This is a genomic window from Pseudoclavibacter sp. CFCC 14310 (assembly GCF_008831165.1).
Lineage (GTDB): Bacteria > Actinomycetota > Actinomycetes > Actinomycetales > Microbacteriaceae > Pseudoclavibacter_A.
In genome coordinates, this window is sequence record NZ_WBKC01000002.1 from 399330 (window position 1) to 455932 (window position 56603).

Here is a 56603-nt window from a genome sequence, read left to right on the forward strand (position 1 = left end):
GCCGATCCGCAGCACGACACAGACTCGGGCACCGATGACATGTCGTCTGCCATCGATGGAGGAACCCATCAGGCCCAACTCGAGACCACGCTCGGTGGGTCTGCGCAGACGACTGCGTCTCACGGGGCATGGCACTCGTTCCGAGTCGTGGCGCTTCTCGTGGCCGCTGCGGGGCTGGTCGTCGTGATCGGCCTGTCGATGCATGCACTGCTGACCCAGCCCGACGCACCAGGCCCGGCCGTTCCGTCCTCGTCCGACATCGTGCCGTCGCCTTCCGCCTCGGCCGACGGCGAGGCGCAGCCCGAGCAGAATCCGGCGCGTTCAGCCAGTCCTGCTCCGACGGCCGAGACTCACACCGGCACGCAGCCGCCGGAAGATTCGATCCCGTCAGACCCCGGCAGCGGCAGCGCCGAACCTACCCCGTCAAGCACGGGCGACGGCCCGCTGCAGACCTGCTCCTGGTCGTCTGAGACAATGTGCTTCGAGACGCGCTAGACGGCCCTCACCCGAACGGTTCGTCCGAATGCCCTGGTCGCGGTCGCTGGACTCGCGCATGTCTGTGCCCGATTGACGTCATACGCTCGCTTCAGTCCGGTCGAGCCACGTCTCCACGACCACCCTCGCGGCCGCAGCCAATGCAGGCCCGACTGCCACGGCATCCGCTCGAATCGACCGCGGATCGAGCCCCTCGGCAACGAGCTCATGCGCATGCCCGATCAGCCAGCGCTCTATCTGCGCGGCATCGGCTTCGAGATGAAACTGCAGAGCGAGTACGTTTCGGCCGACGCTGAAAGCCTGATTCGAGCACGCCTCCGAGACAGCCAGATGCTCGGCCCCTGCCGGAATGGCGAACTCGTCGCCGTGCCAGTGCAGCACGGGGATGCCGTCCAGCGGCCGCAGCGCAGAGTCGCGACCCAGCGCTGTGAGTTCGATCGGCGCGTATCCGATCTCTTTGTGCGGCATTGGCGTCACCGACGCCCCAAGAGCGTGAGCGATCAGCTGAGCCCCGAGACAGATGCCGATCAGGGGCCTTCCCGCACGCAGCCGCGCCGAAATCGCAGCCTGCTCATCACCGAGAAACGGGTAGGCATCGGTGTCAGCGACCCCGATCGGCCCGCCCAGCACGACGACCAAATCCGGTGCCAGCAGGTCGAGAGACGTGATCTCGTCGATGCCCGCGTCAACGTATTCGACGTTCCAACCACGTTCACGGAGAACTGGCTCGATGACGCCCAGGTTCTCAAAGGCCACATGTCGAATGGCCACCGCATGTCGCATCATGCCTGCGAGCATAGAACGGTCAGATTACGATCGCGATTCAGCTGCGTTTGGGCGGACGACCTCGCCGCGGACGCTCCTGATCGATCGGAAACGCGGTCGGCGTGCGGGCCGCCTGCTGAATGACCTGACGCAGCCAGTTCGTCTCGGCGTTGAGCATGCTGTGATACCCAAGCCAGACCATGCTGGTGATCGGTTCTGGCAGACCTTCAAGCGGGGCGGTCGAGCGCTGCAGACAGGCCTCGAGATGCCGTTCGGCGACGGCTTTGCCATCGACTGAGGGCAGAGAGAGCGCAAGTGACACTTTGCGAATAGTGTCGAGCGCCGACGCCCCGTCGTCCACCGACTCAAGCCATCGGTCGAAGACCTCACGCCCGGCGTCGGTGGGTTCGTAGAGCACCCGGCCGTTCTGGGGTGCGCCGAACTGCTGCACGAGTTTGTCGCGGCCGAGCCGTTCAAGGGTCGAGTAGATCTGGCCGGCATTGACGTCCATGAGACCTGCCGTGCGGCGCAGCAGTTCACTGCGCAGCTGCGTGCCATAGCAGGGCGACTCAGCAAGGATGCCGAGGATGCCGAAGCGTACGACCATGTCTCCTCCTCATCCAGCAGTCAATGATACCGGGTGAGTGCGGCGTTCCTGCTCAGGCGCAGGGTGTCAGTACACAGACCGGTGACGGCGCAGGGCCGCCCGGTGCTTCTCGCACGCGCGATCAGACGCTGCGTACGCCGACGACGGCGTTGTGCCCACCGAAGCCGAATGAGTTCGAGATCGCGAAGAGCTGGCCCTCGTCAGGCAGCTGATGGGGTGCTCCGGTCGGTGCGAAGAACGGCGTCTCAGGATCCTGCTGGTCGAGGTTGATCAGCGGGGGAGTGACCCGATCCTGCACCGCCTTGACGGTGAAGACCGTCTCAAGCGCACCGGTGCCGCCGAGCAGGTGCCCGGTGTTGCCCTTGGTCGCGGCGACCGGGATGCTGTCGAGCGCATCGCCCAGCACAGCGTGTAGGGCTTTGTACTCGGCGGGGTCGCCGACCGGCGTCGAGGTCGCGTGCAGGTTGATGTGGCCGACGCTCTCAGGCGTCTCGCCCGAGTTCTCCAGAGTCGCCCGCACTGCACGAGCGGCGCCGAGGCCCTCAGGGTCGGGTGAAGTGATGTGGTACGAGTCAGCGGTGACTGCACCGCCGGTGATCTCGGCATAGATGTGCGCGCCACGAGCCAGGGCGTGCTCTTCGCTCTCGAGCACGAGCACCGCGGCGCCCTCGCCCATGACGAAGCCGTTGCGGTTCACGTCGAGCGGGCGTGACGCGTGCTGCGGGTCGTCATTGCTCTTGCTCAGCGCGCGCATCGATGCGAACGCGGCGAGCGGCAGCGGGTGGATGGTCGACTCGGTGCCGCCGGCGATGACCACATCGGCGTAGCCCTGCTGAAGATGGTCGTAGGCGTTGACGATCGACTCGACCGACGATGCGCATGCGGAGAGCACGGTGCGAGCGAAGGCCTGCGCCTGGAACTCCAGTGAGATGGCCGCGGCTGAGGCGTTCGCCATCAGCATCGGCACGGTCAGCGGCATGACGCGGCGAGGGCCGCGCTCCCGCAGCGCGTCATAGGAGTCGAACAGCGTCCACACGCCGCCGATGCCGGTGGCGAAGTCGACGCCCAAACGGGTCGGATCGACCTCGGGCGCGCCGGCATCCTGCCAGGCCTCGCGCGCCGCGACGATCGCAAGCTGTGTCGACGGGTCGTTGCGTTTGACCTCGACAGGGGTGAGCACCTCTGCGGGGCGCACTTTGGCCTGACCGGCGAAGCGCACCGGCAGGTCATACTTCTCGACCCAGGGCTGGTCGATGGTCGAGACTCCGGATTCACCGTTGAGCAGCGCCTGCCAGGTCGAGGCGACGTCTCCGCCGAGCGGATTGGTCGTGCCCATGCCTGTGACGACGATCTTCTTCTTCATGGTCTCTCCGTGTCTCAGATGTCTCTTGGGGGAACGGCGCCGATCGTGTCGGCGCCAAAATCTCTGACGGGCGTTTGTGACGCTGCCGTCGGGCGGCGGGCGCGGCGACGCGTCCAGATGTGGATGCGCGTCGCCGGCGCCGCGAGTGGGTGGCCGTGCACCTTGGTGACGGCCGGCGTCAGCCGAGCCTACTTGCTGGCGTTGACGATGAAGGTGACGGCGTCGCCGACGGTCTTCAGGTTCTCGATCTCTTCGTCGGGAATCTTCACGCCGAACTTGTCCTCGGCGTTCACGACGATGGTGGTCAGCGAGATCGAGTCGATGTCGAGGTCGTCGGTGAACGACTTGCCCATCTCGACGTTCTCGGCCGGAACACCGGTCTCCTCGTTGATCAGCTCGGCCAGGCCCTTGAGAACCTCATCCTGAGTGTGTGCCATTTTCTTCTCCTTCTGTGTGTGACGAAAGCCCGGTCGGGCTGCCGCGATGCGAATGTCGCCGTTTGAGACTAGGGGAGCGCCACGACCTGTGCGCCATAGACGAGCCCAGCGCCGAAGCCGATCTCGAGCGCAAGGTCGCCGCTCTTGACCTCGCCGGCATCGATCAGCGCCCGAGTCGCGATCGGAATCGAGGCCGCGGAGGTGTTGCCGCTGTGTGCGATGTCGCGCGCGATCACCACGCTCTCGGGCAGCTTCAGCTGTTTGGCGAACTCATCGATGATACGCATGTTCGCCTGGTGGGGAATGAAGACGTCGATGTCATCAGGGGTGAGACCTGCCGCCTCAATGGCCTGCCGGGCGATCTTCGCCATGTCCCAGACCGCCCAGCGGAACACCGTTCGCCCCTCTTGGCGCAGCGTCGGCCAGCGGTTGATCTGTTCGCCGTCATGCTCGCCGAAGCCGGTGGCCTCGCCGTAAGCGACGCCGTCGCGGTACTCGAGCAGCGAGTTGGTCATATGGATGGTCTTCCAATGCGAACCGTCCGAGCCCCAGATCGTCGGCGAGATGCCTGGAGTCTCGCTGGGGCCGACGACGGCAGCGCCTGCGCCATCGCCGAGCAGGAACGAGATGGAACGGTCGGTCGGATCGATGACGTCGCTGAGCTTTTCTGCGCCGACGACGAGCACGTTGTGCGCGAGGCCGCTGCGCACCAGCGCGTCAGCCTGGCCGATGCCGTAGCAGTAGCCGGCGCACGCGGCCGAGATGTCGTAGGCGGCGGCCGGCGTCGAGCCGATCTGATCGGCGAGCCAGGCTGCCAGCGACGGGGTCTGATACGGGTGTGTCACCGTGGCGACGATGACGGCGTCAATCTCGGTCGGATCGATGCCTGCATGTTCGATGGCCTGCTTCGAAGCGGCAAGCGTGAGATCGCTCAAAGTGACCTGGGCCGAGGCGCGGCGACGGTCGATGATGCCGGTGCGCTGGCGGATCCACTCGTCCGACGACTCGATGGCCTCGACGAGATCGTCGTTCGTGACGACCTGGTCGCCTCGAGCTGCTCCGATGCCGCGGATGCGAGCGTACTTGGCTCCTTCAGCGGTGCGCATGACTGTGCTCAATGCCGTGTTCCTCACTTCGTGTTCTGCGGTTGCGATGATCAGTCGTCGAGGTGGTCGGCGATCAGGTCGGCTGCTGGTGCCAGGTCGTCAGGGGTCACGATCGCCTTGCTCGGCAGCCCCCGCAGTTCGCGTTTGGCCAGTCCGACGAGGGTGCCGCCGGGCAGCAGCTCGACCATGGCGGTGACGCCGTGCTCGACGAACGAGGCCTGGTCGGCGTCCCAGTGCACGGGCGAAGCGACCTGGCTGATGAGCAGATCGAGGTAGCGCTGACCGTCAGGCACGACCGTGCCATCGGCGTTGGTCCACAGTGGCCCGGTGGGGTCGCTGGTGCCGAAGGTGTCGCGCAGGCCGAGCAGGTGCTCGCGGGCCGGCTGCATGTAGGCGGTGTGGAAGGCGCCCGCCACCGAGAGCGGAATCACTCGGGCACGAGCCGGTGGCTCCTCGACCAGCTTGGCCACAGCGTCCACCGCACCGGCGGCGACCAGCTGGGCTGCGCTGTTGAAGTTCGCGGCGGTCAGGCCGAGCGCGTCGAGACGGGCGAGCACCTCGGTGCGGTCGCCGCCGATCACGGCTGCCATGGTGGTCGGCGTCGCCGCCGCGGCCTGTGCCATCGCCTGGCTGCGTTCGCGCACGAAACGAGCAGCGGTCTCAGCGGTGAACACACCAGCCAGAGCTGCGGCGGTGATCTCGCCGACGGAGTGCCCCGCGTAGCCGAACGGTGCCGAGTCGACACCGCGAGCGGAAAGCTCGGCTGTGAGTGCCTGAGCACTGATCAGACCGGCGGCCACGATGAGCGGCTGTGCGATCGCGGTGTCACGAATCGTGTCGGCGTCAGAGACGGTGCCGGCCTCGACCAGATCGATGCCGGTGGCCGTCGAGAGCTGCTCGGCCAGTTCGCGGAGTTCGGGACGTTCAAGCCACGGCGTCAGAAAGCCGGGCTTCTGTGAGCCCTGTCCAGGGCAGGCGAGAAGAATCATCGTCTCCATCTTTGTCGACATAGACCCCAGTATTGTGTGGAGAATCCGCACGAAATCGCCTGGAGCCCTTTAGCAGGAACCGATAAACAGCCGCAATCACTCATGGGTGTCATTGATGGCACCGAGAATCAGCGCCGTCTGCAGAATGAGCGCGTCGCGTGGCTCGGTCGGATCCCAACCGACCACCTCTGCGATGCGACGCAGCCGATAGCGCACCGTGTTGGGGTGCACATAGAGAGCCCGAGCCGTGCCCTCGAGCGAACGACCGCTCTCGAGATAGGCGCGCAGCGTGCCGAGCAGGTCGGTGGTCTGCTGCACCAGCGGCAGATAGGCGCGCTGAATCAGCGTGACGCGTGCCAAGGGGTCGCCGGCAAGCGCACGCTCGGGCAGTACGTCGTCGGCGAGTGTGGGCCGCGGTGCCGACTGCCAGCCAGCGACCGCGGTGAAGCCGGCCTGGGCTGCCTGGGCCGAGGTGCTCGCCTCGAGCACCGTTGGAACGGGCGGGCCGATAACGATCGGACCGTCGCTGAAGTGCGACATCAGGCCGCTGACGACCCGCTGCACTGAGAAGGCCGCCGAACGTTCCACGCCCTCTTCGTGCTCTGATTCAGCGAGCACCAGAACGAGCCGATCTGCCTGCACGCCCACGAGCAGCTCTGCGCCGAGCTGACGGGCCTGACGGCGCAGCTGGTCGAGATCGGGAACGCCGTGCACCGAGGCGATCACGGCGTTGACCTCGCCGACGGCCTGCCAGCCGAGAGCGGCCACGCGACTGGGCAGCTCATCGGCCGACTCACCGTTCAGCACCGAGTCGACCACCAGTGCCTCCAGGCGGTCGTCCCACTGCCCACGCGCCTCGGCCGCCTTCGCATACACATCTGCGGCGGCGAAGGCCACATCGCGCGAGTAGGTGAGAAAGGCGAGTCGCAGCTCGGGGTCGTCCGAGGTGAACTGCTCCTGCACGACCGAGATCACGACCTGCACCAGTTGCAGCGTCTGCTGCAGCGAGACCGACCGAATCAGCTCTCTCGGGGCGTTGCCGAAGATGTCGGCCGCGACCCACGCATCCGCATGAGGATGCGATGCCTCGGCCGACGTCGGCTCGCTCTCGGCGGTGCCGGAGTCGCTCGGGAGGCCGCGACTGGCGAACCAGTTAATGAACGACTGGATGCCCGACTGGGCGACCAGACCGATCGCCGAGCGCCGGGCGGGCGGCAGCGCAGCGTACCAGGGCAGGGTCTCGTCGAGACGCTGCAGCGTGGCCGTCGCCATCTCTCCGCTCACTGAGCGCAGTCGGGTCAGCGTCTGTGAACGATCGCTGGCCCGACTGCCACCGCCCGCGGCGGTGTGATCACTCATGCGCTGATTCAGCCTCGATCTCGGGTGACGGGATGTTCAGCAGGTCGTAGCGAGTGATGGCCTCGGTCGCGGCCTGTCGGCTGACGACGCCCTGTTCGGCGAGCTGCTGCAGCATGCGCACCACGATCGACTCAGCGTCGATCTTGAAGTAGCGGCGGGCTGCGGCGCGGGTGTCGCTGAAGCCGAAGTCGTCGGCGCCCAGCGTGGCGAAGGGCTGGTCGACGAACTGGCGGATCTGATCGGGCACGGCCTTCGTGAAGTCGGTGACCGCGACGATCGGGCCCTTCGCGCCGCGCAGCTTCTCACTGACGAAGGCGGTCTTCGGCGTCTCTTCGGGATGCAGGAAGTTATGCTCCTCGGCGGCGACGCCGTCGCGACGCAGCTCGTTCCAGCTGGTCACCGACCAGACGTCGACGTTCACGTTCCAGTCATCGGCCAGGATCTGCTGCGCCTGCAGCGCCCACGGCACGGCGACGCCCGAGGCGAGAATCTGTCCCTGCGCCTCGCCGCGAGGAGCCAGCGCCACGCGGTGGATGCCTTTGACGATGCCCTCGACGTCGACGTCTTCCGGTTCGGCAGGCTGCTGAATCGGCTCGTTGTAGACGGTCAGGTAGTAGATCACGTCGGGGTTCGGATGCGTGCCGCCGTACATGCGGTCGAGGCCGCTCTCGACGATGTGCGCGATCTCGTATGAGTAGGCGGGATCGTACGTGATGACTGCGGGGTTGGTCGACGCCAGAATCGGGGAGTGACCGTCAGCATGCTGCAGGCCCTCGCCGGTCAGCGTCGTACGACCGGCTGTCGCACCCAGCAGGAATCCGCGGGCTCGTGCGTCGGTCGCCGCCCAGAGCACGTCGCCGGTGCGCTGGAAGCCGAACATCGAGTAGAAGAGGTAGACCGGCACCATGATCTCGCCCTGCGTCGAGTACGACGTGCCGAGCGCCGTGAACGCAGAGGCCGCGCCGTCCTCGTTGATCCCGACGTGGTAGATCAGACCCTGCGGGCTCTCTTTGTACGCCAGCAGCAGCTCGCGGTCGACCGAGGTGTAGTGCTGGCCGTGCGGGTTGTAGATCTTCTTCGAGGGGAAGAACGAGTCGAGGCCGAAGGTGCGGGCCTCGTCGGGCACGATCGGCACGAATCGCTTCTCCCAGCCCTTCTGTGCGAGCAGATCTTTGAGCAGACGCACGAAGGCCATCGTGGTGGCGACCTTCTGCTTGCCCGAGCCCTTCTTGACCGAGCCGTAGGCCTTCTTGGGCGGCAGGTCGATGTGGGTCGGGTGGTTCTGACGATCGGGGATGTAGCCGCCGAGCTCTGCACGCCGCTCGCGCATGTACTGAATCTCGGGAGCGTCGTTGCCGGGGTGATAGTACGGGGGCGCCCAGTGGTCTTCGGCCTCGATCTGTGCATCGCTGATCGGAATGCGCATGTGATCGCGGAAGGTCTTCAGGTCGTCCACCGTCAGCTTCTTCATCTGGTGCGTGGCGTTGCGGCCTTCGAACGAGGGGCCGAGGCCGTAGCCCTTGATGGTGTGAGCGAGGATCACTGTGGGCGACCCGGTGTGCTCCATGGCTGACTTGTAGGCCGCATACACCTTGCGGTAGTCGTGACCGCCGCGCTGCAGCGCCCAGACCTGATCGTCGGAGTAGTCCTTGACGAGTTCGAGGGTGCGCGGGTCGCGCCCGAAGAAGTTCTCGCGCACATATGCGCCGTCTTCGGTCTTGTAGGTCTGGAAGTCGCCGTCTGGGGTGTCGTTCATCAGCTTGACGAGTGCGCCATCGGTGTCGCGCGCAAGCAGTTCGTCCCACTCACGGCTCCAGACGACCTTGATGACGTTCCAGCCCGCACCGCGGAAGAACGACTCGAGCTCCTGGATGATCTTCGTGTTGCCGCGCACCGGCCCGTCGAGTCGCTGCAGGTTGCAGTTGATCACGAAGGTCAGGTTGTCGAGCTGGTCGTTCGCTGCGACCTGCAGCAGACCGCGTGACTGAGGCTCGTCCATCTCACCATCGCCCAGGAACGCCCAGACGTGCTGCTGCGAGGTGTCTTTGATGCCGTGGTTGTGCAGGTATCGATTGGCCTGCGCCTGGTAGATCGCGTTCATCGGGCCGATGCCCATTGAGACGGTCGGGAACTGCCAGTAGTTGTCCATGTGCCGCGGGTGCGGATACGAGGGAAGTCCGCCCGGCACTGAGTGCTCCTGACGGAAGCCATCAAGCTCTTCGCTGCTGAGACGCCCCTCAAGGAACGAACGAGCGTAGATGCCAGGAGAGGCGTGACCCTGCATGAAGATCTGGTCACCACCGCCCGGATGATTCGGCCCGCGGAAGAAGTGGTTGAAACCGACCTCGTAGAGCGCTGCAGACGACGCGTACGTCGAGATGTGCCCACCGACTTCGATGCCCGGGCGCTGTGCGCGATGCACCAGCACGGCGGCGTTCCAGCGGATCCAGCGACGGTACTTGCGTTCGAGCTCTTCATCGCCGGGGAAGGCCGGCTCGTTCTCGGTCGCGATCGTGTTGATGTAGTCGGTCGTGGGGATCATCGGCACGTTCAGCTGCAGATCTTTGGACCGCTTGATGAGACTCATCATGATCTCACGCGCGCGTCCGCGACCGTGGGCCGATACGAGCTCGTCGAGCGACTGCTGCCATTCGCGCGTCTCGTCCACATCACTGTCGACGTAGTCGGGCTCGTACGGATCCTGGCTGTTTACCGCCATCAGTTCCTCACCTTCGTTTGGTTGTTGACCACAGATCAGTGTAAGGGAAGCGACAAGCATCCCAGTGGCTTCGCCGAGCAACCGAATACGATCTGATCGCTTCGGGGATGCGCGGCTCGCGCCGGCGGGAACGCCACAGCAGGTGCCGGAACGCGTCGAACAGCGCGTCACCACTCCACTGTGGAAAGACCCTCTCAGTGTACGGGGTGAACGTGGCCTCCCTGACACGGTGCCCGACGCCGTGTGAATTCACCTGCTCGCTGTGTGCAGGTGCCTGCTCGCTGTGGACGTGCCGTGCCAGTGCTCGCCGTCGCGTCAGCGGACACCAGCATTGACGCAATCGGTTCAGCGACGCGGTGCGCCTTCCGGAGCAGACGCACCGGCAAGGCGCACCGTTCGTGTGACCTCAGAGAATCCGTTCTCCAACAGCTGCTCTGCAGTGAGACCGTCATGGTTCACACGCCGGTGGTGTCGTGCGAAGAGGTACCCAATGGTGTGGGCAGCCAGCAGGACGCCCAGAGTTCCGAGCGTGAGTGATTCCACAGCGAGACGTGAGACGCCCCACTGCTCGCCGAAGTCGTACGGCAGCCCCAACATTTGTTCGAGCACCCCGGGAGCCAACGCCACGAACGAGCCGATGACGATCCAGAAGAGCGTGATGACGGTTGCCACCACAGCACCCCAGCGTCCGCCGGGTACGACGTAGGGGCGTTCGACGTCTGGGAAACGACGACGCAGCCTCAACACCGATGGCAGGATGAGCAGGTAGCTCAGCAGCAGTGTGGTGGTCGCGACTGAGAGCACGACTGAGAACGCAGAGCTCGACGAGCTGGTCGCCACCCACGTCGCCACCAGGGTGAAAGCCGTCGAGATGATGCCTGAGAGCATGTTCACTCTCAGCGGTGTGCCCAGCGCCGTGTTGAAACGCCCGAAATACTGCGGAAAGGCACCATCTGCACCAGAGACGGCCTGCACACGGTCTGAGGCGATCATCCACGCGCTGCCCTGCGTGAGCACGATGTACAGCAGTGCGACGGCCGAGAGCCAGAGCAGCACCGGCTGGGCGGGGCCGTACACGCTGAATGCCTCGCCCAGTGCGTCGAGAATGCCCGAATCGCCGCTGAGCGTATCAGCCGGCAGCACTGCCAGAAGGGCCAGAATCGGCAGCAGGTGGCACACGGCCGAGGTCAGCCCAGCCGCACCGATGGCCCTCGGCACATCGCGTTTCGGGTTGCGCATCTCTTCGGCCGCGCCGTTGGCGGCCTCGAAGCCCAGCAGAGCGAACAACAGCACCGGGGCGATGGTCAAGAAACCGCCAGCTGTCGGTCGCAGAAGCGACGCATCCATCGGCTGCACACCGTGCTGCAGCGCATAGAGCGCAGCAGTGAGAACCAGCACAGCCAGCAGACCGACCTTCACAATGGCCCCGATGTTGATCAGGATCTTGCCGAATCGAATGCTGATGATCGCGATGCCGATCGCCAGCCAGACGAACGTGAGTTTGAACAGGATGTCGGAGAGGCTGCCGGCGGGCAGCGGCGCGATGTGTGCGTTCCACGTGGCAGCCGCGATGAATGCGAGCGAGCCGCCGAGCCAGATCGGGTTGGTGACCCAGTAGAGCAGTGAGGCGAGCCCGCCGGCATAGCGCCCGAAGGCCAGGCGCACCCAGACATAGGGGCCGCCCTCCTGACGGAATGTGCTGCCAGCCTCACTGATGAGGAGGCCATAGGGAAACAGGAATGTGACCGCGAGAATGACCACCCATGTGAGTGATTCAAGCCCACCACCTGTGGCGATCTCGGCAATGGTGTCGATGCCGAGGGTTGCGGCGATCGTGAGGAGCACCATGTCGAGGCGCCCCAGGTGACGACGCAGCCCGTGTGACGGGCCGGCACCGAGTTTCGAATCGACAGTCGTGCGCCGGTCGGTATCGAGTTGAGGCGACGAAGTCACGCAGGGCCTTTCGACAGGAGAGTGGGGATTGCCCTGCGACGATGCCGAGCCGCTACATTGTATCGCCGGGCGCGGGCGACCTCCGGGGTTCCGCTTTGCTCAGCAATGTCAGATGATTGCTGCCATGGCCAGATACAGCACGATGAGAAAACCCACTCGGCAGCAGCTGCTGCGTCTCGAAGTCGTTCGCACCGAGCAGATCTCGGCGCACTGGATGCGTGTGACGCTCGGCGGCGGGCAGAGCGCGCTCTTCGAGCCGATGGGCTTCGACCAATGGTTCCGTCTGTTCATACCGGCCGCTGCGACCGACGATGCGCGTGAGGCGCTCGACCGAGTGCCGGCCAACGCCAACAAGACCATGGGGTACTTCAAGTTCCTTGCGACGATTCCGCAGAGTGTTCGCCCCATCATGCGCAATTACTCGGTGCGGGCGTTTCGCCCCGCAGATTTGACGGCCGGCCGCACCGCCGAGATCGACGTCGACTTCGTGCTGCACGGCTCAGCCGAAGACGGCACCGCAGGCCCCGCCAGCACGTGGGCGCAGAACTGCCAGCCCGGCGACCCCGTCGCACTGATCGACGAGGGCATCGTCTTCAACCCCGAGCAGGGCACCGACCGTGTGCTGCTCGTCAGTGACGAGACCGGGCTGCCAGCGATCTCAAGCATCTGCGAGTCGCTGCCGGCCGATGCAGTCGGCACCGTCATCGCCGAAGTTCCCGCAGCAGGTGATGCTCTCGACTTCGCGCACCCGGCCGGCGTCGACGTGCGCTGGGTCGTGCGCGAGACATCCGACGACCCACACGTCAAACCGGGCACGCTGGCACTCGCCGCTCTGCGCGAGATCGAGGTGCCAGCGCCGCCCGTGCACGCGTTCATTGTGGGGGAGCAGGCGCTGCCCACCTCGGCACGCCGCCACCTCGTCGAAGCGGGAGTTCCCAAAGAGCACATCAGCTTCGTCGGCTACTGGCGCATGCCTGCGAAGCAGAAGTGATGAAACGCGTCTCGACGACATACCTGCTCATCTGTGCGGCGATCGGCGTAGCAGGGGCGTTGATCCTGCTTCCGGCGAACTGGGTCTCGACGGTGCTGTTCGCCGCGGCCCCGGTAGCCGGTATGGCGCTGGCCGGCGTCTGGCTGCTGCCTGCGGTCATCGCGCTGCGCCTCGTGCGACGGCCCGGTGCCGGAGTGCTCACGGGACTCGTCTCGGGCATCGCGCTCATCCCCGCCTCTGGCTACGGGTTCGCCAGTGTCGCGACCAACGTCTGGTGGGCCTTCTTCGCCGAGATCGGCTTTCTCATCCTGGCCTACCGACGTTGGCACACCTGGCAGCACTATCTCGGCGCGGCTCTCGTCGGCGTGCTCTATCCGGTGCTCGCGGCCGAGGTCTATCAGCTGTGGGCTCTGCCACTGAGTCTGCAGATCGCGTTCTTCGCGCTCTGTCTGGCGAGCTGCGTGGTCGGCACCTGGCTCGGCATCAGCGTCGCAGACCGGCTGGCCCGAGCCGGTGTCGCACGAGCGGTGCGGCGCTAGGCTTGGGCGCGTGACTGACGACTGCGCCTCTGAGACACTCGACGCCCCGCACCTCGCGGCGCTGCCGGATTTCGACCTGCTGAATCAGCACGGGGAGTCGGTGCGGCGGTCTGATCTGCTCGGTGCGCCTGCGTTCGTGGTGTTCTATCCGCATGCGTTCACGCCGGTGTGTGCGGGAGAGCTCGATCAGCTCGCCGATGCGGCGCCTGCCTTGGGCATCCGCATTCTGGCCGTCAGCACCGACCCGCAGCCGACCCTCGCGGCGTGGCATGTGCAGCAGCCGCGGCCGTTCGATCTCGTGGCCGACTACTGGCCGCATGGGGGCTTCGCGCAGGCGTGCGATGCCTTCGACGACGTGACGGGTGCGGCTCGGCGCGTGTCGCTGGCGGTGGATGCTGCAGGCGCTGTTCGCGCGCGCATCGAGACCGCCTCGGGGCAGGCGCGGCCGATCGGCTGGTATGAGGAGTGGGCGCGGCGGTTGTGAGCTGAGATTGAGGGCGGGTTTTGCTCGGCACCTGCGCAGATCGCTCGACACCTGCGCGGATCGCTCGAAATTCGCCGATTTGGAGCGATCCGCGACCACATGGAGCGATCGGCGACGGTGTCTTGAGCGAGTCCGAACCTGATGCACTTCGACTTCGGCTACAGTTGGGTGTCGCGGGCCTATAGCTCAGTTGGTTAGAGCACCTCGTTTACACCGAGGGGGTCGGGGGTTCGAGTCCCTCTGGGCCCACAGTTTCAGGCGTGCGAGAACTCGCGACATGCGTAGGTGTGAGTTCCGCTATGGTGAACGGTTCGGCTAGGCGAATTCTGGTTTCTTCGTCTTGGCTGATCTCGATGCCGTTCGTGAACGCTTAGTTGGAGTGGCGTCGACACTGGTCGTCGGTGCGTGTGAGCGTGTCGAGGTCGATGGCGTCAGCGAAGGGGCGCCGCCAGGAACTTGTCGCTCTCGTCCTGTAATCGCTTCCGCGTCGCGACCAGTTTCGCCAGTTCCGTGTTTCGCGCAGCGAGGCGTTCGTCGACCGCGGCCTCGACTCATGCCGCGAGCCCTGCGTACTGCGCTTCGGTGATCGTGATGCTCCGGTAGCAGTCGGTAATGAGGTGCTCCGCAAGCCCGACGGGTATTGCGCGGCGGGTGCAGGTGGTGCGTTTCGAGGCGCGCCCGGAGCAGACGGAGTAGGCGTAGTGGTGGCCTTGCTTGTTGGTGAGGAAGTCGAGTTGGAGGTGTGAACCGCATACGCCGCAGAAGGGGCTGCCTTTCAGGTAGTGGTCGTGGGCGCGCTTGCGCTCCCGCGCCGTGTTGCTGGAGCCCAGCAGGGTGTGGACTCGTTGCCAGGTCTCGATGTCGATGAGGGGCTCGTGGTTGCCGGGGTGTTCTGCGCCCCGGCAACGAACCGTGCCGATGTAGTACGGGTTGCGGAGGATCTTGAAGAACGTCGAACGTCCGACCTGGTGCGGGGCCGGTTCCTCGTCGGCGCGGTCGTGAGCCCTCTCGCGGTGATCTCCGAGTGCAGGTCGAGGACGACACAATCACCGTTCGCGTACTCCTCGAACACCCACCTGATCAGCGGCGCGCGGAGCGGGTCGAGTTCCACGGTGCGGTGCTCGCGCCCTTGGGCATCGCGTTTGCGAACGTTGAAGTCCCCGATGGGTGCGCATCGGGGTGCCGCCGGTGGCGACCTTCTGCCGGAGCCCCTTGCTGACTTCGGTGGTGAGGTTTTTCGAGTAGAACTCGGCGATCGACGACATGATCCTCTGCAACAACATGCCCGACGGGGTCTCGGCTATGCTCTTCGTCGCGGACACCAACGTGACGCCTGCTTCGATGAGGGCTCGTTAGATCTCGACATTATTGAAGCAGTTGCGGGCGAGCCGGTCGACCTTGTGGACGTTGCAGTAGTTCACCCGATGGGCTTTGCGTAGTCGAGCATCCGTTTCAAGTCGGGTCGGTCGGCCGAGCGGGCGGATTCCCTAGCGTCAACAAACTCCGCCACGATGCTTCCGCCGAGCATGTCGGCTTTGCACTGATTTACCTCCCGCTGCGCCGGGATCGAGAAGCCTTCATCCCGACCGCCCTTCGACCCTTGCTCTTTGGTCGAGACTCGTTGGTATGTCATGACCGTCAATGCGGATGGAATCTCAGCCTCGGGTGCTGGCAGTAGAAGAATCATCGTCATTCCTTTCTTCGACCTGAACGCTGCGAGTGCGGGTCGGCTGGCTGGGATCGTCTCGCGCGGTTCTCGTGCGCTGCTGGGCTAGTTCGTCCGCATGAAGCTCATCGGCCAGATGCAAGACGAGCGCGACGAGGCTCTTCATGTCAGGTTCTTCCCGCGGACGTGGCGTCGCGGTGACAAAGCCAGACGCCGCCCTGTGCGGTAGCTCTCGCCGATCGGCAAGAGGCGTGACCGCTCAACAATAGGTGTGCGTGGCGGTGCTCAAGCGGCCGGGAGTACCTCACACAAGAGCGGCTAGGGAGCGACAGAGGCAGGGGCGTGGCCGTCGTCTGAAAGATGTGTGGTGTTCTCGGTAGGTTCGAGGATATGGAACTTCACGAGAAACTGTCACTAGCGATTGCTGCGAGCGACCTCCGCTATGTGGCGGGGAGCATACTCGGTGCAGAGAACCATCCTCGTACCTGGCCATTCGCCCAATGGGGCGCGATGGTCGCGTATGAGACGGCAAAGACTCTCAGCGATGTGCATGCGTGTCGACTGGAACTGGGCTGGGAGCTCGAGATTGCGACTGCAGCACGACATGGGGGCAAGTTCTTCGACGTGCGGCGTGCAAGTCAACTAGATGACGTGGTCGGTGACTTCCACGCGCTGGGTATTGCTACACATACTGCGTTCTATCCCGATGACAGGCGAGGTCGGCTGTTCGACTTTCTTCGTGACGACTTTGCGGTGCTGGCCGATGGGCCCGAATTGGTTCTTACGAACGTCACTGGACACTTCATGGTCGGGCTGCCGCCGGACCGTGTCGTAAAGGTGGATTCTTGGGGCCCTCATGTTCACGATCTCGCGATGGGTATCGGCCAACTGACAACCGCGCTTGTCGGTGAGGGTCGCTACGAGCTTCGGACTCACGGAAACAAGGATTCTGAATCGCTGACCTGGTGGGACGGGAAGATCGCGAAGGTTGTCCCTGCCATCTTCGGAGGACAACTGGAGCCGGATCTTGCGATGGCCGTCGTCAGCATCCTGTCGACTGTTCAGGCCTCTCGTCGCTGGGCGCACGCAGAGTGTTGTGGGTCGTGTGATGCGGCCTCGCTGAAACATCGTTTTGTCGTACTTCACCATGCGGCCCGGTCACTCCAGCAGCTGGCTGCTCGCCCCGAGATTCTCCAACCTCTTGCTGCAAAGCATGTTCATGCGCTCACGGACTCTGCGGACTTGCGGACCATCGTTGACGCGCCATTCCGCCGGCTGCGAAACGGTTGGCTTCACCTTGGGCTCGGTGACATCGCCGCGACCCTACCAACGGAGGTCAACATTCTGACGCCCGTGCAGGCATACACGCAGATGGATCTACTCCCTTTCACTGAACTGGTCGATCGAGGTCTGGATCAGATCGCGACGGGGATCGGGGCATGGCTCGCAGAGCCTGGAGACAAAGGCTTGCGGCTATTTGATTGCCTACATCGGCCGCCAGGCTGAGCAGGAGTTATGTGCGAGGCGACAGAAGGAGCTTCCGGCTGCCGAATGTAGCCGTGACTTCGATGGTGCCGCCGAGGGCTTCGACGTATGACTTGAGGGTCGCAAGCCCGGAACGATCGAGATCGCCGGACTCCAGGGCCGAGATCGTGGGCTGGGTCAGTTCCATGCGTTCGGCGAGTTCCTTCTGCGTCATGCCCTGCTCTTCGCGGATCTCACGCAGCCGGTAGGCGCGCTCCTCGGCCTCCATGCGTGCGACGTGGTCGGCAACGGCCTGCTCGTCGACGGGACGCTTGGCACGCACATCACTCCACGCTGCGGTCTTCGTCTTGGTGCTCATCTCACTCCTCCTCTGTCAGCCACTCATCGAATCTGTCGTCGGCTATCGGGATGTTCTGGTCGTACCACTGCTTCCACCTGCCCGCTTTGTCTCCGGCGATGAGCAGGATGGCCCTGCGTTTCGGATCGAAGGCGAACAGAATCCTGATCTCACTGCGCCCTGCCGATCCAGGTCGCAGTTCTTTCATGTTGTGATGCCGGGAACCCTTGATCCGATCTGCCGTGGGCCTCCCGAGCGTCGGTCCTTCGGACTCCAGTCGGGTGATCGCGGCGGCGACCAGGTTGTAGGTCTCGTCATCCAGCCCCAGGACCCACGACTCCACGTCGTTCCAGAGCCGCACATCCCAAGACATGCCCCCAGTATAGATCGGACTCGATATCGACTCAAGCAAATGTTGGTGAGCTCAGTTGCGGCGGTTCATGAGCCATCCTCGACGGTCGCCGTCCGCGTCTTCTCCCACACTGTCATCTGGCTCACCTCGAACCGCCTCACGATCGACAAGACGCTCTCGCCGCTATCGCGAGCCGTGTGAATGGCGTCTATCTGGTGAAGCGTAGGGGGGGGGAGTTCACCTCCGTCGCGTTGGTTCTGTGGCTTCATTGAGAAGCGCCGAAGTGCCCACATTCTCGGCCTCACCAGCACACAATCTCGTTTGTTACCATGAGGTTTCCGCAGGACTCGACCTGTTTCAGCGCATGGGATTCGAGTCCTTCTGGGTCCACAGATGCAGCGGGGCAAACAGCACCAGCGTCAGCCTGAGAGCCAGCGTCGAAGCGATAGGAGTGGAATGTCTGTTCCAGCGACCAAAGCCGAGCCCCTTGCCGCGATCGACAAGATGTTCGCTCAGCTCGAGCGAGATCTCGATCGGGTGCCACTCGCCTCAGTGCGAGAACCTGTACTCGACGGACACGTCAAGAACACATGCATGAGCCCGGCCGATCTGGTCGCCTATCTCATCGGATGGAATCAGCAGGTGCTCACATGGCACCGGCGCAGAGCCGCGGGCCTTCCTGACGAATTCCCAGCACCTGGCATCAAGTGGAACGAGCTGGGATCGCTGGCGCAGCGCTACTACGCAGCTCACGCAGATGACTCATGGGAACAGCTGCGCACGCAACTACGCGACGCGAAAAGTGCCATTATCGAGCTGATCGACGGCTACTCTGACGCTGATCTCTACGGTCGACCATGGTATGGCAAGTGGACCATGGGGCGAATGATCTCATTCAACACGTCATCACCGTATGCTAACGCGCGCGGCCGCATCCGTGCCTGGCTCCGCACGCGCTGAGTTTTCCGGCCATCGGCGCGCCCGGTGAGTGTCCCTCAGCCATTGACCTCGTCGCCCCACCCGCTGACGACTACCTTGCCCACGACATGGCCTGTCTCGACGATCTCGTGCGCCTCGCGCAGCGTGGATGCCGAAATGGGGGAGAGCCTGACCGCTGCTGTCGTCGTGATGAGGCCGCGATCGACCAGATCGGCGACCTGCTCGAGGATGCGATGCTGCTGAATCATGTCTGGTGTGCGGTGCATGGCGCGGGTGAACATGAACTCCCAATGCCAGGCGATGCTCCTGCTCTTGAGCGGGGAAACGTCACGAGGCCCATCGTCGACCGCCACGACCTGGCCGAACGGCCGCACGATCTGCGCATAGGTATCGATCTGGCCGTGTGAATGCGCAGTGAAGAGCCAGTCGGCGCCCTCGGGCACAATTGCGGTGACCTGCTCGATCAGGTTCTGATGATGGTTCACGACGTGCTCGGCACCGAGTTCGCGCACCCACTTCGCACGCTCGGCGTCCGAAGCCGTCGCGATCACTTCGACATGGGGCAGCAGCGCCTCGGCCAGCTGCACCATGATCGAGCCGACACCCCCTGTAGCACCCACGATCAGCAGCGACCCCTCTGAATCCGCGGTCAGTCCGAAGTGGTCGAAGAGCGTCTCCCATGCTGTGAGTGCCGTGAGCGGGAGGGCTGCGGCGTCTTCAGCGGTGAGGCTCTTCGGTGCGTGCCCGACGATGCGCTCGTCGACCAGCTGCAGACGCTGATTGCTGCCGGGGCGATCGATGCTTCCGGCGTAGAAGACATGGTCTCCCGGGGCGAAGAGGGTCACCTCCGGTCCCACCGCACGAACCGTGCCGACGGCGTCGAATCCGAGCACTCTGAACCCCTCGGCAGGTGCACCCGCTCGCAGCTTCACGTCGACCGGGTTCACCGACACGGCATCCACCGCGACGAGCAGGTCATGCGGGCCGGGCTCGGGCACGCCGACCTCACGTTCGATCAGTGCCTCCGGAGCGGTGGCGGGCAGGTTCGTTTCGTAGCCGATGGCTGTTGTCGTGGTCATGAACCCATTGTGCCGACGGCATACTGGTTACCGTCAAGGGCAGCCGGTACCCTTTGGATACCATAGGTTCATGACCACCCTCGAATCCCAGTGCGAACGCAACGACGTCTACGCGGCGATGTGCCCCTGTCGAGACATGCTCGATCTGCTCGCGAACAAGTGGAGCGCGTTGGCGATCGGCGCACTCGAAGAAGGCGCGCTGCGCAACGGCGAGCTCAGACGTCGCCTCGAGGGCATCAGCCCGAAGGTGCTCTCGCAGACGCTCAAGCGGCTCGAAGCGCACGGTCTTGTCACGCGCACGGTCTATGCCGAGGTTCCCGCCCGCGTCGAGTATGCGCTGACCGAGCTCGGGCAGAGTGCGTCGGCGCCGTTGAGACACCTGCGCGACTGGGTTGAAAGCAACGCCTGATCGGCCCATCGTCGCCGGGCTCGTCGCAGCCCTTTTCGTCCGGCCAGCCTTGTCGGCGGAGATGAGCAGACTGGCCCCGCGCTTCGGGTTGGAGGCGAACAGAATTCAGATCTCTCTGCGTCCCGAGGCACCAAAAGGCAGCCACGAACAGACCCTTGACCGCGTCTGAGCACGAAACTACGATGAGCGCCGGTAGTTGCGGTGCCCGGAATTGCAGGGCGCCCGCATGTGCCAGAAAGAGGCCTATTATGAGCGGCAACTCGCCGACGGATGTCTTGGATCGGTACTTCTCTCTGTCGAACACCGCTGGCCAGCACCCGCAGGACTTCGAGGAGCTCGTCGGTCTCTTCGCACCTGACGCAACGCTGGTCTCAGGGCGCGGGGAGTCGGCAACGGGTGCTGAGGCGATCCGCAGTTTCTTTCACACGTTCTTCGCTCGCAACACAGAGCTTCACCACGTCTGGAACTCGCGGTCGACGGATGCGACGAGAGTGGTCGTCGAGTGGGCTGTCGCTGGACGTCACGCCGACGGCCACGTGTTCGCCATCACCGGCACGGATACCGCGACCGTCGACGCGAACGGCAGGATCACCTCGTTGCAGGTGGCTGCCAAGTAGCCGCCGTGGAGGCTGCGGTGTCCACACAGTGGGGAAGTCGCCCTGTCGGGCGATCTCCTGTGCGGTCACGGCTCCCTGCGAAGAGGTGCAGGAAGCGCGACTGTCAGCGGCTCAGCGCTTCGTCGCCGGCTGCTGCACGCAGGATCTCCGCAGCCTGACGTTCGCTGCAGTCACGCACACGGTACGCGTGCTCTCCAGCCGCGGTGCTCAGAATCACCGTCGCAACTCCGGCACGTCGCTGCAGCCAGGACTGATCGACGGCGACGCCGCAGACACCTCGCAGCTGCAGCAGATGCACCTTGCGCAGCACGAATCCCTGGCGCACACAGATCGTCGGTCTCGTGACGGTTCCCACAGATGCTCCGCGATCGTCAACGCCGATCAGCCGGTGTCCGAGCTGGTGGTAGTCACCGATCGCAACGCCGATGTGCAGCACCGCGAGAGCCGCAGGCGCCCAGAGCAGACTTGCCGACCACCCCAGACCGAAGACGAACGCCGCACAGACCGCCGCGAGAACGAGGTCCCAGAGCCAGAGCCGGATCAGCCGCCGCCGCAGCGCGACGAGGGGGTGCTGATTCAGCCATCCTCTGCGAAACAGCTGGGCATCGGTCGGCATGCTGCCACCCGGCAGCTCCGCGATACGGCCATCATCGCATCCGCCGTCGCAGTCACCCAGCAGAATCTCGGCGAGGGTGTGTGCCTCGGTACGACCGACCGTCGGCAGCAGCCGCGCGTCGTTCGAGGCTGGCCCGCCGCCTGTGCCGCTCGACGTGCCGAGCCCGCCGAGACCGGTCGTGATGGGCACCAGCTGTACGCCCCGTACCAGCCGCATCACGATCGAATCGCTCATTGTGATGCCGCGGATCCGTCGTGCGTCGACGGCCGAGGTCTTCGTCGTCAGCAGACCGCGACGCGAGACGAACCGGTGACCGCTGCGCACCAGTGTGAAGCCCCACCAGTTCACGAAGAAGAGCGTGATCGCGCCGAGACTCATCAGTACGAGGACGGCGACCACGAGCGGCGCCGCGAGCGCGAGCCCGACGAACGCGCGCTGCGCAGACGTGTACAGTCCCTCGATCTGCTCACCGCTCAGCAGGTTGAAGTTCTCGACGAGCTGCCAGAAGGCACCGAACAGAATCAGCGGGATCGTCAGCGTGCGCACCGTGAAGATCTCGTAGAACGCCCAGCGCCCGCGCAGCGCGATGATCGGGGTCTCGACGTCGTCGCGCGCCGTGTTCGAGACACCGCGCTCGTCCACGCTCCGCTGCAGTGTCGAAGGATGCCCCGGCTCTGAGTGAGACGTCTCCGGCCTGCCGGTGGCATCCGGCCACCCGCCGGCGGGCACGATCTGCGCATCTTTCGGAGCACGCTGGCGCAGCAGCAGGCTTCGGAGCGTCTCGGCATGATGCTGGTCGACGGCGTCGAGCTTGATCCGCTGATCGGCCTTGGCCTCACCCGTCGCGATGTTCACCACCGAGACCCGCAGCAGCCGGTGCAGCAGCCGCGACTCGATCTCGACCGTGCGGATGCGCTCGAGCGGCACCCGATGTCGCGTTCGCGAGAGCAGCCCCGACGTGACCTCGAATTCACGCTCGGTGAAGCGATAGCGAAACGTCGCATACCGAACGAGATAGCTCACCGGCTGCAGCAGCAGGCCGACCATCAGCGCCACGAGTGCGAAGGGAAAGCCATCACCTGCGTTCTTCAGAACGATCGCCGCGATCGCGACCGGTACGCCGCGCAGCAGCAGATTGACGACCCCGACCAGAGCTGTTCGGGGGTTCAGCCGATGCCACTCCGGTTCGGAGCGTCCTGTCGTCGGATGCTCGCTCTCGCCGCTCATGTCGCGTCACCGAGCGTCGACTGGGTCGCTTCGGTCAGCGACTGCACCAGGCTGTCGGCATCCTGCTCATCGAGCCCGACGATCGTCACGTCGGCACTCGCACTGGCCGTCGTCACCTTGACCGATGCCAGACGGAACATGCGCTGCACCGGTCCGCGTTTGGCCTCGACCGTCTGAATACGGGAGAACGGAGCGACCTGCCAGTGCTGTGTGATCCAGCCGGATCGGGCATAGACCGCTTGGTCGGTCAGATCCCAGCGGTGCACCCGATAGCGGATGCTCGGCGCGAGAAAGATCTCGACGAGTGCTGTGACGACCGTGACCGCGGCCAGGATCAGCGACCAGATGCGCACGGGCTCCCAGAGCAGCGCCGCCACGACGAGCACAGCGAGGATGCCGACGTTCGTGATGAGTGCGTTGAGCCGCCACATCGACTTGGCTCGCGGGCACACCGGATGACTCAGCGCGCGAGGGTGCAGCCCGAGCACCGGTGACGCCGAGTCAGAGGCGGTCAACTGGGCACCTGCGCCGCGAGACCCCGAAGCGTGCTGGTCGCCTCCGTCTGACGGAGGATCGGACCGGGGCGCTTCGGGGGAGGTCATGCGACAACAGTCTCAGCTGAACCGGCCTTCTGGCAAATCACCGTCATTGCACGGTGATCTGGCGCACCTCGTTCCAGCCGGTCTGCTGCAGGGCGATGCCCACCGCGAGCGCTGTCGTGTCTGCGGGCAGGTCGGGGGTCTTCCAGGTGAGTTCGGACCATTCCTCGCCCAGCGGGGTGAATCGGCCAGCGCTGAAGTACGTCCATCTGCCGGTCTGGTCTCGGACGAACGCCACCGGCTGGCTCTGCGACCCACCACCTCGCGCAGTGTAGGTGATCTCCTTGCTCTGCCCGCCTTCGGCTGCGAGCGAGCATTCGCCGAGGTCCATAATGGGCAGCCACTTCGCCTCGCCGGGCCCGTTCGCCGTCAGTTCGAGGTGCAGCGCCTCTTGCCCTTCGTGGCCTGTCTTCGAGGTGATGGTGAAGTTCGCGGTGTTGTCGCCGTAGGCGAAGCCGTTCCAGCAGATGGGCGTTCCCTGGGCATTCTGATGTGTGAAATCGCTGACTCTGCGCCCGGGTTCGGAGCTTCGTCTCGGAGTGAACGCCGCATGCTCGGCGTTCGGATCGCCTGCCGAGCCGGTTGAGAGGTAGGCGCTCGGCACAGGAGCCGTTGGGTCGGCGTCGATCACCTCACCAACCGTGCGGATCGCGACGCGCCCTGCGACCACCTGTTCGACGAGCCAGTCGGCCAGCCGTTCCAGCTCCTGCTCGGTGACCATGATCTCCGCGCAGGTGGTCGCCTCTCGCTCGCAGATGCCGTGGAACGTGAGCTGTGTCCAACCGGCCCCCACCCCGACAGCGGTTTCGACATCCTTCTGATAGGCCTCGATGCCTGATCGTCTATCGAACATGTTGGGTGCGAGCGTCACCATCGGGTTCTCAGGTCGCAGCGACTCGACGATCTTGGCCTCCGGCGAAATCGCCTCTCCGGCCAGGCGCATCGACTCGCCCGAACCGACCGCTCCGCCGAGACCCCGCCCCGAGGCATAGCCGCAGTCGCGCACTGCGCGCTGAACCTCATCGTTGTGCGCCGCGTACGGGTAGGCGAAGCTCTGCGCGGGCAGCCCCCACTGACGCAGATTCTCGCGATCCTGGCAGATCTGACGGCGTGCCTCGTTCTGCGTCACGCTCGGCAGATTAAGGTGGTGCACGGTGTGCCCGCCGATCTCGTTGCCGAGATCGGCGAGACCGTGCAGCTGGTCGCGGGTGAGAAAGCCAGGTGCACCGGTCTGGCCCGTTGTGACGAAGTACGTCGCGACCAGCCCGCGCCTGGCCAGGATGTTCGCCGCCAGCACCTGATCCTGTGTGCCGTCGTCGAAGGTCAGACTCACGATCGCAGGTGCAGTGTTCGTCAGCCGCTGCACGCCTGCCTCCTGAGGTGTGAGCAGAGGGACGTCGGTCGAGTGCGGGCTGAGCCCGTCTTCGGCGATCGCCGCGACCGCATCGCTCGATGCGCTGACGCCGTCGGTGGGAGGCATCGCCACGACGCCCACGCCCAAGGCCACGCTGCCGAAGAACGTGGCGACGGCCGTCACCGCCAGCCGACGGCGCGCGGCTCGCACCCCTGCGCGGTTCACAACGCCGAACCCTCGGCTGCCAGGGTGCGGTGCGTGACTTCGGCGGTCGCCCCGGCACCGTCGGGCCTGCTGCCCAGAGCGCCGGCCCGGTCGGCCTGATCACGCAGCATCGCCTGGGCGACGAGCTCGATGATGCGACGCACCGAGGTCTTCGGAACGAAGCCGACCAGTTCGTTGGCAGCGGTGTTGTCGGGCACCCGGCGCCGCATGTCTTCATAACCCTCGCCGTAGGCCTGGTCGTAGGGGATGTGCTCGATGCTGCTTCGGCTGCCGGTGACATCGATGATCTCTTCGGCGAGCGCCTTGATCGAGATCTCCTGGGCACCGCCGAGGTTGAAGACTCTGCCCGCTGAGTCAGGATGCTCCTCGACCGCCACGAGCGCAGGCACCACGTCGCCGACGAATGAGAAGCACCGTGTCTGCTCGCCGTCGCCGTAGACGGTGAGCGGCTCGTCATTCAGGGCCTGACGCACGAGTCTGGGCACGACCATTCCATAGCGGCCGGTCTGTCGCGGCCCCACCGTGTTGAACAGCCGCACAATCGACACCTGCAGGTCGTGCTTGCGCCAGTACGCGTGTGCGAAGGCCTCGTCGATTCCCTTTGCTGCGGCGTACGTCCAGCGGCTCAACAGAGGCGACCCCAGAATGCGATCCGAGTTCTCATGCAGCCTGTCTGCGGTGTTCTTGCCATAGATCTCGCTGGTCGAGGCCAGCAGCACACGGGTCTGGTGCCTGCTTGCCGCTGCGAGCACGTTCTCTGTGCCGTGCAGGTTGGTGCGCAGGCTGCCCAGAGGGTCGTCCAGAATCACGTGCACGCCGACGGCGGCCGCCAGATGAAAGACACGGTCGGCCTGTGCGACGAGACTCTCGACGAGTTCGGGGTCGCGAACGTCGCCTTCGACGAAGCCGAACCTGGAGTCACGGCTGAGCTGACGGAGGTTGGCGAGTCGTCCCGTACTGAGGTTGTCCAGCACGGTGACGTCGTCGCCCTGACCGATCAGATATTCGGCCAAGTGGCTGCCGATGAAGCCGGCGCCGCCGGTGATGAGAGTGTGCATGTGTGTTCCTTCGTGTTCGTGCGGCGGCGTCGCTGCCGCTGATGGCGGGTTGCCGTGGTCATCGGGGGATGCCGGGTCAGGCTGTATGAGTGCGGCCCGCGTTCAGAGCACGCTGCGGTGCGCGATGTCGGTCGCACCGTAGGTCGTGTCAAGCACCAGGGTCTTCGGAGTGATCCACGAGAGGTCGATGTCGCGATGCAGCGTGTGCAGCACGACGATGTCTGGGTCGTTGGCACCGGGGTTCGGCACAGAGGTGAGGGTGTGGCCGTCTGGCAGCGTCACTGCGGGGAAGAGCGGATCGTAGTAGCGCGAGAGTGCGCCCGCGCTCCAGAACCGCTGCAGGATCTCGATGGCGGGCGATTCCCGAGCATCCGCGACATTGGGCTTGTAGGCGACCCCGACGACCAACACGCGCGCTCCGCTCAGCGGAATGCCGTTCTCGGCGAGCAGGTCTTTCGCTCGATCGACGACGCGACCCGGGCGGTGGCTGATCTCGTGCATCGCCTGGGTGATCATGGGCGCGGCGACGCGCTGACGCCGCAGCTGCCAGAGCAGGTAGTGCGGGTCGCAGGGGATGCAGTGCCCACCGACCCCGGGGCCGGGCGTGAACTTCATGAAGCCGTAGGGCTTGGTGGCCGCCGCATCGATCACCGCGCTGACGTCGAGGTCGAGCTCGCGGCAGATGTCGGCGAACTCATTGGCCAGCGCGATGTTCACCGCGCGAAAGGTGTTCTCGAGCAGCTTCGTCATCTCGGCATGGCCTGGCGACGACACGACGTGCGTCTGCTCGACCGCCGAGCCGAGCAGGTCGACCGCGCGGGCTGCGCAGGCGGGGCTGACGCCGCCGATGACGCGAGGAACGGCCTCGTGGCCAAACTGCACGTTGCCTGGGTCGATGCGCTCCGGGCTGAACACCACGTGGACGTCTTCGCCCGGTTTCATGCCGCGATCTCGCAGCGGCTGCACGACGAGCTCTTCGGTGCACCCGACGTAGGTCGTCGAGGTCAGCACGATGAGCTGCCCTGTGACTGCGTTGGCCACGACCGTCAGACACGCGCTGTGCAGAATGCCGAGCTGCGGGCTCAGATCATCGCTGACCGGGGTCGGCACGCAGATGATCACCGCAGCCGCACGCCGCAGCGCCGACAGGTCGGTGGTCAGCAGCAGTCCGTCGCTGTCGCGGTGTGATTCCAGCAGCACTCGATCACTCGGAATCAGATCGACGTCGCCACGCCGAATCGCCGCAACGCGCTGCTCCGATACGTCGATGCCTGCGATGCGATGACCGGCCGCGCGGTAGGCGAGAGCCGTCGGCAGACCGACGTAGCCGAGACCCAGAATCGCGACGTCGTAGTCGAAATCGGTGAAGGTCGTTGCTGTGGTCGCGCCTGAGCGGTCTTCGGTGACGGTTCCGAGCGCGCTGAGCGCCAGCCGTGCGCGCTGAGCGCTGAGTTGTTGTCTGGTCGATGTGAGTTCCACGGTGGTCCACTCTCCGGTTGGGGGCGCTCCGCCGGAGAAATGTTCCCCGCCCTTCACGCACCATTGCGTCACTGTTGCTCTCTGAGCGTGCACTTCGGCGTTGCAGTCGGGCAAGCGGTGCGGCCGCCCTCGTCGGTCGCTCTGCGGAGCCGTCTGCCTCCTCCTGCGGAGAACCGGTGCAGCGCCTGCGGAGAGCGCCACGGGGTCTGCGGATGCACTGCGCGATTTCGCCTGTGTGGGAAGCGGAACCGTTTAACGGCTGCGGGGAGAGTGCGGAGACGAGGGCCCCGTCGACGAGGCCCTGTCCGTAGCGTAAGAGGCATCGCGCCGAAGACGACGAAGTCTGTGCCCAGTGCACAGGGTCCAGTTCAGAGGGCCCAGTTCAGAGGGCCCGGGGCCCAGTGCAGAGGACACAGGGCACAAGACACAGGAGGGGAGTGTGATCATGGCTTGGGGTCTGATCGTGTTCATGCTGGCGATCGTGGGGGTCACCACGATGATTTGGGGCGTCATCGGCGTCATTCGCTGGGTGACGGAGCGCGGCGAACGACGACGGCAGCGTCTGAGGTCGGCCGTTCCTCGGTGGTCGAACGGCGACATCGCCGTTCTGATGGCCGCACATAACGAAGAGGCCGTGCTCGAGGCGTCACTGCGGCGCGCGCTGGCTCAGTTCTCACCGGAGCAGATCCATGTCATCTCAGACGGGTCGATCGACGGAACTGCAGACATCGCACGTCGGCTCGGTGTGCGGGTGCTTGAGCTGACCCCGAATCGTGGCAAGGCTGGTGCGCTGACCGCAGGCATCGCACACTTTCACCTCACCGACCGGTACGAGTTCGTCCTGCTGCTCGATGCCGACACGCATCTGGCCGACGACTACGCGATCACTGCGCTTCGCCTCGCCGATGATGACGATGTGGCCGCAGTAGCCGGACGGGCACGCACCCTGCATCCAGAAGCCGCCGGATCGCTCTTTGGACGCCTACTGGTCTGGTACCGCGAACGGGTATACACCGTCGTGCAGTATCTGCACAAATACGGCCAGGCCGCCCCGTGGATCAACGCGGTCTACATCGTGCCGGGATTCGCCAGTCTCTATCGCTCCCGGGCTCTTCGTCAGATCGACATCGATGCGCCGGGGCTGGTGATCGAAGACTACAACATGACTTTCGAGGTGCACGCTCGCAGTCTCGGCCGGGTGGCCTTCCATCCGCATGCCGCGATCGCCTACACACAGGATCCTGACACGCTGGTCGACTACACGAGACAGCTCAGCCGGTGGACTCTCGGGTTCTGGCAGACGCTGCTGCGGCACCGGCCTCGGCCCAGTCTGTTCTGGGCGACCGTGCTGCTGCACGCACTCAAGCTGGTGCTCAGCTCGCTGATCATGCTGCTCTGGCTGCCCGTGTTCGTGGTCTCGGTCACGTGCGCAGCAGCGGTCTGGCTCGGCCTCGACGCAAACGGCTGGGGTGCCGCGGTCATCGGTCAGTTGCCGCCGCTGCTGCTGCTTGCCGGGCTCTGGCTTCCCGACCTTCTGATCACGCTGGTGAGCAGTGTGCTCGGGCGACGCTGGGGCATGCTGCTGTTCGCACCGTTCTATCCGTTCATGCGCATCTACGACGCGAGCCGCTGTCTGCGGTCGCTGCTCCGCGCGCTCGGGCGCCGGCGCTCAAGCGGCAGCTGGGTCAGTCCGGATCGTCGGCCCGAGATCGCTGCCGCTGCCATCACACAGGAGAGCCGTCGTGTCCCGACGGCAGTTCGCCCAGAAGCGTGAGCAGCTCGCGACGCGAACGCACGCCCAGCGTGCGGTAGACGGCCGTGAGCCGAAGCTCGACGCTGCGCACCGACAGAAACAGGCGCTGGGCGATGTCCTTCGTGCGCAGCCCGGCTCGCACGTACTCCACGACCCGGCGTTGTTCGTCATCCAGCCTCGAGAGTCCGACAGACGACGTCTCGCGCTGTCTGATCAGGAACCCCTCGGTTTCGGGTTCGGCCTCGCGGATCAGCCGGGTGCTGGCGAGTATGTCCCGTTCCACCGATTTCTCGCCGGTGACGAGCCCAGCCTGTTCGAACGCGGTGACTGCGTATTCGATCGCCTGGCGACCGGTATTCACGTCACCGATCATGAAGAGCCAACGTGCATAGCCCACGGCTGTCGTCGCGTACTCGAGCTGTCCGGCGGCCTTGTGCCGCGGGGCTAAGGCGATCTGCCACTGCTCTGCCACGGTGGGGGCGACCAGGCAGATGCCGCTGACGTCGATGCCCAGCGTCTCGAGATCTGCGACGGCGTGGTCGATCGTCAGCGAGGTCCATCGCTGAGGCGAGTGTGCCTCTGCGATGACGAGTTCTGACAGGGCATCCTGTGCGGCCGCGGTTCTGCCGCATTGCAGGGCTGCTTCGATCACGTCGCCATGCAGGCGCATCACGCTCGGCAGCGCGATCTCAGCCGTCGAAGCACGTGCGCTCTGCAGCAGCCGCAGGGCCCTGCGAGGATCGTGGGCGAGCAGCAGCTTGCCCAGCAGCGCCTGAATTCGCGCGAGCTGCACCGAGCTGCCGGGCTCTGGGGCCGGTTCGATCGTCTCGTTCAGCAGACGTCTGGCACGAGCCGAGTCTCCCAGGGACAACGCTGCCCACGCTGCGGCCCATGTGTGCTGCAGACTGCGCAGTCGGGAGGTCGCGTGTCTCTCGAGTCGCTGGAAGGTCGAGCGCATGGCCGAGAGACACCCGGCCGCGACTTCGATCTCGACCAGCAGGTAGAGCGTCGATTCGACGTGCAGGCGCAGGCCGTCGGCGGTCTCGAGAGCCAGAGCGCAGGTGTCGCGCGCCTGCTGCCAGCGTTCCGCCAGGCGATGCCCCTGAGCCTGCAGCAGCAGCTCCAGGACGCTGAGCGTGCGCCGTCGACTGAGGCGTGGCCTGGCATGATCCGCAGGAGGCTGTGTGGGCTTCTGCCTCTCGACCCGGTTCGTCTGGGGTGCAGACGTCGCTGGCTGCTCGCCCGGTGCCGTCGCATCCTGCAGCGTCAGCTGCGCAATGAGCGACCGAGCGCGCTGCAGAATACGCGCTGCGACTGTGTCGGTCTGCGGGAGCTGATCGGAAAGCTGCAGCAGCTGCCGCGCGTCGCGAACGTGGCAGAGCAGCAGTGACCGCGCAGCCAGCTCGGCGAGCATGCTCAGTGTCGCCGCTGGCGCGAGTTCGCCGTAGAGATGCACCGTCGCATAGACGTTCGAGAGGTCGATGCGCCCGTCTTCCAGCAGTTCGAGCTTGAGATCGAGATGGGCTCTCGCGACCGAAGTCTGCGGATCGGCCAGCGTCGTCGGCGCCATGCGCAGATATCGCCGCGCGAGGGCGCCGAAGCCTCGTGTGCCCAGCAGCCGCAGTGCCTTGAGCCAGTCGTCTACCAGCGACTCGTCAGTGTGCACGAGATCGGCGACGTGCTCCATGACCTCGAGCACCTGGACGAGCTGCACCTCGGCGGCAGGCCCGTCGACGACCGCGGCCAGGGCGCCGGGGAGGCTGGCGATCAGGCGGTGTGACACAGAGATTGAGTCAGCGGCCTCTTCCGAGCCGCACAGCAGAAACCAGAGATGCAGCAGCTCCGGTCCGTCAGACGTCGCCGCTACCAGACGCTGCAGCATCTGCTGCCGCGCATCGGCGTTCATGCCCCAGTACGTCGCAGCGCGAAGCCGCTGACTCACGAGTGAGGCGACGTCGCCGGTGGTCGAGACCACCCGCTTCGAGATCAGCTCCTGCACCGCAGGCCATCCTCCGGGCTGCAGGTCGCTGATCAGGGCGATCGGCAGATAGCGCGAGCAGCTCAGCAGGCGAACGACGTCGCAAGGCGCTATGCCGGTCGCGGAATCGGCCGAGGAGAGCGCGCTGTCCGATGAGCTCTCACAGGGCGGCGGCCCTTCGGGGCTCTCAGCGAAGAAGCGCTCGATCTTCGCCAGCGACCTGGTGCCCTGCAGCTGTGCACCGTTGACGTGCTCGAAGAGTCGAAGCATGGAGTCGGCATTGCCGTCGCTGAGATGCCCGACGATCTGCACGACAGCCGGATCCGCTCGTACGCCGTGTCTGCGTGCGAGGAGCATCTGCTCCCGTGACGTCAGCGGTTCCAGTCGCAGCCGCTGCACCCCTGCCAACGCAGGCGGAACGTCCCCGTTCGTCGAGACGGCCAGCAGACGAACCGAGCCGTCGCAGGCGCGAGCCGCCTCAGCGAGCAGATTCAGCACATCGGCATTCAGCGGCCTGAGATCGTCGACGGCCAGAATGGTGGTGCGCCCGTCGGCTGCCAGCCGCAGCGCGTCGGCCATGCTCCGGCCGAGCTCGGCAGTGGTCAGGCCGGCCCCGGCCGCGGACTCGGGGCTATCGGACGCCGCCACGATGCGCGCAGCGACGCGTGCTGCAGACTCCGCAGCATCGATCGAACGAACGTGTACCAGACGCTGATCGTCAGGCAGGGCGTCAAGCACCAGCGAGAGAATGAGCTGCCCTCGTGCAGTGTCTCCGTCTGCGTCGAGCACAACCCCATGCGCGCCGACGGCGTTCGCGCCAGATGCAGAGCGCGGTATCGACGTCGCCTGCAGCGATGCCAGGACGGCATCAACGTCGCATGGCGTGAAGCTTGTGTTCGGCGTTCTCACGCTGCCCCCAGTCGCTGTCGGGACGTACACCGCGGCTCTGCGCCTGTGCAGGAGTCACGGTACGTCTGGATACAGCCCCTTGATGACTATCTTGCGTGATGACCGCTGGTATGTCCATTCGCGCATACGATGGCCGAACGACCTCCCTGGTGCGAAAGGCGAACTCACCACTGTCCGTGCGGACCCGACCCGCACGCACCGCCTGCGCGGTATGTCAGCGGCGCAGCCGAACCTGCTCTCCGAGCAGACTCGCGAGCACCTGTCGCTCGCCCCCGGTGAGACGCCGAGGGCGACCGGTCTCCGGGTTCATGAACACCAGCCCGTTCAGCCCGACGGCCGCGACAGGGGAGCCTGGTCGCTGCCTGACCTGATAGCTCAGCTCGCAGTCGGCTGCGCCGATGTGGCTCACCCACATATCGATGTGCACTGGCTCGAGCTCAAGGCGAAGCGGCAGCCGGTACTCGATGCGCTGACCGGTCAGAAAGATGGGGCTGCGGCCGAGATTCTCACCGTCGAGACGGGGCAGCGTCTCGTCGTCGCACTCCGCCTGAGCGAAGAACAGCACGCGCGCCTGCTCGACCAGAGCGAGCACGGCGACGTTGTTGATGTGACCATAGGCATCGGCATCGCTCCAACGCAGCGGCACGCTCAGGCGCAGGCGACGACTCATGACTGGTCGAGACTCACCTCAGTCGGATGCAGCACGCGTTCGAGGAACTGGCGTGTGCGAGGGTGCTGTGGTGCGGTGATGACCTGCTCGGCAGGTCCGTGCTCCACGATCACACCGTCGTCCATGAACGCGACGACGTCTGCGACGTCACGCGCGAAGGCCATCTCATGGGTCACGACGAGCATGGTCATACCGGCGCCTGCGAGCTCTCTCATGACGGCGAGCACGTCGCCGACGAGTTCCGGGTCGAGCGCGCTGGTCGGCTCGTCGAAGAGCATCAGCTTCGGGTTCATGCTCAGTGCGCGGGCGATGGCCACGCGCTGCTGCTGACCACCGGAGAGCTGTGCAGGCAGGGCGTCGCCTCGATCGGCCAGGCCGACTTTCTCGAGGTTTTCGAGAGCGATACGCTCCGCCTCGGCCTTCGACCGACCGAGCACCTTCATCTGAGAGATCATGCAGTTCCTCAATACCGTGAGGTGAGGAAACAGATTGAACTGCTGAAACACCAGACCGATTCCCTGACGCACTCGATCGATGTCGACGTCAGGGTCGGTGATCGTGTCTCCGTCGACCTCGATCACGCCCTCGTCTGGTGTCTCGAGCATGTTGACGCAGCGCAGCACGGTCGACTTGCCCGACCCCGAGGGGCCGATCAGACAGACGACCTGTCCCGGCTCGACCGTCAGATCAATGCCTTTGAGCACCTGGTTGTCGCCGAACGACTTCGTGATGCCGTGAATGCTGATCGCGCTCATTTCGCCGCCTTCGTCTTGAAGCTCTTTCTCGTCGTCTGCAGCTCGAATCTGCGGGCCAGCCAGCTGAGCGGGAGCGTGATGATGAGATAGCACGCACCGGCGATGACCAGCGGAGTCAGTCCGGCGTCCGGGGCCGTCAGCGCCTGTCGGCCGAACTTGCTGAGCTCGTACTGGCCCAGTGAGAGGCCGAGCAGATAGACGAGCGAAGTGTCTTTCGTGAGCAGGATCAGCTCATTTGTCAGCGGGGGCAGCACCATGCGGAAGGCCTGCGGAAACACGATCGAGATCATCGCACGAGACTGCGACATGCCCAGCGACCTGGCCGCCTCGAGCTGGCCGGGAGGAACGGCCTGCAGGCCGGCTCGGAACGTCTCGGCGATATACGCCGCCGAAACCATGCCCAGAGAGAGCATGACGGTCACATAGATGTTCAGATTGATCGAGAATGCACTCGGAATACCGTAGCCGAAGGCGATGAAGACGAGCAGAGCCGGCAGACCGCGGAACAGTTCGATGTAGACCGATGCGAACCAGCGATACGGCGCGACCGATGACATCCTCATGAGGGCGAGCACCGCGCCGCCCAGCACGCCGAACCAGAACGAGATGAGCGTGTAGACCAGGGTGTTCAGCAGCGCGACGCTGATGACTTGGGGAAACTGCGCGGCAGCCACCGCGGGGTTGAAGAAGGTGCTGAGAAACTTCGGCCAGTCGGTGACGACCGCCAGCACGACGACGACCACCACCAGCACAGCGTACTGAATGCCGCGCGAGATGCGCGCTCGTTTTGCTGGAGACATACCTTGCCTGTCGCTCTCTTTCAGCGTCTGATCACGCTGATATCGTTACGTGGCCGAGAGGGGTGTGCGACACACCATCGTGTCACACACCCGTCGGGCACAGATCAGGCCGTCGCCTTCACGCCATACTTGTCGAAGATCGACTGCAGCGTTCCGTCATCCTGAATGCGCTTGAGCGTCTTGTTCACCGAGTCGAGCAGCTGGCTGTTGTCTTTGCGCACGGCGATGCCGTACGACTCACCGGTCGGAATGGTGGCGACCATCTGCAGGTTGTCGAAGTTCTTCAAGTGCTCGCTGGCCGGCGCCACCTGATCGATGAGCACATCGATCGACCCGTTGCTGACCTGTGTCGCCGCCAGCGTGGCGTCTTCGAACCCCTGCGGCTGCAGACCCTTGCCGGTCACATACTCCTGACCCGTTGTGGCATCCTGCACGGCAATGGTGTGCGTGCCGTCGAGCGCCTGATCTGCCGAGGTCACCGAGCTCCCCTTCGGCACGACGACGGCGAGGTCGTCGTGGAAGTAGGGCTCAGAGAAGTCCATCTTGGTCTTGCGCTCGTCGTTGATCGTGATGGCGCTGATCGCGATGTCGCACTTCTTGTTGTCGAGATCCTGTCCGGACTGCAGACCTTCGAAGGCGGTGTTCACCTGTTTGAGGTCGACGCCGAGGTCTTTCGCGATCTCCGACGAGATGTCGGCGTCGATGCCGACGATCTTGTCGCCCTCCGGGCGCTCGAAAGGCGGGTACTGCGCCTCGGAGCAGGCAGTGAGCGACGCGCTGTCGATGAGTTTGGAGTCGCCTGCAGTGCTGGTGCATCCGCTCAGGGCGAGACCGCCGACTGCGGCCAGTGCGACTGCGGCGACGAACTTCGAACGTGTTCTCATGGGCTTGTGCCTCATCTCTTCGGCTGCGCACACCTTCGTGCGCGCAGAGTGACGGGCAGAGTCGTGCACGAGTACGCGCAGACTCCGCAAAACTGACTCCTTATCGTAACCAACAGGATGTTTCGATCACGTATCATCCGCGGAGTGCCACGGGTTCAGTGCTGAGAAACGATGCCTTCGACCGCCGCCCAGAGGTCGCTGTAGGCCGTTGCTGCGGGGGAGTGCGGCGCGAACGTCGCGACCGGTGCACGGCGCAGCCCCATCTGTTCGACGATCGACGTCGACGGCACCACCACCGGCACGATGCGAGAGTCGAGACCGGGGAGCTCTTCGATGGCGGTGGCCTGTGCTTTGCGCCGGCGATCGGCCATCGAGAAGAATCCGAGGATCGGCGTCCGTGCGTCCTGCATCTGCACCAGGTCGGCGACCTGATCGAACGCACGCAACGACAGCGCCGCAGGAACCAGGGGAACAACGATCGCATCCGCCGCATCGATCACGTTACGGGCGACCAGCGAGGCCCCTGGCGGAGAGTCGAGAATGACGGTGTCGTAGCTCTCGCTCAGGCGTTTGAGCACTCGATGCACCCTGCTGGTCGACTTCTTCACGTCTTCCAGATGCAGGTCGAGGTCGCGATACGATTCGTCTGCGGGCAGCACGTCCAACTGTGGATAGTCGGTCTGCCGGATGCTCTTGGCGACGTCTCCGTCTCCGCGGATGAGCCGGTCGACGCCGCCTTTCACCTTCGGTTTGACCGAGAGCAGATACGTCGTGGCGCCCTGGGGGTCGAGATCCCAGAGCAGCACGCGTCCCTGCTGGCTGGCGAGCCATGCGAGGTTGACCGCAGTGGTCGTCTTGCCCACGCCGCCTTTGGTGCTGTACACCGCAATCGTCTTCATGCGGCACATCTTAGTGTCGTGAAGTGAACAGGGAGCTCTGTCAGGCGGCGCGAGCAGTGATCTTCGAGATGTCGATCGACTGCGTCTGCGGCGCGGCATGCGTCGCCATGGATGCGTGGGTCGCCTTCTCAGTCACATCGAACGACTCGCGGTAGTGCCCCAGGAGCAGCTGAGTCTGCGACGTCAGCGCCGACAGCGAGTTGAAGACGATGCCGGTCACCGGCATGAGCACCCACTGCAGAATCATCCCGAACGAACGCATGCGGCCGTACCGTGCGGGCCGCTTCGGCAGCATGTTGAACCCCAGCCACATCATCAGCAGGATGCCCAGCAGGGCGACCTGCTGCACGGTTCCGACGATGAACGGGAGTTTGAGCACCAAGGTGTCCATGAATTCGGCGCGCATGCTCATGACGAAGGGAATCCACGCACCGAACGCGATCAGGGGAGCGATGCAGGCGAGGCTCACATGGCTGTCGAGCAGCTGCAGAAAACGAACCATGTCTTTGAGCAGCGGAGTGTTGGCGGTGCGCCCGAAGACGCGCACACCGACGTAGGGAACGTCGGAGGCACCGTAGGACCAACGCTTCAGCTGCTTGAACTGCGCCTTGATGGTGCGGCCATACGTCTCAGTCAGCACGGCATCCTGGTAGATCGGCACGTGGATGCTGATGACCTTGTAGTTGCCGTTGAAGTGAAAATAGCTGCGCCAGTACTGGTGGCCGTCTTCGACAATCGTGCGCGTGCTCCAGAAGTCCATCTCGACGAGGGCGTCGAGGGGCTGTGAGTGGGAGGCGAAGTTGCGCAGAGAGAGCGGACGCATCGAGCTGATCAGGTTCCAGAACGTGTTGCCGTTGGCGATGACGCGGCTCGGCGCCGGTGCATCCCAGATGTTGCCCAAGAACAGTGAGATCGGCTGGAACGACATGCGCTTGCGTTCGGGGTGCACGATGTACTCGTAGCTCACGTAGTCGAAGTACGACGGGAACGGCACGTTGTCGCAGTCCAGAGTGGTCACGACGACGTCGGAGTACTCGAACTCGCTCTCATCGACGATCTGCTGCAGGCGGCGACCCGCGAACGTGATGTTCGCGCCTTTGCCCGCCATCTCACCCGGCAGCAGCTCGGCGGGGTGGCGAACCAGTTCAAAGTGACCGAATCGATCACCGAATTCGCGCTGCACGCGCTTCGCGGTGAGCTCCATTCCCTGGCCGCCACGCTCTTCGTAGGCGAAGAGCACGATGAGACGGTCTTTGTCATATGTGGTGTCGGCCAGTGCCTGGAATGTCGGTGCGATGACCTCATACGGTTCGTTGTAGGCCGCCACGATGACGGCGTTGCGAAGCTGCGAGGGTTTGGAGAAGAGCCCGGGATTGGCAGCCACCGCAGCGAGGTTGCGCTGGTGACGACGCAGCTGGAAGGCACCGCGTGGCTCGTCGACGACTGCAGCCTCAGGCTGCTCGAGCAGCGCGAGGCGCTGCGCCCAGTCGACGTCTTCGGCCGATTCCATGCGGGCGTTGCCGATCATCATCTCGGTGCCCGAACGCACGGCTTTGAACAGCATCATGAGCACGATGACGAGCAGGCCGCACGCCGCGACGACAGGATTGAAGAATGAGATGACTACCAAGCCGAGCAGGGTGCCATAGCTCAACAGTGCAGGAAGCATCTCGAGAAAGCGGTACCCGCGGGTGCGCTCTCCGGCTGGAAGCTCGTTGTCCATGACGTGTCATCCTCTCGACGCGCCTCGATAGTGAGGCACTAACCATACTGGTGTGACTCTTGACGCCACTCAACGCGGTTTGGTAACGAAACCGCATCGATCGCGTCCGCGACTCTGGCCACATTGTCGAGCTGCACATGATCGGCTCCGCGCCCCAGACAGGATTCCCCCGGTCAAATCGGCGCTGCACAGACTAGAATCACCCCTATGCCACGCCTCAACACCAGAATCCTGCTCAGCTGCGCGGCCATCGGCGTCGTCACCGGGCTGCTGTTCATGGTGACAGGCGGGCTCCACATCATCATCATCACGATTGCCCCGTGGGCATACGGCGCTCTGATCGGCATGTACTTTCTGCCCGGAGCGATCGCGCAGGGCACATACCGGCTGCCGCTGGTCGGGCTCATCACGATCGTGCTGGCCGGCCTGCTCACCGCAATCTCGCCAATTCAGTCTCTGGGGTGGGCCGTCTTCGCCTACCTCGTCATGATCGGGGTACTGCAGGAGCTGCCGTGGGCGGTGACCGGGTACAGACGACGCACGCGCACCGGAGCCGTCATCGGATCGCTTGTCTCCGGAGCGCTGCTGGGACTGCTCTTCGCACTGGTGTTCCAGGGCAAGACCGGGTCGTTCTGGCTCGATGTCGCACAGGCGTCCCTGACAATCGTCTCGGTGCTGCTGTTCACCCTGTTGGGATGGGTGGTCGCGAAGGCCCTGCATCGAGCAGGCGTCGGTCGGGCCTGAGACCGACGGTGTACAGGCGCGTGCCGCCGCGCGAGTCGTCGACGCCCACCCCGACTCTGCACAGCAGAGCCCTGTCATACTGTTGGAGTGCGGCCGAATCCGGCTGCGGGAAAGGATCACTCTGTGAAGAAGCTGTTCGCCACCGCCGCTGCGGTCGCTCTCATGATCGGGCTCGCGGGCTGCTCCGTCCAGAACGACAGCGTGGCACATGCCGTCACGGTCAGCGGCGACTTCGGCTCAGTGCCTGAGGTCACGTTCGATACTCCGTTGAAGGCCGACGACGTGCAGAAGAACGTCGTGATCACCGGTGACGGAGACAAGATCTCCAAAGATGACTTCGTGTCCGTGCGCTTTGCGCTCTACAACGGCACTGACGGCAAACAGTACACGGACGATTCCAGCTGGCAGCAGACCATGTCGCTTGATTTCTCACAGTACGATCCCGCACTCGGTGCCGCGCTCGATGACGTCCCGCTGAACTCCCGCGTGGTGATCACTGCCAGTGCGGCGAAGCTCTTCGGCAGCGACGCGCTCAACGGCAGCAGCATGGATCCGGCTCAGCCGTTGGTTGCCGTCTTCGACCTGGTCCAGAAGACCGTCACCGATGACCAGCCGACTCGTGACGACTTCGGTGACGCCGACTTTCCGGCGGTGACGTTCGACGACAAGGGCGTTCCCACCGTGGCCGCCGCACAGGGCGACCCGCCGTCAGAGACGAAGATCAAGGTGCTGACCCCGGGGTCAGGCGCAACGGTCTCAGCGAACGATGCGGTGACGGTCCATTACGAGGGCGTGAAGTGGCGCGACGGCGAGCACTTCGACGGCAACTTCGGCTCAGACCCGGCGCAGTTCAACGTGAGCGGCGTGGTCAAGGGCTTTCAGAAGGCACTCGTCGGGCAGCAGGTCGGATCAACCGTTCTGGCCGTGGTGCCTCCTGCAGAAGCATACGGAAATGCCGCGGGTAACGCTCTGCAGCACGAGACGCTGATCTTCGTCGTCAAGATCGAGTCGACGGCTCCCGCCACTGCACAGTGACTCGCACACAGAGGTCTTCGCAGCCGATCGCCACGGGAGCAGCGGCGCAGCCGATGACGACGACCACGCCGAATCGTGGCATCGACATCCGTTTCATCGCGGCTCTGTGCCTCATGCTCTGCACGGCGCTGATCGTCTCAGGCTGCTCGAGCGCCGTCTCCGAAGGCTCGGCATCCCAGTCGGTGCAGGTCGCCGCAGACTTTGGCTCGGAGCCCGAGGTGCACTTCGACGCTCCGCTGGCCGTCGACGCCCTGCAGCGCTCCGTGGTGAGCGCCGGTGACGGGCCCAAGATCACTGATGACACCACCATCTCGGTGAAGGCGAAGATCACCGACGCCGGTGACGGCACAGCCATCAGCGCCGTCGGCTCCTGGCCCCGTGCGTTCACGACGACCGTCAGAGATGCCGAACCGGGAGTGGCTGAGTCAGTCGTCGGGCTGCACAGCGGCAGTCGCATCGTGGTGACGGGAAAGGCCCGCAGCTTCTACGGCGACGAGCGCCTCGCCGCCACCGGCCTCGACGCCGACCGCGGGCTTGTCGCCGTGCTCGATGTCGACGCTCCGCCGACCAAGGATCGCCCGACGCAGCAGAGTCTCGCCGACGACGATTTTCCTCAGGCGAGGTTTCAGTCGGGCCGCCCCGTGGAGGTGTCCCCAGGCAGCGGCCGTCCGCCCCAGACGACGCAGGTCAAGGTGCTCACACCGGGCACCGGGGCGCCGGTCGCCGACAACGACCAGCTGGTCTTTCGCGCATACACCACCACTTGGGGTCTCGGAGACGTCGTCGGTGACGACTTCGCCTCCGGTGCCTCCTCACGTGCGCTCTCGGCTCTGCCGAAAGGGCTTCATGCGGCGCTGACAGACCAACCGGTCGGCACGACCCTTCTGGCGGTCGTGCCGCCGACTGAGGGCATCCCCGATCAGCTGCCCGAGGCGCTCAGACATGAGACGCTGGTCTTCGTCGTCACGATCGACGGCACCTCCCTCGCCACCAGTTAGCCCGTCCATCCTTCGAACACCCGACTCGCGCCGTCAGGAGACACCAATGACCACATCGCTGCAGCAGATCGTCGATGTCGCCGAGAGGCTCTGGCCGCCCTCGCTGGCCGAGGAGTGGGACAACCCCGGACTCGCGGTGGGCGATCGAGCAGCGACGGTGACGCACGTGCACCTCGCGCTCGACGCCACCGCTGAGACGCTGGCCGAGGCCCGACGGTCTGGCGCGCAGATGCTCCTGACACATCACCCCGCGCTCTTTCGCCCGGTGCGCACACTTGATGCCGCATCCGCCACAGGCGGCCTGCTCTTCGCGGCCGCTCGCGACGGCGTCGCCCTCTTCAGCGCACACACGAACGCCGACAGCGCGCCTGGCGGCGTGAACGCGGTGCTCGCAGATCTCATCGGCCTGCGTGATCAGCGTCCGCTCGTGCCAGCCGACGACGCGAATGCGGATGCCGGGCTGGGCCGTATGGGACGGCTGCCGGCGGGCACCACCTTGGGAGAGTTCGCCTCTGACATCGCGCGTGTGCTGCCGTCGACGGCCTCGCAGGTGCGAGTCTCGGGTGACTTCGAACGCGAGGTCAGCACCGTGTCGCTGTGCAGCGGGGCAGGCGACTCGCTGCTGCAGCTGCCGCAGGTGCAGGCCACCGATGTCTATGTGACTGCCGATCTGCGTCACCACGTGACCCTCGACGCGCGTGCCGAGGGGCTGCCTGCTGTCGTGAATCTCTCACACTGGGCCAGCGAATGGGTCTGGCTGCCGGTCGCTGCCAGACAGCTTGCGGAGCACCTGCCGCAGGTGCGCTTCACCGTCAGCGACCTGCGCACCGATCCCTGGGACTTCGCGATCGCGCAGTGACCCGGTTTCGATGAGGATGCACGGTTCGGGGCGTCAGGGGAGTAGACTCTTGCGCTGGACGGGATGCTCATGCGATCGCGTGCCAGAGAGATCTGGTCCGAGGAACGTCCGGGCTCCACAGGGCACGATGGTGGGTAACGCCCACCCGGGGCAACCCGAGAGCAAGTGCAGCAGAGAGCAGACCGCCAGCGGCGACCTCGGTCGCGGCTGGTAAGGGTGAAACGGTGGTGTAAGAGACCACCAGTGGGCATGGTGACATGCCCAGCTGGGTAAACCTCATCGGGAGCAAGACCAAGCATGGAGGTGGGCTGCCCGCCTGTACCTCCGGGTAGGTTGCTGGAGCGTGTCAGCAATGGCACGCCGAGAGAGATGATCGCACCCGGTCACAGCACCTTGCGTGTTGCGACCGGCGACAGAACCCGGCGTATCGAGCATCCCGTCCACACCTCGATTCTGAGCGGCACAGGCCGAGGCGGCCGTGTCAGCGACAGCTGTGCGGTCAGCCGATGGCCACCACGGCGAACTCCGCGGCTCCGATGATGCCTGCGTTCTGGTTGTGACGGGCGATGCGCACCGGGGTCTGCACGTCGAGATGTGGCAGAAAGAGCTCCGGCGCACTCGAGATGCCGCCACCGATGACGAACAGCCTCGGCGAGAACAGCCGTTCCAACGCCTGGTAGTACCGACTGAGTCGTGCGCCCCATTCGGCGAAGCTGATTCCGTCACGCTCGCGGGCCACTGGCGACGCCACCCGTTCGTAGTCGGGTTCTCCGTCGATCTCGAGGTGCCCCAGCTCGGTGTTTGGAATCAGCAGACCGTCTTGGATCAGTGCCGACCCGATGCCCGTGCCGAGCGTGGTCACGATCGTGAGACCACGCTGGCCGCGGGCGGCGCCGCTGTGGGCCTCAGCCCATCCGGCGGCGTCAGCGTCGTTGACGATCGCGACCGGCACGCCGAAGGCGCGGCTGAAGTGGGCCGCTGCGTCGTGACCGATCCACTGCGTCGAGACGTTGGCCGCCGACAGCGTGATGCCGTCGACGACGACCGAGGGCAGCGCGACGCCGATGGGCATCTCGATGTTCCATCCGCCAGCCGCCGCATCACGAGCGGCGATTCCCTCGAGACCGAATGTGCCGAGCACCGCCGGCTGCTCCAGCAGAGCGGCGACCAGCTGCTGGGCAGCGCTCACCACCTGCTCCGGCGTGGCCTGCTCCGGCGTCTCGACGGTCAGCCGGTCGCTGAGCAGTTCTCCTGTGGTCGTGTCGACGATGGCAGCCTTAATGCCGGTGCCGCCGACGTCGATTCCGATCGCCTGCGCCACGATCAGCTGTTCTCGACCAGCGAGCCGGTCAGAATCTCGGCGCCGTCGGCGTGGATGACGATGGTGTGCTCGAACTGCGCAGTGAGCGACTTGTCGGCGGTGACAACCGTCCAGCCGTCCTTCCACGTCGTCCAGCGTGGGCTGCCGATGGTGAGCATGGGCTCGACGGTGAAGACCATGTTCTCTTCGATCTCATCGGTGAAGCGCTCTGGATCGTCGTAGTGGGGGATGATCAGTCCCGAGTGAAACTGGCGCCCCACGCCGTGGCCGGTGTACTCGCGGACGCTGCTGTAGCCGAAGCGCTTGGCGTACTTCTCGATGGTGCGGCCGATCACGGAGACCTGCCGACCGGGCTTCGCCGCCCGGATGCCGCGGAGCGTGGCCTCCAGCGTGCGGTCGACCAGGTCGCGGGCCTCCTGGCTCACCTCGCCGACGAGGAATGTGCGGTTCGTGTCGCCGTGCATGCCGCTTTTGAAAGCGGTCACATCGACGTTCACGATGTCGCCCTCTTCGAGCACGGTGTCGTCGGGGATGCCATGGCAGATCACCTCGTTGACCGAGGTGCACAGGCTCTTCTGAAACCCGCTGTAGCCGAGCGTCGAGGGGTAGGCCCCGTGCGACACCATGTACTCGTGACCGACCCGGTCGATGTGATCGGTGGTGATTCCCGGACGAATCTCTGCGGCGATCGCGTCCAGGGCGCCAGCGGCGATTCGGCTCGACTCGCGGATGCGCTCGATCTCTTCGTCGTCGTACGTGTCGCCGAAGCCGGTCTCGTCGAAGTCTTTGACGTCGACGTAGAACGGGCGTTCGATGTCGGCCGGTACGGTGAGACGAGGAGTATGGAGACCAGGGATCATATGGCCTTGTGCATCTTTAGGCATGAGGCGATTGTACGCTGAGCAGTGACAGCACCGCAGAAATCACGGAGGAACGCATGAGCGAAGAGAAGAACTTCTGGTACAACACGCGCACCGGCGAGGTCGAAGAGGGCCCGCAGTCGCTGGGCACCGACCGCATCGGGCCGTTCGCCACGCGGGACGAAGCCGCACGCGCCCTTGAGATCGTGGCGGCACGCGCCAAGCAGTGGAACGACGAGGACGCAGCCGACGACCAGGACTGACCCGGCATCCGACGGCGGATGCCGCCGCCCTGTTCGCTTGTCGCGTCGCGGCCGATCTCATGCGGCTCGATGGCCTAGAGTTGTCGTGTCACTGCCGCCGCTGCGCGCACCCGGTGTCATCGTGTGAAAGGGTCCCCATGAACAAGCAGATCGACTTCGTGCTCCGCACCATCGAAGATCGCGGAGTCCGTTTCGTCCGCCTCTGGTTCACCGATGTCGTGGGCTCGCTCAAATCGGTCGCGGTCTCGCCTGCCGAGATCGAGGGAGCTTTCGAAGAGGGCATCGGATTCGACGGGTCGGCCATTCAGGGCTTCTCGCGCGTCTCGGAGTCCGACATGCTGGCGTTCCCAGATCCGACCACGTTCCAGCTGCTGCCGTGGCGCGGCCAGATCGATCCCACGGCGCGTATGTTCTGCGACATCACGACGCCAGACGGGCAGCCCGCCGCCTCCGACTCTCGCAATGTGCTGCGTCGCACCCTCGCACATGCGGCAGAGAAGGGGTTCTCGTTCTACGTGCACCCTGAGATCGAGTTCTACCTGCTCGAACGCGATTCGGTCGACAACTGGCCGCTGCGACCTGCCGACCACGCCGGATACTTCGACAACGAGCCCGGCGGCACCGCGAACGACTTCCGACGCCAGGCAGTCAGCGTGCTGGAAGAACTCGGCATCTCGGTCGAGTACTCGCATCACGAGGTCGGTCCGGGCCAGAACGAGATCGACCTGCGCTACGCCGATGCGCTCACCATGGCCGATAACATCCAGACCTTCCGCACCGTGGTCAAAGAGGTCGGCATCGAGCAGGGAGTGCATGCCACGTTCATGCCCAAGCCCTTCCCGAATCAGCCCGGATCTGGCATGCACACGCACTTCTCGCTCTTCGAGAGCGACAACAACGCCTTCTACGACCCCAGCGGGCAGTACGAGCTCTCGCACACCGCCCACCAGTTCATGGCCGGCATTCTCAGGCACGCGGCCGAGATCACCGCGGTCACGAACCAGTTCGTCAACTCGTACAAGCGGCTCTGGGGCGAAGACGAAGCGCCGAGCTCCATCGCCTGGGGCCACAACAACCGGTCGGCACTGCTGCGCGTTCCGCTGTACAAGCCCGGCAAAGGTCAGAGCACCCGCATCGAGTACCGTGCGATCGATTCGGCGGCCAACCCGTACCTGGCGTACTCACTGCTGCTCGCCGCCGGTCTCAAAGGCATCGAAGAAGACTATGAGCTGCCCGCCGAGGCCGAAGACAACGTGTGGGAGCTCACCGGCACCGAACGACGTGCCCTGGGCATCAAGGATCTGCCCGGCAGCCTCGAGCAGGCGCTGCAACTCATGGAAGAGAGCGAGCTCGTCGCCGAGACGCTGGGGGAGCAGGTGTTCAACTACGTGCTGCTCAACAAGCGCAAGGAGTGGCGCGACTACCGTGCACAGGTCACCGACTACGAGCTGTCGCACAATCTGAACCGGCTCTGATCTCGGGCGGTCGCTGATGAGTCACGCCCCGACGCTGACACGACTCGAACTCGCCCGCGTCGGGTTCGCCGAGCCGAGCAGGGCGTTCGACCTGCTGCGTGAACAGCAGACGGCGCTGTCAGACGTCGTCCGCCGACGCCTGACGGCGTTCTCGACGGCCGCAGACCCAGATACGGCCCTCACCGAGTTCATCGGCATCGCCGAGCGTCACCCGGCGGTGCTCGACGTCGACGAAGCGGCGTTCACCCGACTGCTGCGTCTGATCGGCGGGTCTCTCGGGCTCAGCGAGTTTCTGCTGCGTGACCCGGCCGAGCTGCGCTGGTTCCTCACCCATGACGAGTCGCCGCTGACCCGTGACGAGTACCGGGAGAGCCTTGCCGAAGCCGTCGCCGCCGCTCGATGCGAGACGGCGACAGCGGCATGTGCGACAGGGGCATCCGCTGCACACAGCGTCTCGGCTGCCGCACTCGCCCTGCGCACCCGGTACCGACGACACATCGCGCAGCTGGCGCACTGGGATTTCGCCACGCCCGACCCCCGCGACGTCGTCGCACGAGTGAGCGTCGCGTTGGCCGATCTCGCCGACGCTGCGATGGATGCCGCTCTGCAGCTCGCCCGTGAGGAGTGCCGTTCGCAGCTGGGAGACCACGTCGACCACGTGCGCATCGCGGTGATCGCGATGGGCAAGACCGGCGCACGCGAGCTGAACTATCTCAGCGACGTCGACGTCATCTACGTCGCCGAGCCGGTCGACGACGCCGACCCGACCCGAGCCTTGGTGACCGCCACGCGCATCGTGCAGTCGATGATGCGAATCATCTCAGCGGGCGGCGTCGAACCCGGCCTGTGGGAGGTCGATGCGAATCTTCGTCCCGAGGGCAAAGACGGCGCGCTCGTGCGCACCGTGGCGTCGCATCTGGCCTACTACGAGCGGTGGGCGAAGGGCTGGGAGTTCCAGGCGCTGCTCAAGGCACGCGCCATGGCGGGCGACGTCGAGCTCGGTCGCGAGTACATCGACTCGATTCGCCCGATGGTGTGGCGATCGGCTCGACAGGAGAACTTCGTCGAGTCGGTGCAGGCGATGCGCGAACGGGTGAGCGACCACATCCCGTCCGAGCAGGCGGCCAGACAGATCAAGCTCGGCCCAGGCGGGCTGCGCGACGTCGAGTTCACCGTACAGCTGCTGCAGCTGGTGCACGGACAGCACGACGAGCGGGTGCGGGCTCGCGGCACCCTGGAGGCGCTGCGCCAGCTCGCCGACAACGGCTACATCGGACGACGCGAGGCCGAGGACTTCGCACAGGACTACCGCACCCTTCGAGTGTTCGAGCATCGCCTGCAGGTGCGACGCATGCGGCGTACGCATCTCATGCCGACCGATCCCGAAGAGCTCCGCATTCTGGCCCGCTCTAGCAGGCTCGCCGCAGATGCCGACGAACTGCTGACCGTGTGGACCGAGGTGAAGCGCTCGGTGCGCGATCTGCACACCCGAATCTTCTACAGCCCGCTTCTCGCGGCGGTCGCCCGCATCCCCGGTGCCGACTTCCAGCTCACCGAGCAGCATGCTCGCGAGCGTCTCAGCGCGATCGGCTACCGCGATCCCGCAGGCGCTCTCGATCGCATCACCGCGCTCACGACAGGCGTGAGTCGGCGCGCCGAGATCCAGCGCCATCTGCTGCCGCTCATGCTCGAGCTGTTCGCCGAGGGCACTGATCCGGATTTCGGGCTGTTGGCCTTCACCCGTGTCAGCGAGTCGATCGGAGAGGCCTATTGGTATCTGCGGATGCTGCGGGACTCTCCGGTGGCCGCCCGCCGGTTCGCCGTGGCTCTGTCTCGTTCGCGCTTCATCGGCGACGCGCTCGCCAGTCAGCCCGAGGCTGCCAAGTGGTTCGACGACGACGACGGAGTGCAGCCGCGCACCTTCGAAGTGATGCGACACGAGATGCTCGCGATCGTGGCTCGGCATCCGAAGGCCGACGACCGAGTGGTCGCGCTGCTGCAGCAGGTGCGTCGCCGCGAAGTGCTGCGGCTGGCTATCTGGAGCGTCGTTCACGAGGTGCCGGCCGAGACCATCTCACCGGCGCTCTCCGACATCTACCGGGCACTGCTGACGGCACTGCTTGAGTGGCTCGATGCCGAAGAGCGGTTCGGCGTGCGTCTGGCGGTCATCGGTCTCGGACGCTTCGGCGGGGCCGAGATCGGGTTCTCTTCCGATCTCGACGTCATGTATGTGTATGAGGCCGTGCAGGAGCGCCCGAACATCCGTGCTGCGGCGCAGGCGCTCGGCAAGGCCGTGCAGGATTTTCGCATGCCGGTCGAACTCGACCTGGATCTTCGGCCAGAGGGCCGCAAGGGCGCCATCGCCCGCACACCAGAAGGGCTCACAGCCTACTATGAGCGCTGGGCAGAGCCGTGGGAGCGTCACGCGCTGCTGCGGGCGGCCCCGGTCGCCGGCGACCCCGAACTGCTCGACCGAAGCTTCGCCTCGATCAACGCCGTACGGTGGGAGAGACCGCTCACTCGCGATGACGAGCGCCAGATCAAACGACTCAAGGCGCGCATGGAATCGGAACGGCTGCCGCGAGGCGTCGACTCGTCACGTCATGTGAAGCTGGGCCGAGGTTCTCTCACCGACGTGGAGTGGATCGTGCAGCTGTATCAGCTGCGCCTTGCCGCACACGACACGACCGTGCGCACGACGCACACACTCGCCGCGCTCTCGGCGCTCGAGACCGCCGAGGCGATCTCTCAAAGCGATGCCGAGACCCTCCGCCACGCGTGGCTGCTCGCCTCCCGGGTACGTGACGCCAACATCCTCGCGACGGGCACGGCCAGCGATGTGCTCGCCGAACCGGGCAGCGCCCTGGAGCCCACCGCACGCGTGCTCGGCTACGCGAGTGGGCAGAGCGCTCGCCTCGACAACGACTATCTGCGTGCGACCCGGCGCTCCCGACGCGTGTTCGAACGGCTGTTCTACGGCGAGTGACCACTGCAGGTCGCGAGGCACGAAGACGCCGCCGAGAAATGCGGAACGCCGCTGCCTGATCGGCGCCCGGTCGGGCGACACGATCAGGCAGCGGCGTTGCCGTCTGCGAGTTCAGCGATCAGCAGCCGTAGTACAGCTCGAACTCGTAGGGGTGCGGGCGCTGAGCGAGCGGCTTGAGCTCGGTCTCGCGCTTCATCTCGATCCAGGAGCTCAGCACCTCATCGGTGAACACGTCGCCAGCACGCAGGAAGTCGCTGTCGGCTTCGAGTGCGTCAAGCACCCGGTCGAGCGATCCGGGCACCTGCGGGATGCCCTTGGCCTCCTCGGGAGGCAGCTCGTAGAGATCTTTGTCGACCGGCTCGTGCGGCTCGATCTTGTTCTTGATGCCGTCGAGGCCGGCCATGAGCTGAGCGGCGAAGGCGAAGTACGGGTTGCCCGAGGCATCAGGCGCACGGAACTCGAGGCGCTTGGCCTTCGGGTTGGTGCCGGTGATCGGGATGCGCACGGCCGCCGAACGGTTGCCTGCACTGTACACCAGGTTGACCGGAGCCTCGAAGCCCGGAACCAGGCGGTGGTACGAGTTCACCGTGGGGTTCGTGAATGCCAGCAGCGCCGGAGCGTGCTTCAGGATGCCGCCGATGTACCAGCGTGCGACATCGGAGAGTCCGGCGTACCCGGTCTCGTCGTAGAACAGCGGTTTGCCGGCGTTCCACAGCGACTGGTGGGTGTGCATGCCCGAGCCGTTGTCGTTGAAGAGCGGCTTCGGCATGAAGGTCGCCGTCTTGCCGTTGCGATGAGCCACGTTCTTGACGATGTACTTGAACTTGAGCAGGTCGTCGGCTGCGTTGGTGAGCGTGCTGAAGCGGTAGTTGATCTCACACTGGCCGGCGGTGCCCACCTCGTGATGGCTGCGCTCGACCTGCAGGCCGGCGGCGATCAGTTCGGTCACGATCTCGTCGCGAACATCGACCAGTTTGTCGACGGGAGTGACGGGGAAGTAGCCGCCCTTGTACGGGGTCTTGTTGCCGAGGTTGCCGCCCTCTTCTTCGCGGCCGCTGTTCCACGCAGCCTCGTTGGAGTCGACTTCGTAGAAGCTGCGCCCCGACGAGATCTCGTAGCGCACTGAGTCGAAGATGAAGAACTCGGCCTCGCTGGCGAAGATCGCGGTGTCGGCGATGCCGGTCGAAGCGAGGTATTCCTCGGCCTTCTTCGCCGTCTGGCGGGGATCCTTCGAATAGATCTCGCCGTTGCGCGGGTTGAAGATGTCATGGTTGAAGATCAGCGTCTTCTCTTTGCGGAAGGGATCCAGGTACGCCGTGGTGACATCGGGGATCAGCTGCATGTCGGATTCGTCGATGCTCGCGAAGCCACGGATCGAGCTGCCGTCGAAGAGCTGGCCGTCGACGAAGTAGTCTTCGTCGACGAACTCGGCAGGCAGATTGAAATGCTGCTGCACTCCGGGCAGATCAGTGAAACGTACGTCGATGAACTTGACGCCTTCGTCTCTGATGTACTTGAGAGCTTCTGAAGAATCTTTGAACATACCTGCGACTCCATGTGCTTTAAGGAAACCCCGGGTGTTCTCCGGAGTGATGAGTTTCAGCGTATGAAACGCTGATTACTCAACGGTATCCCGAATATTTCGCGCATGTTACGAGGCGCGCTCGGTTGGCTAGAATCGTGGGATGCAGAACAACTCCCCGAATTCGTCGTCAGAATCGATCGATCCCTCATCGGCGGTGCCCAGCGACGCGTTGGCCGGTCTGCCAAGACGACTGCTCGGCCTCGGGCTCGACTGGGGAATCGCCACCCTGATCTCTTGGGCCTTCGCTCATGGCAACGGAATGGTCACAATGGCAGTCTGGGTCGTCATGCAGCTGACCCTCGTGTCGACCTTGGGCATGGGGTTCGGGCATCTCGTCTTCGGCATGCGCGTGGTCAACGTCGCCAACGCCGGTCGCCCTGGAGTCCTCCAGGTGCTCATTCGCACCGTGCTGCTCGCCCTCTTCGTGCCAGGGCTGGTATGGGGCAAAGACGGCCGCCCGGCGCACGATCGTGCAGCCGGAACGGCCGTCGTCTTAGCTGGCAGAACTGCTCAGCGCTGACCTTTGTGGCTCGGGCGCACCTTGTTCGGATCCATGCCCTTCGGAACACCGTATCCGTGTTCGAGCGAGGTGAGTCGGTTCGCGACGGCTGCCACCTCGGCACGGGTGAGCCGGGGCTTGAACTTCGCGAGTCGACGATTGATCTGGCGCAGTCGAACAGTGCCGTCCGAGCCGTCTCCGACGACGATGCGGTTGACTTCGATGTTCGGGACGACTCGACGAATCTTGACCTGCTCGTCGTTCAGCAGACGCTGCACGCGAGTGGCGTCTCCCTCGCCGATGAGCACGATGCCCGGGCGACCGATCGCACGGTAGACGGCGTCCTGCGTGCGCGGGTTCACCGCGACAGGCAGCTCGGAGCCCTGCCAGGAGCGCTTCAGAGTGGAGCGCAGCACGGCGCCGACCGCACCGGGCTTGCCCTCGATCTGAGTGTAAGCGACTGCTTCAGCCCGACGCCCGAGCACGATCAGCGCGACCAGGATGCCGGTGAGCAGGCCCAGCAGAATCCAGGCGATCAGTCCGAAGACGTTGTCCCGGCTGATCAGCACGGCGATGACGATGCCCACGGCCAGTGGGCCGAGGAACGCCAGCAGCAGCCAGCCGATCGTGCTTTTGTCGGCTTTCACCGTCATGGTGAGCACCTGCCAGAGCTGCTTCAGGCGCCCTGGTGATTTCGTGGAGGACTTGGTCTTGGACATGCTTTCTAGAATACCGAGAATCGGGGGATGCCGTGGGCACTCCGCAGATTGCCATCACGCAATACCGCGAATCCGGTCTCTGCACAGCCCGACAACGTCGTCATCTGGATGCACATGCCCACGCGGAAGGTGCCGTGGGAACTGCGATCGGTGTGAAGTGGGGGCATGCCATTCGTCACAGTCTCTGCCCACCGCTCGTCCTCAGTCTGGAGGCACTTCTCGTCTGTCTTGTCTGTCGTGGGCAGGTCAGGATGAACGGGGCGCACTCCCCGGAGATCATGGTCGCCCCCGGTTCGGCGCAGCATCAGGTCTATGGGTTTCTGCGACATCCTCATCTGCGCGGCGCTGAAGCGGTGAGCACACATGGTGCACCTGCGGCGAGAGACCGGCACGCAGGGATGAACCCCGATCGCACCGAAGGAGTCCTGCTTCTGCTCTCGCCGAGCGTTGGGACGCTGAGCGAAGTCCTGACGAGACGGCCGCTGCAGTCCGCACATCTGTTCCACATCGCTCTCGCAGTGCTCAGCGCCCTGCACTATCTGGCTCAGAACGGCTGGAGGTGCGCATCACTCGACGCCGACGATCTCGCAATCGACTCGGTCGGGCGCATTCGGCTGGACGCTCGCGACGCGCTGAGACCTGCAGGCTTCCGGCAGTTCGATTCGGCTGATCTCGCCCTGGTCAGATCGCTCCTGACGCATCTTGCCGCGAGCTGTTCCGAGCGGCCCGACACTCATGAGGCGGATGGCGAGCTGCAGCAGCTCTTCGACATGATCGAACTCGGCGTCCCGCTGCGCGAGGCATTTCTGCGCAGCCGATGCCTCTCTCAGGCTCGACTGCTGCCGGTGGGTCGCACCGTGGAGACTGCCGAGCTTCGCGTTCGACAGTCTCTTCGCTCGAAGCCCGGAAGAAGGCGCAGGCTCCAGCGTGCGAAGACGGTGCGGACTGCGAAGAGGGCGAGCGGGTCAGTGCCGAAGTCAGCGAAACAGACGCAGAAAGACCGTGCGCGTCGTCGCGGGGCGGCCGGTCGGCTGGTCGGTCTCGCCACGCTGCTGGGCCGGGTCCAGACGCTGCTCGGCCGTTGTGATGCGCAGCTGCAGCTGGGCGTGGACTGGTGCGAACGGCGCGCGCGGGCGGTCAGCGAGGATCTCTCCGCCCAGCCGCTCCTTCTGCGACTCCTGACGCCAAAAGCAATGGCCACGACTGTGGTAGCCGTGGCCATGCTCTTTGCGCTCTTCGCCCCCTGACAGTCAGGGCGCTTCGATCGGGGTCTGGTTTCCGGTCAGAGTCAGATGCCGAGCGCTGACGAGAAGTCAGCCTGTTCGACGATTGCTTTGACCTCACCGAGGAACCGAGCGGCGTCTGCTCCGTCGATGATGCGGTGATCGTATGAGAGGCTCAGGTAGGCCACCGAACGAATCGCGATGACGTCTTGACCGTCGACGGTCAGCACGCGCGGCTGCTTGGTGACGGCGCCGGTCCCGAGGATCGCCGACTGCGGCAGCGAGAAGATCGGGGTGTCGAGAAGCGAACCGCGTGAGCCGGTGTTCGTGATGGTGAACGTTCCGCCGACCACGTCATCCGGCTTCAGCGAGCCGACGCGTGAGCGCTCGGCGACCTCTGCGATGCTCTTCGCCAAGTCAGCGAGGCTCTGTTTGCCTGCCTCGTGCACGACTGGCGCGTAGAGCCCCTTCTCGGTGTCGACGGCGAACGCGATGTTCTCGCGATCGTGGTAGACCACTTCGTCACCGTCGATCGACGCGTTGACAGCGGGATGCGCTGGCAGCGCCTGAGCCACGGCGTATGCGAAGAACGGGAGGTACGACAGCTTCTGTCCGGTCTTCTGCTGGAACTCAGCCTTGTGCTGCTGCCGGAACGAGGCGACAGCAGTCAGGTCGACCTCGACCACCGAGGTGAGCTGTGCTGCGGTCTGCATCGAATGCACCAGGTTGCGGGCGAGCACCTGACGCAGACGTGACAGCGGGACGCGCTGACCGCGAAGGTCTGAAGGCTTCGGAAGCTCATAGCCGCGCTTCGGCTCAGGAGCAGACGAGGCCGCAGCCGTCGAGCCGGGTGAGGGCTGAGTGGCCTGGGCCGCCTGCGCGTTGAGCACGTCCTCCTTGCGGATGCGCCCGCCGACGCCGGTTCCGGTGACCTGGTCGAGATCGATGCCGAGACGCGATGCGAGCTTGCGCACGATAGGGGTCACGTAGGCGTGCCCGCTGAGCGCGGCGACCTGACCGCTGCGACGCTCTGCCGAACTCTGCTCTGCGGCCGGAGCCGGCGAGGCAGGCTCGGGCTCGGTCGTGGCTGCAGGCGCCGATTTCGGCTGAGGCGCGGCGGACGGGGTGGCTGGCTCGGGCTGCGGCGCAGGTGCCGCCTCGGGCGCCGGTGCTTCTTCCGGAGCCTGTGCTGCTTCGGCCGCAGCAGGCTCGGCGGCCGGAGCGGCTCCGTCACCGACGACTGCAAGCACGGCGCCGACCTCGACGGTCTCGTCCTCTTGCACGAGAATCTGCTGCAGGGTGCCTGAGATGGGGGAGGGTACTTCGGTGTCGACCTTGTCTGTCGAGACCTCCAGTAGCGGTTCGTCCTCGTCGACGTGGTCGCCGACCTGCTTCAGCCAGCGGGTGACGGTACCCTCGGTGACCGACTCGCCCAGAGCCGGAAGCACGATCTGCTCGCCTGTGGCAGAAGCACCTGCAGCTGGCGCGGCAGCGGCCTCTGTTTTTGCGGGTGCGGCAGCGGCCTCTGTTTCGGCAGGAGCGGGCGCTTCTTCGGGAGCGGACTCAGGCTGCGACTGGGCAGGTGCGGCTTCTGTCTGCGCAGGAGCCTCAGCCGCTGCCCCGTCACCGACGACTGCAAGCACGGCGCCGACCTCGACGGTCTCGTCCTCTTGCACGAGAATCTGCTGCAGGGTGCCTGAGATGGGGGAGGGTACTTCGGTGTCGACCTTGTCTGTCGAGACCTCCAATAGCGGTTCGTCCACCTCGACGTGGTCGCCGACCTGCTTCAGCCAGCGCGTGACGGTGCCCTCGGTGACCGACTCGCCCAGAGCCGGAAGTACGATCTGCTCACTCATATGTGGTGTCTCCTTGTTGGTTCTGGTCGATCAGTCTAGATGGCGTGGAGTGGTTTGTCGGCCAGGTACAGGGCGGCTTCGCCGATGGTCTCAGTCTGCGTGGGGTGCGCATGGATGAGCTGGGCGACGTCTTCAGGGTAGGCCTCCCAGTTGACGATGAGCTGCGCCTCGCCGACCAGTTCGCCGAGCCGGCCGCCGATGCCGTGCACGCCCACGATCGGCCCGTCGACGCGGCGCACGAGCTTCACGAAGCCGCCTGTGCCGAGAATCGAGCTCTTCGCATTGCCTGCGAGGTTGTATTCGTAGGCGCTGACCTGGTCGTCGCCGAACTCCGCCTTGGCCTTCGCCTCAGTCAGACCGACAGAGAAGACCTGAGGCTCGCAGTAGGTGACCTTCGGCACGTTGACGTCTGCGACCGGAACTGGGTCGAGGCCCGCGATCTGCTCGGCGACGAAGATGCCCTGCTGGTATGCGCGGTGGGCAAGCTGCAGGCCCGGAACGATATCCCCGACGGCGTAGACGCCGGGAACGCTGGTCTGCAGCGTCTCGTCGACGGGCACGAAGCCACGATCGAGAGTGACCCCTACCTCTTCGAAGCCCATGTTCTGCGTGACGGGGCCGCGTCCGACGGCGACGAGCAGATAGTCAGCGTCGAGTGAGGTGCCGTCTTCGAGGGTGACTGTGACGCCAGTGGTCGTCTGGGCGGCCTGTTTGAAGCGCACGCCGAGGTGCTGCTTGATGCCACGCTGCTTGTAGACGCGCTCCAGGTACTTGCTGATCGACAGCTCTTCGTTGGGCACCAGGTGGTCGAAGCCTTCGACGATCGTGACGTCGGCGCCCCAAGAGTTCCACACGCTTGCGAACTCCACGCCGATCACACCGCCACCGAGCACGATGACGCGCTTGGGGATCTCGGTGAGCTCCAGAGCCTGTTCCGACGTGATGATTCGCCCGCCGATCTCGAGACCTGGAAGCGACTTCGAGTACGACCCCGTGGCCAGCACGACATTCTTGCCTCGATAGGTCTCAGAGCCGACTGTGACCGTGTGCGCATCGGTCAGCCGACCCTCGCCGGCGACGACTTCGACGCCTCGAGCCTTGACCAGCCCCTGCAGACCCTTGAACTTGGACGAGATGATGCCCGCGCGAAACGAGTTGACGCCTTGGATGTCGACGCCCTGCAGTGCGGCCTCGATGCCGTACTTGCCAGCGGTGCGCACTTCGTCGGCGATCTCGGCCGTGTGCAGCAGTGCCTTCGTCGGCACGCAGCCACGATGCAGACAGGTGCCGCCGAGCTTGTCTTTCTCGATGAGAGCAACGGTGCTGCCCAGTTCGCGTGCCCGCAGCGCAGCGGCGTAACCGCCACTGCCGCCGCCGAGAACCACGAGGTCAAATTCATGCTCAGACAAGTTTCGCTCCTTGCGTTCCGCAGTGTTGAGGGGGGAGGCACTCCGCTTCCTGCATCGAGCCTACTACGAGCGCCGTGACTGTCAGTGCATGACGCAGCCGCACGGCCGGTCGTATTCGATACCGAGTCGAGAACTGACTCCCGCCGCATCCGGCCGTATGATTTTCGTGCGCTGCGGGCGAACACCTGACCGGCCGATCGGCACCCGTCAACCGGTAGAATCGCCACATGTCTTTCCGTCATCCCCTCTATACGCTGCGCGCCCAGTTGCAGGATCTGCCCCGCGGCATCCCGCTCGTCGCCGCGTTGAAGGGGTATGCCGATGCCGGCTCGGTCGTCGAAGTGTTCACCGAGAACCTGATGTCTCGTCTGCAGCCTGAGACGATCGTGGAATTCGATCCCGACGATCTGCTCGACTACCGGTCGCGACGACCGGTCGCCCAGCTGGTGGTCGACCACATCACCGAGATCACCGTGCCGTCGCTCACGCTGGAGCTCGTGCACGACCAGACGGGTGCGCCTTTCTATCTGCTGCGAGGCTTCGAACCCGACTTCCGCTGGCTGGCCTTCCTCGACGACTTGGTCGCACTGCTCGACGACCTCGAGGTCTCAGAGGTCACCTGGGTGCATTCGATTCCCATGCCTGTTCCGCACACGAGGCCGATCGGCACCGCTGTTTCGGGCACTCGGCGAGACATGATCGATCAGTTCGGCGTCTGGCAGCCCACCACGACGATGCCCGCCAGCGTGCTGCACATGCTCGAAAGCCGTCTGAGCGAAGCCGGCTACGAGGTGACCGGCTTCGTCATGCTCACACCGCACTACCTCGCCGAGACCGAGTGCCCGCCTGCAGCGGTGGCGGCAACCGAGCGCGTCGCCGTGGCCACGGGGCTCGCACTGCCCACGGACGAGCTGCGCGACCAGGCGAAGGAGTTTCTCACGAAGCTCGACGAGCAGGTGAGCGAGAGCGACGAATTGCAGACCATGGTGCAGAACCTCGAAGAGCGTCACGACGAGTATCTCGCCTCACGGGCGCCGACCCTCGATCAGACCGATGTGCCCAGCGCCGACGAGATCGGCGCCGAGTTCGAGAGCTTTCTCGCCAGGCACCAGGACAGCGGCAAACGCTCGAGCGACGGCGATGGCTCTGAC

Annotated in this window: 52 protein-coding genes, 1 tRNA gene and 1 other RNA gene (2 of these 54 cut by a window edge); 21 read left to right on the forward strand and 33 right to left on the reverse strand. The window is 65.0% G+C overall.

Annotated features, from left to right (window positions below):
* Positions 1–495, forward strand: the 3' portion of a protein-coding gene (locus tag F8O06_RS12210) for a hypothetical protein (protein ID WP_192496865.1). 240 nt of this gene lie to the left of the window's left edge; the window shows 495 of its 735 coding nt (coding positions 241–735); its start codon lies off the left edge, out of view; it ends in the stop codon at positions 493–495.
* A gap of 78 nt (positions 496–573) precedes the next feature.
* On the opposite strand, the gene F8O06_RS05660 is transcribed toward F8O06_RS12210, so the two are convergent.
* The 9 genes from F8O06_RS05660 to F8O06_RS05700 form a co-directional block, all read right to left on the reverse strand.
* Complete coding sequence (locus F8O06_RS05660; RefSeq protein WP_225733411.1) at positions 574–1281, reverse strand: glutamine amidotransferase; 708 nt, start codon at positions 1279–1281, stop codon at positions 574–576.
* A 37-nt stretch (positions 1282–1318) separates the two neighbouring features.
* Complete coding sequence (locus F8O06_RS05665; protein WP_158037936.1) at positions 1319–1867, reverse strand: PadR family transcriptional regulator; 549 nt, start codon at positions 1865–1867, stop codon at positions 1319–1321.
* A 121-nt stretch (positions 1868–1988) separates the two neighbouring features.
* Complete coding sequence (locus tag F8O06_RS05670; protein WP_158037937.1) at positions 1989–3230, reverse strand: beta-ketoacyl-[acyl-carrier-protein] synthase family protein; 1242 nt, start codon at positions 3228–3230, stop codon at positions 1989–1991.
* 188 nt (positions 3231–3418) lie between these two features.
* Positions 3419–3667, reverse strand: a complete 249-nt coding sequence (locus F8O06_RS05675; protein WP_158031408.1) for an acyl carrier protein — start codon at positions 3665–3667, stop codon at positions 3419–3421.
* A 68-nt stretch (positions 3668–3735) separates the two neighbouring features.
* Positions 3736–4773, reverse strand: coding sequence for a beta-ketoacyl-ACP synthase III (locus F8O06_RS05680; RefSeq protein WP_158037938.1), 1038 nt, complete (start codon positions 4771–4773; stop codon positions 3736–3738).
* 50 nt (positions 4774–4823) lie between these two features.
* Positions 4824–5762, reverse strand: a complete 939-nt coding sequence (locus F8O06_RS05685; RefSeq protein ID WP_158038215.1) for an ACP S-malonyltransferase — start codon at positions 5760–5762, stop codon at positions 4824–4826.
* 96 nt (positions 5763–5858) lie between these two features.
* The gene (locus F8O06_RS05690) at positions 5859–7121 is read right to left on the reverse strand and encodes a PucR family transcriptional regulator (protein WP_158037939.1); all 1263 of its coding nucleotides are present in this window, start codon (positions 7119–7121) and stop codon (positions 5859–5861) included.
* Positions 7114–9840, reverse strand: coding sequence for a pyruvate dehydrogenase (acetyl-transferring), homodimeric type (gene aceE, locus F8O06_RS05695; RefSeq protein ID WP_158037940.1), 2727 nt, complete (start codon positions 9838–9840; stop codon positions 7114–7116). The genes F8O06_RS05690 and aceE overlap by 8 nt, the downstream gene beginning before the upstream one ends.
* Before the next feature lie 345 nt (positions 9841–10185).
* Positions 10186–11793: an APC family permease gene (locus tag F8O06_RS05700; RefSeq protein WP_225733412.1), complete on the reverse strand. Its 1608-nt coding sequence runs from the start codon at positions 11791–11793 to the stop codon at positions 10186–10188.
* Between the two features lie 142 nt (positions 11794–11935).
* Between F8O06_RS05700 and F8O06_RS05705 the strand changes: the two genes are divergently transcribed.
* From F8O06_RS05705 to F8O06_RS05720, 4 genes are all read left to right on the forward strand, one after another.
* Positions 11936–12784, forward strand: a complete 849-nt coding sequence (locus F8O06_RS05705) for a siderophore-interacting protein (RefSeq protein WP_225733413.1) — start codon at positions 11936–11938, stop codon at positions 12782–12784.
* A complete protein-coding gene (locus tag F8O06_RS05710) occupies positions 12784–13323 on the forward strand; it encodes an ECF transporter S component (RefSeq protein ID WP_158037942.1) in 540 nt (179 codons plus the stop codon). The genes F8O06_RS05705 and F8O06_RS05710 overlap by 1 nt, the downstream gene beginning before the upstream one ends.
* A 10-nt stretch (positions 13324–13333) precedes the next feature.
* Positions 13334–13807 carry a redoxin domain-containing protein gene (locus F8O06_RS05715; protein ID WP_225733414.1) on the forward strand — a complete coding sequence of 158 codons (474 nt, stop codon included), beginning with the start codon at positions 13334–13336 and terminating at the stop codon, positions 13805–13807.
* Between the two features lie 175 nt (positions 13808–13982).
* Positions 13983–14056 (forward strand) — tRNA-Val (locus F8O06_RS05720).
* Between the two features lie 302 nt (positions 14057–14358).
* Here F8O06_RS05720 and F8O06_RS05725 read toward each other — a convergent pair.
* From F8O06_RS05725 to F8O06_RS12465, 3 genes are all read right to left on the reverse strand, one after another.
* Positions 14359–14853 carry a recombinase zinc beta ribbon domain-containing protein gene (locus F8O06_RS05725; protein WP_158037943.1) on the reverse strand — a complete coding sequence of 165 codons (495 nt, stop codon included), beginning with the start codon at positions 14851–14853 and terminating at the stop codon, positions 14359–14361.
* Positions 14854–15129, reverse strand: coding sequence for a recombinase family protein (locus F8O06_RS12460; RefSeq protein ID WP_192496866.1), 276 nt, complete (start codon positions 15127–15129; stop codon positions 14854–14856).
* 95 nt (positions 15130–15224) lie between these two features.
* Positions 15225–15494, reverse strand: a complete 270-nt coding sequence (locus F8O06_RS12465) for a recombinase family protein (RefSeq protein ID WP_192496867.1) — start codon at positions 15492–15494, stop codon at positions 15225–15227.
* Between the two features lie 369 nt (positions 15495–15863).
* Between F8O06_RS12465 and F8O06_RS05740 the strand changes: the two genes are divergently transcribed.
* A complete protein-coding gene (locus tag F8O06_RS05740) occupies positions 15864–16979 on the forward strand; it encodes a hypothetical protein (RefSeq protein ID WP_158037945.1) in 1116 nt (371 codons plus the stop codon).
* Positions 16980–16986: 7 nt separating this feature from the next.
* Here the strand turns inward: F8O06_RS05740 and F8O06_RS05745 are convergent, their stop codons facing one another.
* On the reverse strand, positions 16987–17316 hold the full coding sequence (locus F8O06_RS05745) for a helix-turn-helix domain-containing protein (protein WP_158037946.1): 330 nt from the start codon (positions 17314–17316) through the stop codon (positions 16987–16989).
* Between the two features lies 1 nt (position 17317).
* Positions 17318–17668 (reverse strand): type II toxin-antitoxin system RelE/ParE family toxin, encoded by a 351-nt coding sequence (locus F8O06_RS05750; RefSeq protein ID WP_158037947.1) that lies wholly within the window; start codon positions 17666–17668, stop codon positions 17318–17320.
* Between the two features lie 435 nt (positions 17669–18103).
* On the opposite strand from F8O06_RS05750, the gene F8O06_RS05755 reads away from it, so the two are divergent.
* Positions 18104–18607: a ClbS/DfsB family four-helix bundle protein gene (locus F8O06_RS05755; RefSeq protein WP_158037948.1), complete on the forward strand. Its 504-nt coding sequence runs from the start codon at positions 18104–18106 to the stop codon at positions 18605–18607.
* A gap of 35 nt (positions 18608–18642) precedes the next feature.
* Here the strand turns inward: F8O06_RS05755 and F8O06_RS05760 are convergent, their stop codons facing one another.
* Positions 18643–19665: a zinc-binding alcohol dehydrogenase family protein gene (locus F8O06_RS05760; RefSeq protein WP_158037949.1), complete on the reverse strand. Its 1023-nt coding sequence runs from the start codon at positions 19663–19665 to the stop codon at positions 18643–18645.
* Positions 19666–19735: 70 nt separating this feature from the next.
* Between F8O06_RS05760 and F8O06_RS05765 the strand changes: the two genes are divergently transcribed.
* Both F8O06_RS05765 and F8O06_RS05770 read left to right on the forward strand, forming a co-directional pair.
* Complete coding sequence (locus F8O06_RS05765; protein ID WP_158037950.1) at positions 19736–20074, forward strand: winged helix-turn-helix transcriptional regulator; 339 nt, start codon at positions 19736–19738, stop codon at positions 20072–20074.
* A gap of 248 nt (positions 20075–20322) precedes the next feature.
* Positions 20323–20691 (forward strand): nuclear transport factor 2 family protein, encoded by a 369-nt coding sequence (locus tag F8O06_RS05770; protein ID WP_192496868.1) that lies wholly within the window; start codon positions 20323–20325, stop codon positions 20689–20691.
* A gap of 103 nt (positions 20692–20794) precedes the next feature.
* Here the strand turns inward: F8O06_RS05770 and F8O06_RS05775 are convergent, their stop codons facing one another.
* The 5 genes from F8O06_RS05775 to F8O06_RS05795 all read right to left on the reverse strand — a co-directional run bounded on the left by F8O06_RS05775 (position 20795) and on the right by F8O06_RS05795 (position 27249).
* Positions 20795–22534 carry a PH domain-containing protein gene (locus F8O06_RS05775; RefSeq protein WP_158037952.1) on the reverse strand — a complete coding sequence of 580 codons (1740 nt, stop codon included), beginning with the start codon at positions 22532–22534 and terminating at the stop codon, positions 20795–20797.
* Positions 22531–23049 (reverse strand): PH domain-containing protein, encoded by a 519-nt coding sequence (locus F8O06_RS05780; protein ID WP_225733415.1) that lies wholly within the window; start codon positions 23047–23049, stop codon positions 22531–22533. Before F8O06_RS05780 ends, F8O06_RS05775 begins: the two co-directional genes overlap by 4 nt.
* Before the next feature lie 130 nt (positions 23050–23179).
* Positions 23180–24712, reverse strand: coding sequence for a polysaccharide deacetylase family protein (locus tag F8O06_RS05785; RefSeq protein WP_158037953.1), 1533 nt, complete (start codon positions 24710–24712; stop codon positions 23180–23182).
* Entirely contained in the window at positions 24709–25770 is a 1062-nt protein-coding gene (locus F8O06_RS05790) for an SDR family NAD(P)-dependent oxidoreductase (RefSeq protein WP_158037954.1), read from the reverse strand. The genes F8O06_RS05785 and F8O06_RS05790 overlap by 4 nt, the downstream gene beginning before the upstream one ends.
* Before the next feature lie 102 nt (positions 25771–25872).
* On the reverse strand, positions 25873–27249 hold the full coding sequence (locus F8O06_RS05795; RefSeq protein WP_225733416.1) for a nucleotide sugar dehydrogenase: 1377 nt from the start codon (positions 27247–27249) through the stop codon (positions 25873–25875).
* A gap of 445 nt (positions 27250–27694) precedes the next feature.
* On the opposite strand from F8O06_RS05795, the gene F8O06_RS05800 reads away from it, so the two are divergent.
* Positions 27695–29023, forward strand: a complete 1329-nt coding sequence (locus F8O06_RS05800) for a glycosyltransferase (RefSeq protein WP_158037955.1) — start codon at positions 27695–27697, stop codon at positions 29021–29023.
* Here the strand turns inward: F8O06_RS05800 and F8O06_RS05805 are convergent.
* From F8O06_RS05805 to F8O06_RS05835, 7 genes are all read right to left on the reverse strand, one after another.
* Complete coding sequence (locus tag F8O06_RS05805) at positions 28974–31769, reverse strand: helix-turn-helix transcriptional regulator (RefSeq protein ID WP_158037956.1); 2796 nt, start codon at positions 31767–31769, stop codon at positions 28974–28976. The genes F8O06_RS05800 and F8O06_RS05805 overlap by 50 nt on opposite strands.
* A 334-nt stretch (positions 31770–32103) precedes the next feature.
* Complete coding sequence (locus F8O06_RS05810) at positions 32104–32559, reverse strand: acyl-CoA thioesterase (RefSeq protein WP_158037957.1); 456 nt, start codon at positions 32557–32559, stop codon at positions 32104–32106.
* A complete protein-coding gene (locus F8O06_RS05815) occupies positions 32556–33314 on the reverse strand; it encodes an amino acid ABC transporter ATP-binding protein (protein ID WP_158037958.1) in 759 nt (252 codons plus the stop codon). The genes F8O06_RS05810 and F8O06_RS05815 overlap by 4 nt, the downstream gene beginning before the upstream one ends.
* A complete protein-coding gene (locus F8O06_RS05820) occupies positions 33311–34114 on the reverse strand; it encodes an amino acid ABC transporter permease (RefSeq protein ID WP_158037959.1) in 804 nt (267 codons plus the stop codon). The genes F8O06_RS05815 and F8O06_RS05820 overlap by 4 nt, the downstream gene beginning before the upstream one ends.
* A gap of 104 nt (positions 34115–34218) precedes the next feature.
* Positions 34219–34998, reverse strand: a complete 780-nt coding sequence (locus tag F8O06_RS05825; RefSeq protein WP_192496869.1) for an ABC transporter substrate-binding protein — start codon at positions 34996–34998, stop codon at positions 34219–34221.
* A gap of 155 nt (positions 34999–35153) precedes the next feature.
* Entirely contained in the window at positions 35154–35897 is a 744-nt protein-coding gene (locus F8O06_RS05830; protein ID WP_158037961.1) for a ParA family protein, read from the reverse strand.
* 40 nt (positions 35898–35937) lie between these two features.
* On the reverse strand, positions 35938–37620 hold the full coding sequence (locus F8O06_RS05835; RefSeq protein WP_192496870.1) for a glycosyltransferase: 1683 nt from the start codon (positions 37618–37620) through the stop codon (positions 35938–35940).
* Positions 37621–37827: 207 nt separating this feature from the next.
* Between F8O06_RS05835 and F8O06_RS05840 the strand changes: the two genes are divergently transcribed.
* The 5 genes from F8O06_RS05840 (at position 37828) to rnpB (ending at position 41699) form a co-directional block, all read left to right on the forward strand.
* Entirely contained in the window at positions 37828–38364 is a 537-nt protein-coding gene (locus tag F8O06_RS05840; protein WP_158037962.1) for an ECF transporter S component, read from the forward strand.
* A 123-nt stretch (positions 38365–38487) separates the two neighbouring features.
* Complete coding sequence (locus F8O06_RS05845; RefSeq protein ID WP_158037963.1) at positions 38488–39399, forward strand: FKBP-type peptidyl-prolyl cis-trans isomerase; 912 nt, start codon at positions 38488–38490, stop codon at positions 39397–39399.
* A 53-nt stretch (positions 39400–39452) separates the two neighbouring features.
* Positions 39453–40397 (forward strand): hypothetical protein, encoded by a 945-nt coding sequence (locus tag F8O06_RS05850; protein ID WP_158037964.1) that lies wholly within the window; start codon positions 39453–39455, stop codon positions 40395–40397.
* 46 nt (positions 40398–40443) lie between these two features.
* Positions 40444–41256 (forward strand): Nif3-like dinuclear metal center hexameric protein, encoded by an 813-nt coding sequence (locus F8O06_RS05855; RefSeq protein ID WP_158037965.1) that lies wholly within the window; start codon positions 40444–40446, stop codon positions 41254–41256.
* A gap of 59 nt (positions 41257–41315) precedes the next feature.
* An RNA gene (gene rnpB, locus F8O06_RS05860) (RNase P RNA component class A) lies at positions 41316–41699 on the forward strand.
* A 56-nt stretch (positions 41700–41755) separates the two neighbouring features.
* Here rnpB and F8O06_RS05865 read toward each other — a convergent pair.
* Both F8O06_RS05865 and map read right to left on the reverse strand, forming a co-directional pair.
* Positions 41756–42577: an ROK family protein gene (locus tag F8O06_RS05865; protein WP_158037966.1), complete on the reverse strand. Its 822-nt coding sequence runs from the start codon at positions 42575–42577 to the stop codon at positions 41756–41758.
* Between the two features lie 2 nt (positions 42578–42579).
* Entirely contained in the window at positions 42580–43461 is an 882-nt protein-coding gene (map, locus tag F8O06_RS05870) for a type I methionyl aminopeptidase (protein ID WP_158037967.1), read from the reverse strand.
* 53 nt (positions 43462–43514) lie between these two features.
* Here map and F8O06_RS05875 point away from each other — a divergent pair, with 53 nt between their 5' ends.
* From F8O06_RS05875 to F8O06_RS05885, 3 genes are all read left to right on the forward strand, one after another.
* Entirely contained in the window at positions 43515–43700 is a 186-nt protein-coding gene (locus F8O06_RS05875) for an SPOR domain-containing protein (protein ID WP_158037968.1), read from the forward strand.
* A gap of 137 nt (positions 43701–43837) precedes the next feature.
* Positions 43838–45175, forward strand: coding sequence for a type I glutamate--ammonia ligase (gene glnA, locus F8O06_RS05880; protein ID WP_158037969.1), 1338 nt, complete (start codon positions 43838–43840; stop codon positions 45173–45175).
* Positions 45176–45191: 16 nt separating this feature from the next.
* Positions 45192–48161 carry a bifunctional [glutamine synthetase] adenylyltransferase/[glutamine synthetase]-adenylyl-L-tyrosine phosphorylase gene (locus F8O06_RS05885; RefSeq protein ID WP_158037970.1) on the forward strand — a complete coding sequence of 990 codons (2970 nt, stop codon included), beginning with the start codon at positions 45192–45194 and terminating at the stop codon, positions 48159–48161.
* Between the two features lie 118 nt (positions 48162–48279).
* On the opposite strand, the gene glnA (F8O06_RS05890) is transcribed toward F8O06_RS05885, so the two are convergent.
* Positions 48280–49704 (reverse strand): type I glutamate--ammonia ligase, encoded by a 1425-nt coding sequence (glnA, locus tag F8O06_RS05890; protein WP_158031443.1) that lies wholly within the window; start codon positions 49702–49704, stop codon positions 48280–48282.
* A gap of 142 nt (positions 49705–49846) precedes the next feature.
* Between glnA (F8O06_RS05890) and F8O06_RS05895 the strand changes: the two genes are divergently transcribed.
* Positions 49847–50266 (forward strand): RDD family protein, encoded by a 420-nt coding sequence (locus F8O06_RS05895; protein WP_158037971.1) that lies wholly within the window; start codon positions 49847–49849, stop codon positions 50264–50266.
* Here the strand turns inward: F8O06_RS05895 and F8O06_RS05900 are convergent.
* The gene (locus F8O06_RS05900; RefSeq protein ID WP_158037972.1) at positions 50257–50964 is read right to left on the reverse strand and encodes a DUF4191 domain-containing protein; all 708 of its coding nucleotides are present in this window, start codon (positions 50962–50964) and stop codon (positions 50257–50259) included. The two genes, F8O06_RS05895 and F8O06_RS05900, sit on opposite strands and share 10 nt — an antisense overlap.
* A 251-nt stretch (positions 50965–51215) precedes the next feature.
* Here F8O06_RS05900 and F8O06_RS05905 point away from each other — a divergent pair, with 251 nt between their 5' ends.
* The gene (locus F8O06_RS05905; RefSeq protein WP_158037973.1) at positions 51216–52211 is read left to right on the forward strand and encodes a hypothetical protein; all 996 of its coding nucleotides are present in this window, start codon (positions 51216–51218) and stop codon (positions 52209–52211) included.
* A 41-nt stretch (positions 52212–52252) separates the two neighbouring features.
* Here the strand turns inward: F8O06_RS05905 and sucB are convergent, their stop codons facing one another.
* Together sucB and lpdA are read right to left on the reverse strand one after the other, a co-directional pair.
* Positions 52253–54043: a 2-oxoglutarate dehydrogenase, E2 component, dihydrolipoamide succinyltransferase gene (gene sucB / locus F8O06_RS05910; RefSeq protein ID WP_158037974.1), complete on the reverse strand. Its 1791-nt coding sequence runs from the start codon at positions 54041–54043 to the stop codon at positions 52253–52255.
* Positions 54044–54078: 35 nt separating this feature from the next.
* The gene (gene lpdA / locus F8O06_RS05915; protein WP_158037975.1) at positions 54079–55452 is read right to left on the reverse strand and encodes a dihydrolipoyl dehydrogenase; all 1374 of its coding nucleotides are present in this window, start codon (positions 55450–55452) and stop codon (positions 54079–54081) included.
* A 227-nt stretch (positions 55453–55679) separates the two neighbouring features.
* Here lpdA and F8O06_RS05920 point away from each other — a divergent pair, with 227 nt between their 5' ends.
* A protein-coding gene (locus tag F8O06_RS05920) for a proteasome assembly chaperone family protein (protein WP_158037976.1) crosses the window boundary here: on the forward strand, positions 55680–56603 show its 5' portion. Its footprint extends 24 nt past the window's final position; only the first 924 of its 948 coding nucleotides appear in the window; the start codon lies at positions 55680–55682; its stop codon lies beyond the right edge, outside the window.

Bases quoted from the DNA above. Each gene is read 5' to 3' on its own strand.
- F8O06_RS05660 (WP_225733411.1), bottom strand. From the start codon at position 1,281: ATGATGCGACATGCGGTGGCCATTCGACATGTGGCCTTTGAGAACCTG.
- F8O06_RS05665 (WP_158037936.1), bottom strand. From the start codon at position 1,867: ATGGTCGTACGCTTCGGCATCCTCGGCATCCTTGCTGAGTCGCCCTGC.
- F8O06_RS05670 (WP_158037937.1), bottom strand. From the start codon at position 3,230: ATGAAGAAGAAGATCGTCGTCACAGGCATGGGCACGACCAATCCGCTC.
- F8O06_RS05675 (WP_158031408.1), bottom strand. From the start codon at position 3,667: ATGGCACACACTCAGGATGAGGTTCTCAAGGGCCTGGCCGAGCTGATC.
- F8O06_RS05680 (WP_158037938.1), bottom strand. From the start codon at position 4,773: ATGCGCACCGCTGAAGGAGCCAAGTACGCTCGCATCCGCGGCATCGGA.
- F8O06_RS05685 (WP_158038215.1), bottom strand. From the start codon at position 5,762: ATGATTCTTCTCGCCTGCCCTGGACAGGGCTCACAGAAGCCCGGCTTT.
- F8O06_RS05690 (WP_158037939.1), bottom strand. From the start codon at position 7,121: ATGAGTGATCACACCGCCGCGGGCGGTGGCAGTCGGGCCAGCGATCGT.
- aceE (WP_158037940.1), bottom strand. From the start codon at position 9,840: ATGGCGGTAAACAGCCAGGATCCGTACGAGCCCGACTACGTCGACAGT.
- F8O06_RS05705 (WP_225733413.1), top strand. From the start codon at position 11,936: ATGAGAAAACCCACTCGGCAGCAGCTGCTGCGTCTCGAAGTCGTTCGC.
- F8O06_RS05710 (WP_158037942.1), top strand. From the start codon at position 12,784: ATGAAACGCGTCTCGACGACATACCTGCTCATCTGTGCGGCGATCGGC.
- F8O06_RS12465 (WP_192496867.1), bottom strand. From the start codon at position 15,494: ATGATTCTTCTACTGCCAGCACCCGAGGCTGAGATTCCATCCGCATTG.
- F8O06_RS05740 (WP_158037945.1), top strand. From the start codon at position 15,864: ATGGAACTTCACGAGAAACTGTCACTAGCGATTGCTGCGAGCGACCTC.
- F8O06_RS05745 (WP_158037946.1), bottom strand. From the start codon at position 17,316: ATGAGCACCAAGACGAAGACCGCAGCGTGGAGTGATGTGCGTGCCAAG.
- F8O06_RS05750 (WP_158037947.1), bottom strand. From the start codon at position 17,668: ATGTCTTGGGATGTGCGGCTCTGGAACGACGTGGAGTCGTGGGTCCTG.
- F8O06_RS05755 (WP_158037948.1), top strand. From the start codon at position 18,104: ATGTCTGTTCCAGCGACCAAAGCCGAGCCCCTTGCCGCGATCGACAAG.
- F8O06_RS05760 (WP_158037949.1), bottom strand. From the start codon at position 19,665: ATGACCACGACAACAGCCATCGGCTACGAAACGAACCTGCCCGCCACC.
- F8O06_RS05765 (WP_158037950.1), top strand. From the start codon at position 19,736: ATGACCACCCTCGAATCCCAGTGCGAACGCAACGACGTCTACGCGGCG.
- F8O06_RS05770 (WP_192496868.1), top strand. From the start codon at position 20,323: ATGAGCGGCAACTCGCCGACGGATGTCTTGGATCGGTACTTCTCTCTG.
- F8O06_RS05775 (WP_158037952.1), bottom strand. From the start codon at position 22,534: ATGAGCGGCGAGAGCGAGCATCCGACGACAGGACGCTCCGAACCGGAG.
- F8O06_RS05790 (WP_158037954.1), bottom strand. From the start codon at position 25,770: ATGCACACTCTCATCACCGGCGGCGCCGGCTTCATCGGCAGCCACTTG.
- F8O06_RS05800 (WP_158037955.1), top strand. From the start codon at position 27,695: ATGGCTTGGGGTCTGATCGTGTTCATGCTGGCGATCGTGGGGGTCACC.
- F8O06_RS05810 (WP_158037957.1), bottom strand. From the start codon at position 32,559: ATGAGTCGTCGCCTGCGCCTGAGCGTGCCGCTGCGTTGGAGCGATGCC.
- F8O06_RS05815 (WP_158037958.1), bottom strand. From the start codon at position 33,314: ATGAGCGCGATCAGCATTCACGGCATCACGAAGTCGTTCGGCGACAAC.
- F8O06_RS05820 (WP_158037959.1), bottom strand. From the start codon at position 34,114: ATGTCTCCAGCAAAACGAGCGCGCATCTCGCGCGGCATTCAGTACGCT.
- F8O06_RS05825 (WP_192496869.1), bottom strand. From the start codon at position 34,998: ATGAGAACACGTTCGAAGTTCGTCGCCGCAGTCGCACTGGCCGCAGTC.
- F8O06_RS05830 (WP_158037961.1), bottom strand. From the start codon at position 35,897: ATGAAGACGATTGCGGTGTACAGCACCAAAGGCGGCGTGGGCAAGACG.
- F8O06_RS05835 (WP_192496870.1), bottom strand. From the start codon at position 37,620: ATGGACAACGAGCTTCCAGCCGGAGAGCGCACCCGCGGGTACCGCTTT.
- F8O06_RS05840 (WP_158037962.1), top strand. From the start codon at position 37,828: ATGCCACGCCTCAACACCAGAATCCTGCTCAGCTGCGCGGCCATCGGC.
- F8O06_RS05850 (WP_158037964.1), top strand. From the start codon at position 39,453: ATGACGACGACCACGCCGAATCGTGGCATCGACATCCGTTTCATCGCG.
- F8O06_RS05855 (WP_158037965.1), top strand. From the start codon at position 40,444: ATGACCACATCGCTGCAGCAGATCGTCGATGTCGCCGAGAGGCTCTGG.
- map (WP_158037967.1), bottom strand. From the start codon at position 43,461: ATGCCTAAAGATGCACAAGGCCATATGATCCCTGGTCTCCATACTCCT.
- F8O06_RS05875 (WP_158037968.1), top strand. From the start codon at position 43,515: ATGAGCGAAGAGAAGAACTTCTGGTACAACACGCGCACCGGCGAGGTC.
- glnA (WP_158037969.1), top strand. From the start codon at position 43,838: ATGAACAAGCAGATCGACTTCGTGCTCCGCACCATCGAAGATCGCGGA.
- F8O06_RS05885 (WP_158037970.1), top strand. From the start codon at position 45,192: ATGAGTCACGCCCCGACGCTGACACGACTCGAACTCGCCCGCGTCGGG.
- glnA (WP_158031443.1), bottom strand. From the start codon at position 49,704: ATGTTCAAAGATTCTTCAGAAGCTCTCAAGTACATCAGAGACGAAGGC.
- F8O06_RS05895 (WP_158037971.1), top strand. From the start codon at position 49,847: ATGCAGAACAACTCCCCGAATTCGTCGTCAGAATCGATCGATCCCTCA.
- F8O06_RS05900 (WP_158037972.1), bottom strand. From the start codon at position 50,964: ATGTCCAAGACCAAGTCCTCCACGAAATCACCAGGGCGCCTGAAGCAG.
- F8O06_RS05905 (WP_158037973.1), top strand. From the start codon at position 51,216: ATGAACGGGGCGCACTCCCCGGAGATCATGGTCGCCCCCGGTTCGGCG.
- sucB (WP_158037974.1), bottom strand. From the start codon at position 54,043: ATGAGTGAGCAGATCGTACTTCCGGCTCTGGGCGAGTCGGTCACCGAG.